The organism is Rhodococcus sp. Z13_19A (assembly GCF_058133575.1).
The window spans coordinates 224,688-279,754 of the sequence record NZ_JBYUNN010000001.1 but is presented as its reverse complement, the minus strand read 5'-3'; the positions used below and the strand labels follow the sequence as shown (position 1 = coordinate 279,754).

General features: G+C 72.0%; 62 protein-coding genes and 1 pseudogene (2 of these 63 cut by a window edge). 53 read left to right on the top strand and 10 right to left on the bottom strand.

Features of this window, described 5'->3' with window-relative positions; translation table 11 throughout:
• Both AC3YNX_RS01370 and AC3YNX_RS01365 read left to right on the top strand, forming a co-directional pair.
• A protein-coding gene (locus AC3YNX_RS01370; protein WP_489994383.1) for a non-ribosomal peptide synthase/polyketide synthase crosses the window boundary here: on the top strand, positions 1–4,360 show its final stretch. It extends 29,759 nt beyond the left edge of the window; 4,360 of the gene's 34,119 nt are visible here — the last part of the coding sequence; its start codon lies off the left edge, out of view; it ends in the stop codon at positions 4,358–4,360.
• Positions 4,361–4,429: 69 nt separating this feature from the next.
• Positions 4,430–4,660 carry an MbtH family protein gene (locus tag AC3YNX_RS01365; protein ID WP_489994382.1) on the top strand — a complete coding sequence of 77 codons (231 nt, stop codon included), beginning with the start codon at positions 4,430–4,432 and terminating at the stop codon, positions 4,658–4,660.
• A gap of 68 nt (positions 4,661–4,728) precedes the next feature.
• Here AC3YNX_RS01365 and AC3YNX_RS01360 read toward each other — a convergent pair whose 3' ends face one another.
• The 4 genes and pseudogenes from AC3YNX_RS01360 to AC3YNX_RS01345 all read right to left on the bottom strand — a co-directional run bounded on the left by AC3YNX_RS01360 (position 4,729) and on the right by AC3YNX_RS01345 (position 8,467).
• The gene (locus tag AC3YNX_RS01360) at positions 4,729–5,634 is read right to left on the bottom strand and encodes an ABC transporter permease (RefSeq protein WP_489994381.1); all 906 of its coding nucleotides are present in this window, start codon (positions 5,632–5,634) and stop codon (positions 4,729–4,731) included.
• A 3-nt stretch (positions 5,635–5,637) separates the two neighbouring features.
• Complete coding sequence (locus AC3YNX_RS01355) at positions 5,638–6,465, bottom strand: ABC transporter permease (protein WP_489994380.1); 828 nt, start codon at positions 6,463–6,465, stop codon at positions 5,638–5,640.
• A 248-nt stretch (positions 6,466–6,713) separates the two neighbouring features.
• A pseudogene (locus tag AC3YNX_RS01350) lies at positions 6,714–7,646 on the bottom strand (ATP-binding cassette domain-containing protein); the annotation flags it as partial.
• A gap of 17 nt (positions 7,647–7,663) precedes the next feature.
• On the bottom strand, positions 7,664–8,467 hold the full coding sequence (locus AC3YNX_RS01345) for an alpha/beta fold hydrolase (RefSeq protein ID WP_489981888.1): 804 nt from the start codon (positions 8,465–8,467) through the stop codon (positions 7,664–7,666).
• A gap of 594 nt (positions 8,468–9,061) precedes the next feature.
• Between AC3YNX_RS01345 and rpsJ the strand changes: the two genes are divergently transcribed.
• The 32 genes from rpsJ to truA all read left to right on the top strand — a co-directional run bounded on the left by rpsJ (position 9,062) and on the right by truA (position 26,888).
• Complete coding sequence (gene rpsJ, locus AC3YNX_RS01340) at positions 9,062–9,367, top strand: 30S ribosomal protein S10 (protein ID WP_003938093.1); 306 nt, start codon at positions 9,062–9,064, stop codon at positions 9,365–9,367.
• A gap of 17 nt (positions 9,368–9,384) precedes the next feature.
• Entirely contained in the window at positions 9,385–10,038 is a 654-nt protein-coding gene (rplC, locus tag AC3YNX_RS01335) for a 50S ribosomal protein L3 (protein ID WP_489981887.1), read from the top strand.
• Positions 10,038–10,769 (top strand): 50S ribosomal protein L4, encoded by a 732-nt coding sequence (gene rplD / locus AC3YNX_RS01330; protein ID WP_127783986.1) that lies wholly within the window; start codon positions 10,038–10,040, stop codon positions 10,767–10,769. Before rplC ends, rplD begins: the two co-directional genes overlap by 1 nt.
• On the top strand, positions 10,766–11,065 hold the full coding sequence (gene rplW / locus AC3YNX_RS01325) for a 50S ribosomal protein L23 (RefSeq protein ID WP_127783985.1): 300 nt from the start codon (positions 10,766–10,768) through the stop codon (positions 11,063–11,065). The genes rplD and rplW overlap by 4 nt, the downstream gene beginning before the upstream one ends.
• Positions 11,066–11,118: 53 nt before the next feature.
• A complete protein-coding gene (rplB, locus tag AC3YNX_RS01320; RefSeq protein WP_127783984.1) occupies positions 11,119–11,955 on the top strand; it encodes a 50S ribosomal protein L2 in 837 nt (278 codons plus the stop codon).
• A gap of 17 nt (positions 11,956–11,972) precedes the next feature.
• A complete protein-coding gene (gene rpsS, locus AC3YNX_RS01315) occupies positions 11,973–12,254 on the top strand; it encodes a 30S ribosomal protein S19 (protein WP_127783983.1) in 282 nt (93 codons plus the stop codon).
• A complete protein-coding gene (gene rplV, locus AC3YNX_RS01310) occupies positions 12,251–12,685 on the top strand; it encodes a 50S ribosomal protein L22 (protein WP_127783982.1) in 435 nt (144 codons plus the stop codon). The genes rpsS and rplV overlap by 4 nt, the downstream gene beginning before the upstream one ends.
• Positions 12,685–13,512 carry a 30S ribosomal protein S3 gene (gene rpsC / locus AC3YNX_RS01305; RefSeq protein WP_127783981.1) on the top strand — a complete coding sequence of 276 codons (828 nt, stop codon included), beginning with the start codon at positions 12,685–12,687 and terminating at the stop codon, positions 13,510–13,512. The genes rplV and rpsC overlap by 1 nt, the downstream gene beginning before the upstream one ends.
• Positions 13,513–13,516: 4 nt before the next feature.
• Complete coding sequence (gene rplP / locus AC3YNX_RS01300; protein ID WP_127783980.1) at positions 13,517–13,933, top strand: 50S ribosomal protein L16; 417 nt, start codon at positions 13,517–13,519, stop codon at positions 13,931–13,933.
• Entirely contained in the window at positions 13,933–14,172 is a 240-nt protein-coding gene (rpmC, locus tag AC3YNX_RS01295) for a 50S ribosomal protein L29 (RefSeq protein WP_127783979.1), read from the top strand. The genes rplP and rpmC overlap by 1 nt, the downstream gene beginning before the upstream one ends.
• A gap of 20 nt (positions 14,173–14,192) precedes the next feature.
• Positions 14,193–14,474, top strand: coding sequence for a 30S ribosomal protein S17 (rpsQ, locus tag AC3YNX_RS01290; RefSeq protein WP_127783978.1), 282 nt, complete (start codon positions 14,193–14,195; stop codon positions 14,472–14,474).
• Between the two features lie 146 nt (positions 14,475–14,620).
• Positions 14,621–14,989 carry a 50S ribosomal protein L14 gene (rplN, locus tag AC3YNX_RS01285; protein WP_127783977.1) on the top strand — a complete coding sequence of 123 codons (369 nt, stop codon included), beginning with the start codon at positions 14,621–14,623 and terminating at the stop codon, positions 14,987–14,989.
• Complete coding sequence (gene rplX, locus AC3YNX_RS01280; RefSeq protein WP_489994379.1) at positions 14,989–15,312, top strand: 50S ribosomal protein L24; 324 nt, start codon at positions 14,989–14,991, stop codon at positions 15,310–15,312. Before rplN ends, rplX begins: the two co-directional genes overlap by 1 nt.
• A 59-nt stretch (positions 15,313–15,371) precedes the next feature.
• Positions 15,372–15,914: a 50S ribosomal protein L5 gene (gene rplE / locus AC3YNX_RS01275; protein WP_127784924.1), complete on the top strand. Its 543-nt coding sequence runs from the start codon at positions 15,372–15,374 to the stop codon at positions 15,912–15,914.
• A 2-nt stretch (positions 15,915–15,916) separates the two neighbouring features.
• Entirely contained in the window at positions 15,917–16,102 is a 186-nt protein-coding gene (locus AC3YNX_RS01270; RefSeq protein ID WP_127783975.1) for a type Z 30S ribosomal protein S14, read from the top strand.
• A gap of 129 nt (positions 16,103–16,231) precedes the next feature.
• Complete coding sequence (gene rpsH, locus AC3YNX_RS01265) at positions 16,232–16,630, top strand: 30S ribosomal protein S8 (RefSeq protein ID WP_127783974.1); 399 nt, start codon at positions 16,232–16,234, stop codon at positions 16,628–16,630.
• Positions 16,631–16,642: 12 nt separating this feature from the next.
• A complete protein-coding gene (gene rplF, locus AC3YNX_RS01260) occupies positions 16,643–17,182 on the top strand; it encodes a 50S ribosomal protein L6 (protein ID WP_127783973.1) in 540 nt (179 codons plus the stop codon).
• A 1-nt stretch (position 17,183) separates the two neighbouring features.
• Positions 17,184–17,609: a 50S ribosomal protein L18 gene (rplR, locus tag AC3YNX_RS01255; protein ID WP_127783972.1), complete on the top strand. Its 426-nt coding sequence runs from the start codon at positions 17,184–17,186 to the stop codon at positions 17,607–17,609.
• Positions 17,610–17,670: 61 nt separating this feature from the next.
• Positions 17,671–18,288, top strand: coding sequence for a 30S ribosomal protein S5 (rpsE, locus tag AC3YNX_RS01250; RefSeq protein ID WP_127783971.1), 618 nt, complete (start codon positions 17,671–17,673; stop codon positions 18,286–18,288).
• 5 nt (positions 18,289–18,293) lie between these two features.
• Positions 18,294–18,506 carry a 50S ribosomal protein L30 gene (gene rpmD / locus AC3YNX_RS01245; RefSeq protein ID WP_127783970.1) on the top strand — a complete coding sequence of 71 codons (213 nt, stop codon included), beginning with the start codon at positions 18,294–18,296 and terminating at the stop codon, positions 18,504–18,506.
• Positions 18,503–18,949, top strand: coding sequence for a 50S ribosomal protein L15 (gene rplO / locus AC3YNX_RS01240; RefSeq protein ID WP_127783969.1), 447 nt, complete (start codon positions 18,503–18,505; stop codon positions 18,947–18,949). The genes rpmD and rplO overlap by 4 nt, the downstream gene beginning before the upstream one ends.
• A 233-nt stretch (positions 18,950–19,182) precedes the next feature.
• On the top strand, positions 19,183–20,508 hold the full coding sequence (gene secY / locus AC3YNX_RS01235) for a preprotein translocase subunit SecY (RefSeq protein ID WP_127783968.1): 1,326 nt from the start codon (positions 19,183–19,185) through the stop codon (positions 20,506–20,508).
• Positions 20,508–21,062, top strand: coding sequence for an adenylate kinase (locus AC3YNX_RS01230; RefSeq protein ID WP_489981886.1), 555 nt, complete (start codon positions 20,508–20,510; stop codon positions 21,060–21,062). The genes secY and AC3YNX_RS01230 overlap by 1 nt, the downstream gene beginning before the upstream one ends.
• Positions 21,062–21,859: a type I methionyl aminopeptidase gene (gene map / locus AC3YNX_RS01225; protein WP_489994378.1), complete on the top strand. Its 798-nt coding sequence runs from the start codon at positions 21,062–21,064 to the stop codon at positions 21,857–21,859. Before AC3YNX_RS01230 ends, map begins: the two co-directional genes overlap by 1 nt.
• Before the next feature lie 252 nt (positions 21,860–22,111).
• On the top strand, positions 22,112–22,333 hold the full coding sequence (infA, locus tag AC3YNX_RS01220; RefSeq protein WP_029136093.1) for a translation initiation factor IF-1: 222 nt from the start codon (positions 22,112–22,114) through the stop codon (positions 22,331–22,333).
• 64 nt (positions 22,334–22,397) lie between these two features.
• Positions 22,398–22,511 carry a 50S ribosomal protein L36 gene (gene rpmJ / locus AC3YNX_RS01215; RefSeq protein ID WP_084521119.1) on the top strand — a complete coding sequence of 38 codons (114 nt, stop codon included), beginning with the start codon at positions 22,398–22,400 and terminating at the stop codon, positions 22,509–22,511.
• Positions 22,512–22,714: 203 nt separating this feature from the next.
• Entirely contained in the window at positions 22,715–23,089 is a 375-nt protein-coding gene (gene rpsM / locus AC3YNX_RS01210) for a 30S ribosomal protein S13 (protein WP_127783965.1), read from the top strand.
• 3 nt (positions 23,090–23,092) lie between these two features.
• Positions 23,093–23,509: a 30S ribosomal protein S11 gene (gene rpsK / locus AC3YNX_RS01205; RefSeq protein ID WP_127783964.1), complete on the top strand. Its 417-nt coding sequence runs from the start codon at positions 23,093–23,095 to the stop codon at positions 23,507–23,509.
• A 21-nt stretch (positions 23,510–23,530) separates the two neighbouring features.
• Complete coding sequence (rpsD, locus tag AC3YNX_RS01200) at positions 23,531–24,136, top strand: 30S ribosomal protein S4 (RefSeq protein ID WP_127783963.1); 606 nt, start codon at positions 23,531–23,533, stop codon at positions 24,134–24,136.
• A 182-nt stretch (positions 24,137–24,318) separates the two neighbouring features.
• Positions 24,319–25,386 carry a DNA-directed RNA polymerase subunit alpha gene (locus tag AC3YNX_RS01195; RefSeq protein WP_127783962.1) on the top strand — a complete coding sequence of 356 codons (1,068 nt, stop codon included), beginning with the start codon at positions 24,319–24,321 and terminating at the stop codon, positions 25,384–25,386.
• A gap of 70 nt (positions 25,387–25,456) precedes the next feature.
• Entirely contained in the window at positions 25,457–26,026 is a 570-nt protein-coding gene (gene rplQ / locus AC3YNX_RS01190; RefSeq protein WP_489994377.1) for a 50S ribosomal protein L17, read from the top strand.
• 61 nt (positions 26,027–26,087) lie between these two features.
• Complete coding sequence (gene truA / locus AC3YNX_RS01185; RefSeq protein ID WP_489994962.1) at positions 26,088–26,888, top strand: tRNA pseudouridine(38-40) synthase TruA; 801 nt, start codon at positions 26,088–26,090, stop codon at positions 26,886–26,888.
• Positions 26,889–26,912: 24 nt separating this feature from the next.
• On the opposite strand, the gene AC3YNX_RS01180 is transcribed toward truA, so the two are convergent.
• Both AC3YNX_RS01180 and eccE read right to left on the bottom strand, forming a co-directional pair.
• Complete coding sequence (locus AC3YNX_RS01180; protein ID WP_489994376.1) at positions 26,913–27,692, bottom strand: hypothetical protein; 780 nt, start codon at positions 27,690–27,692, stop codon at positions 26,913–26,915.
• Positions 27,689–28,981, bottom strand: coding sequence for a type VII secretion protein EccE (eccE, locus tag AC3YNX_RS01175; RefSeq protein ID WP_489994375.1), 1,293 nt, complete (start codon positions 28,979–28,981; stop codon positions 27,689–27,691). The genes AC3YNX_RS01180 and eccE overlap by 4 nt, the downstream gene beginning before the upstream one ends.
• A 157-nt stretch (positions 28,982–29,138) precedes the next feature.
• Between eccE and eccB the strand changes: the two genes are divergently transcribed.
• The gene (gene eccB / locus AC3YNX_RS01170) at positions 29,139–30,662 is read left to right on the top strand and encodes a type VII secretion protein EccB (RefSeq protein WP_489994374.1); all 1,524 of its coding nucleotides are present in this window, start codon (positions 29,139–29,141) and stop codon (positions 30,660–30,662) included.
• Here eccB and mycP read toward each other — a convergent pair.
• Both mycP and eccD read right to left on the bottom strand, forming a co-directional pair.
• Positions 30,659–32,122: a type VII secretion-associated serine protease mycosin gene (gene mycP / locus AC3YNX_RS01165; protein WP_489994373.1), complete on the bottom strand. Its 1,464-nt coding sequence runs from the start codon at positions 32,120–32,122 to the stop codon at positions 30,659–30,661. The genes eccB and mycP overlap by 4 nt on opposite strands.
• The gene (eccD, locus tag AC3YNX_RS01160; RefSeq protein ID WP_489994372.1) at positions 32,119–33,546 is read right to left on the bottom strand and encodes a type VII secretion integral membrane protein EccD; all 1,428 of its coding nucleotides are present in this window, start codon (positions 33,544–33,546) and stop codon (positions 32,119–32,121) included. Before eccD ends, mycP begins: the two co-directional genes overlap by 4 nt.
• Before the next feature lie 237 nt (positions 33,547–33,783).
• On the opposite strand from eccD, the gene eccCa reads away from it, so the two are divergent.
• Complete coding sequence (gene eccCa, locus AC3YNX_RS01155) at positions 33,784–37,794, top strand: type VII secretion protein EccCa (RefSeq protein WP_489994371.1); 4,011 nt, start codon at positions 33,784–33,786, stop codon at positions 37,792–37,794.
• Positions 37,791–39,494, top strand: a complete 1,704-nt coding sequence (locus AC3YNX_RS01150) for a type VII secretion-associated protein (protein WP_489994370.1) — start codon at positions 37,791–37,793, stop codon at positions 39,492–39,494. The genes eccCa and AC3YNX_RS01150 overlap by 4 nt, the downstream gene beginning before the upstream one ends.
• A gap of 7 nt (positions 39,495–39,501) precedes the next feature.
• Here AC3YNX_RS01150 and AC3YNX_RS01145 read toward each other — a convergent pair whose 3' ends face one another.
• Positions 39,502–40,359 (bottom strand): DUF5995 family protein, encoded by an 858-nt coding sequence (locus AC3YNX_RS01145; RefSeq protein ID WP_489994369.1) that lies wholly within the window; start codon positions 40,357–40,359, stop codon positions 39,502–39,504.
• A gap of 291 nt (positions 40,360–40,650) precedes the next feature.
• On the opposite strand from AC3YNX_RS01145, the gene AC3YNX_RS01140 reads away from it, so the two are divergent.
• The 8 genes from AC3YNX_RS01140 to AC3YNX_RS01105 all read left to right on the top strand — a co-directional run bounded on the left by AC3YNX_RS01140 (position 40,651) and on the right by AC3YNX_RS01105 (position 46,642).
• A complete protein-coding gene (locus AC3YNX_RS01140; RefSeq protein ID WP_127783952.1) occupies positions 40,651–40,962 on the top strand; it encodes a WXG100 family type VII secretion target in 312 nt (103 codons plus the stop codon).
• A 103-nt stretch (positions 40,963–41,065) separates the two neighbouring features.
• Positions 41,066–41,359 carry a WXG100 family type VII secretion target gene (locus AC3YNX_RS01135; RefSeq protein ID WP_127783951.1) on the top strand — a complete coding sequence of 98 codons (294 nt, stop codon included), beginning with the start codon at positions 41,066–41,068 and terminating at the stop codon, positions 41,357–41,359.
• 319 nt (positions 41,360–41,678) lie between these two features.
• On the top strand, positions 41,679–42,122 hold the full coding sequence (gene rplM, locus AC3YNX_RS01130; protein ID WP_127783950.1) for a 50S ribosomal protein L13: 444 nt from the start codon (positions 41,679–41,681) through the stop codon (positions 42,120–42,122).
• Positions 42,119–42,637 carry a 30S ribosomal protein S9 gene (gene rpsI / locus AC3YNX_RS01125; RefSeq protein WP_241249020.1) on the top strand — a complete coding sequence of 173 codons (519 nt, stop codon included), beginning with the start codon at positions 42,119–42,121 and terminating at the stop codon, positions 42,635–42,637. The genes rplM and rpsI overlap by 4 nt, the downstream gene beginning before the upstream one ends.
• A gap of 146 nt (positions 42,638–42,783) precedes the next feature.
• On the top strand, positions 42,784–44,148 hold the full coding sequence (gene glmM, locus AC3YNX_RS01120) for a phosphoglucosamine mutase (protein ID WP_489994368.1): 1,365 nt from the start codon (positions 42,784–42,786) through the stop codon (positions 44,146–44,148).
• A gap of 90 nt (positions 44,149–44,238) precedes the next feature.
• On the top strand, positions 44,239–44,547 hold the full coding sequence (locus AC3YNX_RS01115) for a type VII secretion target (RefSeq protein WP_127783947.1): 309 nt from the start codon (positions 44,239–44,241) through the stop codon (positions 44,545–44,547).
• A complete protein-coding gene (locus tag AC3YNX_RS01110) occupies positions 44,544–46,394 on the top strand; it encodes a hypothetical protein (protein WP_489994367.1) in 1,851 nt (616 codons plus the stop codon). Before AC3YNX_RS01115 ends, AC3YNX_RS01110 begins: the two co-directional genes overlap by 4 nt.
• Complete coding sequence (locus AC3YNX_RS01105) at positions 46,391–46,642, top strand: hypothetical protein (protein WP_489994366.1); 252 nt, start codon at positions 46,391–46,393, stop codon at positions 46,640–46,642. Before AC3YNX_RS01110 ends, AC3YNX_RS01105 begins: the two co-directional genes overlap by 4 nt.
• Here AC3YNX_RS01105 and AC3YNX_RS01100 read toward each other — a convergent pair.
• Positions 46,623–47,504: a poly(ethylene terephthalate) hydrolase family protein gene (locus AC3YNX_RS01100; protein ID WP_489994365.1), complete on the bottom strand. Its 882-nt coding sequence runs from the start codon at positions 47,502–47,504 to the stop codon at positions 46,623–46,625. The two genes, AC3YNX_RS01105 and AC3YNX_RS01100, sit on opposite strands and share 20 nt — an antisense overlap.
• 85 nt (positions 47,505–47,589) lie before the next feature.
• On the opposite strand from AC3YNX_RS01100, the gene glmS reads away from it, so the two are divergent.
• The 8 genes in view from glmS to tsaD are tightly spaced (at most 38 nt apart) and all read left to right on the top strand, a layout consistent with a single transcriptional unit that may run on beyond the window.
• Positions 47,590–49,452, top strand: a complete 1,863-nt coding sequence (gene glmS / locus AC3YNX_RS01095; protein WP_489994364.1) for a glutamine--fructose-6-phosphate transaminase (isomerizing) — start codon at positions 47,590–47,592, stop codon at positions 49,450–49,452.
• A 38-nt stretch (positions 49,453–49,490) separates the two neighbouring features.
• Complete coding sequence (locus AC3YNX_RS01090; RefSeq protein WP_489994363.1) at positions 49,491–50,990, top strand: NAD(P)H-hydrate dehydratase; 1,500 nt, start codon at positions 49,491–49,493, stop codon at positions 50,988–50,990.
• Positions 50,987–52,165 (top strand): alanine racemase, encoded by a 1,179-nt coding sequence (alr, locus tag AC3YNX_RS01085; RefSeq protein ID WP_489981873.1) that lies wholly within the window; start codon positions 50,987–50,989, stop codon positions 52,163–52,165. The genes AC3YNX_RS01090 and alr overlap by 4 nt, the downstream gene beginning before the upstream one ends.
• Positions 52,162–53,208 carry an alpha/beta fold hydrolase gene (locus AC3YNX_RS01080; protein ID WP_489994362.1) on the top strand — a complete coding sequence of 349 codons (1,047 nt, stop codon included), beginning with the start codon at positions 52,162–52,164 and terminating at the stop codon, positions 53,206–53,208. Before alr ends, AC3YNX_RS01080 begins: the two co-directional genes overlap by 4 nt.
• Positions 53,209–53,218: 10 nt before the next feature.
• Positions 53,219–53,719: a tRNA (adenosine(37)-N6)-threonylcarbamoyltransferase complex ATPase subunit type 1 TsaE gene (tsaE, locus tag AC3YNX_RS01075; protein ID WP_489994361.1), complete on the top strand. Its 501-nt coding sequence runs from the start codon at positions 53,219–53,221 to the stop codon at positions 53,717–53,719.
• Positions 53,720–53,747: 28 nt separating this feature from the next.
• Positions 53,748–54,425 (top strand): tRNA (adenosine(37)-N6)-threonylcarbamoyltransferase complex dimerization subunit type 1 TsaB, encoded by a 678-nt coding sequence (tsaB, locus tag AC3YNX_RS01070; RefSeq protein ID WP_489994360.1) that lies wholly within the window; start codon positions 53,748–53,750, stop codon positions 54,423–54,425.
• Positions 54,422–54,943, top strand: coding sequence for a ribosomal protein S18-alanine N-acetyltransferase (rimI, locus tag AC3YNX_RS01065; RefSeq protein WP_489994359.1), 522 nt, complete (start codon positions 54,422–54,424; stop codon positions 54,941–54,943). Before tsaB ends, rimI begins: the two co-directional genes overlap by 4 nt.
• Positions 54,940–55,067, top strand: the start of a protein-coding gene (gene tsaD / locus AC3YNX_RS01060) for a tRNA (adenosine(37)-N6)-threonylcarbamoyltransferase complex transferase subunit TsaD (protein WP_127783938.1). It continues 907 nt past the right edge of the window; 128 of the gene's 1,035 nt are visible here — the first part of the coding sequence; its start codon is at positions 54,940–54,942; its stop codon lies off the right edge, out of view. The genes rimI and tsaD overlap by 4 nt, the downstream gene beginning before the upstream one ends.

Sequence of the window (55,067 nt, the reverse complement as noted above, 5' to 3'; positions counted from 1 at the left end):
CGACGCGACGCAGCGCGAGGCACGTCGCCAGGAGCTGCTGGGCGCCAACCGCACCGACCGCTTCGACGTGCACGCCGCGCCCCTGGTCCGCCTGCTGCTGCTGCACCTGGAGCAGGACAGCTGGGAGCTGGCGGTGGCCAACCACCACGTCCTGCTGGACGGCTGGTCCATGCCCATCATGATCAGCGAGCTGCTCACCCTCTACGCCACCGACGGCCACGCGGCGGGGCTGGCGCCGGCGCGGCAGTTCCGGGACTACCTGGCGTGGCTGCACCGCCAGGACCCGAGCCAGGCGCGCCAGGCGTGGGCGCGGGCGCTGGCCGGGCTGGACTCCCCGAGCACCCTGTTCGGGGCGCTGCACCGGGCCAACACCGGCGAGCCCGGAAAGACCGAGATCCGGCTCAGCCCCGAGGACACCGCCGCCCTGCGCACCACCGCCGCCCGGCTGGGCGTCACCACCAACACGGTGGTGCAGGCCGCCTGGGGCGTCGTGCTCGGGCGCCTGCTGGGGCGGGACGACGTGGTGTTCGGGGCCACGGTCTCCGGCCGCCCGCCCGAGCTGGACGGCGTGCAGCAGATGGTCGGGCTGTTCATCAACACGCTGCCGGTCCGGGTGCGCCAGGAGGCGGGCGACACCATCGCCGACCTGCTGCGCCGGCTGCAGCAGGAGCAGGCCCAGCTGCTCGAGCACCACCACGTCGGGCTCAGCGAGATCCAGCACCTGGCCGGCGACGGCGCGGTGTTCGACACGCTGACCGTGTTCGAGTCGTACCCGATCGACGCGGCCGGGGCGCAGGCGGCGGGGTCCGTGGACGGGATGACGGTGGAGGGCGTGCGTGGCGCGGACGCCACGCACTACCCGCTCACCCTCGCCTGCTTCGACGAGGACTCCCTGCGGGTGGTCCTGGAGCACCTCCCCGACGTGGTGGGCCCCGAGGCCGTGACCGCGATCGGCCGTCAGCTGCAGACGGTCCTGCACGCCGCCGCGCAGGCGCCGGAGACCGCGGTCAGCAGCCTCGACCTGCTGGCTGAGGGGGAGCGGGCCCGGGTGCTGCACGCCTTCAACGACACCGACCACGCGGTGGTCGAGCAGACGCTGCCGGAGCTGTTCGGCCACGTCGACCCGGACCGCACCGCGGTGGTGCTGCCGGACCGCTCGCTGACCTACGGGGAGCTGGACGCGGTGGTCAACCGGCTGGCCCGGCACCTGGTGTCGCTGGGCGTGGGCCCGGAGAGCACCGTGGGCGTGGCCATGCAGACGTCGGTGGAGCTGCTGGTGGCGCTGCACGCCGTGGTGCGTGCCGGTGGCGCCTACCTGCCGCTCGACCCCACCCACCCGGTCGACCGGCTGGCCGACATGGTCCGGGTCGCGCAGCCCGTCTGCGTGCTCACCACCTCCGGCACCCCGGGGCAGCGGCCGCCGGACGTGCCCACGGTCCTCGTCGACCAGCTCGACCTGTCCGGGCTGTCCGCCGCGCCCCTGCGAGACAGCGACCGCACCGCGCCGCTGCGGCCGGGCAACGCCGCCTACGTGCTGTTCACCTCCGGGTCCACCGGGCGGCCCAAGGGGGTGACCGTGCAGCACCGCTCGATCGTCAACCAGGTGCGGTGGCTGTGCGCCGAGCACGGCCTCGACGCCGAGGACGTGGTGCTGCAGAAGACCCTGCACACCTTCGACGCCTCGGTGTGGGAGCTGTTCGCGCCACTGGCGGTGGGGGCCACCCTGGTGGTGCCGGCACCGGAGGGCCACGTCGACGCCGAGTACATGCTCGACGTCATCGCCACCCAGGGCGTGACGGTGGTGCAGTACGTGCCCAGCGTGCTCAGCCTGGTGGTGGACGCCGCCGAGCGGGCCGGCACCGAGCTGCACCTGCGCAGGGTGTTCTCCGGTGGGGAGACGCTCACCCAGGCGCTGGCGAGCAGGACGGCCCGGGTGTTCGGCGCCGAGGTGGTCAACCTGTACGGGCCCACCGAGGTGACCGTGGACGCCACCTCGCAGGTGGCCGCTGGCGGCGCCGCAGGCGCGGTGCCCATCGGCACACCGGTGTGGAACACCCGCGCCTACGTGCTCAGCCCCACGCTGCAGCCGGTTCCGGTGGGGGCGGAGGGGGAGCTGTACCTGGCCGGCGAGCAGGTGTCCCGCGGCTACGCCGCCCGGCCGGGGCTCACCGCCGAGCGCTTCGTGGCCGACCCCTTCACCGGGGCCGGCGCGCGGATGTACCGCACCGGTGACGTGGTGCGCTGGCGTCCGGACGGGGCGCTGGAGTACGTCGGCCGCAGCGACCTGCAGCTGAAGATCCGCGGGCTGCGGGTGGAGCCCGGCGAGGTGGAGGCGGTGCTGCTGGAGCAGCCCGGGGTGGCGCGCGCGGTGGTGGTGGCTCGTCAGGCGGGCACGGCCACCGCACTGGCCGCCTACGTGAGCGCCGACCACCGAGGCGCCGACGGCCACGGCGCGCCGCTGGACCCGCAGCAGCTGCGGGAAGCGGTGGCGGCGCGGCTGCCCGCCTCCCTGGTGCCCACCGTGGTGACCGTGCTGGCGCGGATGCCGCTGGGACCGTCGGGCAAGGTCGACCGGGCCGCACTGCCGGTGCCGGGCACCGACGAGGTGCAGTACCGGGCACCGGAGAGCGCGGTGGAGCAGGTGCTGGCCGAGCTGATCGCCGACCTGCTCGGCCACGACAAGGTGGGGCTGGACGACTCCTTCTTCGGCCTCGGCGGGGACAGCATCGGCTCGATGCAGCTGGTGTCCTGCGCCCGTGCCGCCGGCCTGCAGCTGACGGCCAGGGACGTGGTGGACAGCCCCACCGTGGCTGACCTCGCCGCGGCGGCGCTCGCCCGGGCGCAGGCCCAGCCGGCGACCGGGGGGCCGCAGGCGCAGCAGGGCGGCGCTGGCGACGGATCGGGCTGGGTGCCGCTCACCCCGGTGGCGGCCAAGATGGTGGAGCGCGGCGGCGACTACCGCTGGTTCCACATGCCGATGCTGCTGACCCTGCCGCCGGGGCTGCCCGCGACCCAGCTCGAGCAGGTGGTGCAGGCGGTGCTCGATGCGCACCCGGCCCTGCGTGCCCGCCTGGTGGACCCGGCCCAGGTGGATCTGACCCAGGTGGAGGCCGCACGGGGCGGCCCTGCGCCTGCCGGCAAGGCGCTGTGGGTGCCACCGGTGGGTGAGCTGCGCGCCGCCGAGGTGATCGAGCGGGTGGAGCTCCCCGCCGGGGCGGAGCCGGGCACCGCCGGGTTCACCGCCGCCGCCCGGGACGCCTACGACCACGCCGTCGCCACCACCGACGTGAGCGGGGGACCCCTGGTGCGCTTCCTGTGGCTGGCCCCGGCCGAGCCGGGCACCGCAGGGCGACTGCTGGTGGCCGCGCACCACCTGGTGGTCGACGCCGTCTCCTGGCGCTTCCTGGTCCCCGACTTCGCCACGGCCGGTGAGCAGGTGCAGGCCGGCCAGCCGGTGCAGCTGATGCACACCGGCTCCTCGTTGCAGGAGTGGACCCGGGGCCTCACCGCTGCGGCGCGCACGCCCGAGCGGGTCGCCGAGCTGGCGCGGTGGCGCTCGGTGCTGGACACGGCGGAACCGGCGCTCGGCACCCGGCCGCTGGACCTCAGCGTGGACGTGGCGCGGACCTTGCGGCGCACCGAGCTGCGGCTGCCGGTGGCGGCCACCCGACCGCTGCTGGCTGCCTCGACGGCCGAGCTGGGCGGCACCTTCCCCGACGTGCTGGTGGCCACCCTGGCCACCGCGGTGTCGCTGTGGCAGCGCCGGCGCGGGGTGCGGCAGCGGTCGGTGCTGCTCACCCTGGAGGGTCACGGCCGGGAGGAGCACCTGGTGGAGGGTGCGGATCTCTCCCGGACGGCAGGGTGGTTCACCACCATGTACCCCGCGCGGGTGGACCTGCGGGGGGTGGAGCTGGACGAGGTCGCCTCCGGCAACCCGTTCGCTGCCGCGGACGCGGTCCGGCGGGTGCACCAGCAGCTGGCGGCGGTCCCCGACCACGGCATCGGCTACGGCATGCTGCGCTACCTCAACCCCGAGACGGCGGCTGAGCTGCGTCCCCTGGGCGAGCCGCAGGTCGTCTTCAACTACGTCGGCCGGATCCGGCTGCCCGAGGGGGCAGGCCTGGGCGCGCAGGGCGCCTGGCAGCCGGACCTGCAGGCCGAGGGCATCTTCACCACCGACCGCAGCGAGCTGCCCGCCCAGGCGGTGCTCGACCTGCAGACGCTGGTGGAGGACGGGCCGGACGGGCCCACCTACGTGGCGCAGCTGTCGCACCCGGAGGGCGTGCTGCCCGCCGTGGAGGCCGACGCCCTGATGGAGCTCTGGGAGCAGGTGCTCACCGCGGTGGCGCGGCACGTGTAGCCCAGCAGATCGGCCGTGCGGCCCGCGGGGCCAGGCACGGAACAGGTGACAACGAGAAGGAGCTGGCAAGTGAGCAACCCATTCGACGACGCGGACGGCCGTTTCCGGGTGCTGGTCAACGAGGAGAACCAGCACTCGCTGTGGCCGGAGTTCGCCGACGTGCCCGCGGGCTGGACCGTGGTGTTCGGCACCGCCTCCCGCGCGGAGTGCGTCAGCTACGTGGAGGAGAGCTGGACGGACATGCGGCCGAAGAGCCTCGTCGAGGCGATGGAGGCCGACGCCCGCGGCACGGCGAGCTGACGACTGCGCAGCGAGGGCGCCCGGCGATCACGCCGGGCGCCCTCGCTGTGCGGGCTCAGCAGGACGGCTCAGCGGCGCGCACTTCCCGCAGCCCGGCCGTAGCCGATGATGGCCGGCCACCCGAACACCACCACCAGCCCTCCTGTCCAGGCGAGCAGCAGCAGCAGCGGGGTGAGCGTGGGTCCGCCCACCGCCAGCGCCTTCATGGTGTCCACCGCGCAGGACATCGGCTGGTACTGCACCGGTCCCTGCAGCCAGCTGGGGTAGGCGTCCAGCGGCACGAACCCGGTGTTGAAGAACATCAGGATGGTGGTGGCCAGTGACAGCATCTCCACGAAGGTGGTCCGGCGGCTGTAGAGCGCGGCCGCGGTGGCCAGGGTGGAGTAGCCCAGCCCGAACAGCAGCGGCATCCCCACCATGGCCAGCCCGGCCAGCAGTCCCCGGTCGAAGCGGAAGCCGATCAGCAGCCCGACGGCGACGATGATCACCGTGGTGAGCAGGATGCGCACCATCTCGGCGAGCAGACGGCCGACGATCGGCCCCGCCCGGTTGACCGGCATCACCCAGAACCGGCCCACCAGCCCTGAGTCGCGCTCACCCATCAGCGACACCGCTCCGGCCACCGCCCCGGCCATGGTGCCCACCAGCGCGGTCATGGGCACCAGCCCGTCCAGAGCGTCCTGCCCGGTGGCGTCGGCGATCGAGTCACCGAGCACCACCCAGAGCATCACCAGCGTGACGGCGGGGTAGACCAGCGCCTGGATGGTGGTGAAGGGGTCGCGCAGCCACCGCGTGAGCAGCCGCCGGGCCTGCAGCAGGCTCTGCGGTCCGAGCGCTCGCAGCGACCGCTCGGGTGCGGCCCGGGTGGGCACGAGGAAGGCCAGCGCGCCGGTGGGCTCGGGCGGGGTGACGGCCGGGCGCGGCGTGGGGCTGGGCGGCCACGGGGTGCGACTGGGTGGGGTGACAGTGCTCATCGGCTAGCCCCTCCGCAGGTTGGCGTGCACCGAGGCCAGCGTGAAGGCCGCGGCCAGCCCGCCCAGCCACAGCAGCGCGGGCAGCACGTGCGTGGTGTCCCCGGTGCCCTCTGCCAGCGACCGCATCACCGCGCAGAAGTGCGACACCGGCTGGTTGCGCACGAACGGCTGGATCCACTCGGGGAAGCCCTCCTCGGGCACGTAGCCGGTGGAGAGCATGCCCAGCACCAGCTGGGGCAGCGTGAGGATCTGGCTGGTCGCCTCAGGGTTGTGCGACAGGGTCCCCAGCGCGTCGGCCCCGATGGACAGCACCAGGGCGATGACGAAGGCGAAGCCGCAGAACAGCACCGCGTTGTCCACGCCGTTCTCGAAGCGGAATCCCAGCAGGTAGCCCGACAGCAGCGCGGACAGCAGCGACACCACCACCCGCACGGCCGAGGCGGTCATTCGCCCGGCCAGCGGAGCCGCGGGGTTCACCGGCATGGTCCGCATCCGGGTGGTCATGCCGTTCACCGACTCGTAGGCGGCCCGCACGGCGGAGGAGACCGCGATGAAGCTCATCGCCTGCAGCACGATGATCGGGGTGATGAACTGCCCGTAGTCGACGCCCTGGGAATCCATGATGGAGCGCAGCGGCAGGTCGAAGCCGAGCGCGAAGATCGGCGGCGCGACCAGGGAGACCGCCAGCTCGCCGTTGGTGCCCATGGCCCGGGTGTGCCGACCGGCCAGGGTCAGCCACTGCGACAGCCCGCCAGGCGCCGGCCGAGCGTGGTGGTGCAGCGGGCGGGGGGAGGGGGCGGGCTTGTCGCGGGAAGCCACCGGGGCGCTCACGCCGGGCCGCCACCGTCGCGGCGCCCCGACGGCGGGGACGCACCCGCGCCGACCTCCGCCGACACCTCACCGCCGCCAGCCGCGCGATCACTGACCTGTGCGTCACCGGGGTCGCCGTCGCCCAGGTTTCCGGTGCTGGACTCCGCTGGGCTGGACCCCGCTGGGCTGGACCCCGCTGGGCGGGGCCGTGGCGCGGCGGGGGTGTCCGTGGCGACGCTGTCATGGTCCGCCTCGGCGTCGGTCGGCGCGGTCAGGGCGAAGAACACGTCGTCCAGGGAGGGCCGCCGCAGCGCGATGTCGGCGATCTCCACCTGCGCAGCGTCCAGCCGGCGCAGCGCCTCGGCGAGGGTGGTGGCGCCCTGGGGAGCGGGGATGGACACCCGGTCACCCGCGGGCACCGCCGCGGTGCCCGCGGGAACCAGCGGGCCCAGCGCGGCCAGCAGCTGCGGCAGGTCCGTGGTGTGCAGGGGGACGATCTCGCAGTAGCTGGTGCCGGTGCGCTCCTTGAGCTGGTCAGCGGTGCCCTCGGCCACCACCGTGCCCTTGTCGATCACCACGATGTTGTCCGAGAGCACGTCCACCTCGTCCAGGTACTGGGTGGTCAGGACGGTGGTGATGCCGTCGTCCTTGAGCCGGCTCACCAGGTCCCACACGAACTGGCGGCTCCGCGGGTCCAGGCCGGTGGTCGGCTCGTCCAGGAACACCACGTCCGGTCGCACCACCAGCCCGCACGCGATGTCGATGCGTCGGCGCATGCCTCCGGAGTAGCCGCCCACCTTGCGTCCCGCCGCCTCCACCAGGTCGAAGTCCGCCAGCAGCTCCGCGGTCCTGACCCGCGCGGACCGCTTGTCCAGCCCCATCAGGCGGCCGAAGAGCACGAGGTTCTCCCGGCCGGACAACGACTCGTCCAGCGCGGCGTACTGGCCGGTGACCATGATGGCGCGCCGCACCTGCGCGGCCTGGCGGACCACGTCGAAACCGGCCACCGTGGCGGTGCCGGCGTCGGGGCGCAGCAGCGTGGTCAGCACGTTGACCACGGTGGTCTTGCCCGCGCCGTTCGGACCGAGAATCCCCAGCACGGAGCCGCGCGGGGCGGAGAAGGTGATGCCGCGCAGGGCGCGCACGTCACCGAAGCGCTTCTCGACCCCCTGCACGGTCACACCGTCGGTCGGATCGGGCATGTCGCTTCCTCCTGTGGTCAGCGGCCGGAAAGGAATTCCAGCAGCAGGGCGTTTGCCGGCTCGGGGCGTTCCAGCAGGCCGAAGTGCCCTGCGTCGGCAACTACCTCGTAACGGCAGCCGGGGATGGCGTCGGCCACCTCGCGGCACAGCTGGGGGTCGATCACCCGGTCGTCGGCGAAGGCCACGACCATCGTGGGCACCCGGATGCCGCGGTAGGCGCTCCGGCGGTCGAAGCCGTTGTCCAGCCGCAGCTGTGCGGCCGTCCCGGGCCCGCCGGTGGCGGCGGAGAACTCCAGGACGTCCAGCCACTCCTGGCAGGTGGACGGGTCGGCGAGCGTGCGGGGGGAGAGGTTTAGCGCCGCAGTGACCGCTGCGGAGTACCGCGGGGACACCCGCTGCCCGGTCTCGGCCAGCTCCGCCTCCGCCGCCGACAGGGCGGCCTGGGCGGGACGCAGCCGGGCGTGCGCAGTGAACAGCACCGCCCGGGAGACCAGCTCGGGGCGGGTCAGCGCCAGCTCCTGGGTGATCCGGGCCCCCAGCGAGGTGCCCACCACCGCCGCTGGGGCGCCGAGGTGCTCGATCAGCGCGGCGGTGTCGGCGGCCATGTCGGCGATGGTGAAGCCCTCGGGGCACTCGTCGCTGGGCGCGATGCCTCGGTTGTCCACCCGGGCCACCCGGTAGCCGGCCGCCTCCAGCGCGGGCGTCTGGTGCAGGTCCCACACTCGCCCCGGGCTTCCGCTGCCCATCACCAGGACCACCAGCGGCCCCTCGCCGGACACCGCGTAGCTCAGCCGGATGCCGTTCAGCGTCGCGACGGGCACGGGGTCCTCCGGACGCAGCAGGGGGTAGGGAAGCGGACATCCTGTCTCATCGCGTGTGGGCCCACAGATGTTATCCACGAGACCGGGCGCCGCACCGGCTGAGCAGGCACGACCGTGTGCTGACCCCGATCCGGCGCGGTGCCGCCGGCGTGAGTGCCGCGGCCGGAGGCGGTTTGATGTGCGAGGGCGCGTCGTGCATACTGGTGCGGTTGCCTTGACACGACGTGATGGGTCGTGGGTTCCTCGCGGATCCCATGGCTGTCCGTGGTGGGCAGGGTATGTGTGAGCTTCGGCTATAGACGCCGAGCTGGCGCCGGGTGATCCCCGTAGGATGGCACTTCAGTCCTCGGGCGTGAACGCGACACACCCGACCGCGTGTACCGGCGGGCCCGACAGTTGAACATCGCGAGTGGATCGGTGCTGCGCCTGCGCGTGGTTCCCGTGCTGGTGGATGGTCGATGTCGTCGGGCATGGGCTCGTCGTACCGACAGTTCGAGAACAACAGCGCAGCCTGCTGGTCGGCGCTGACACACCGCATGGCGTTCATACGACAGTGAGTTGCCGCGAAAGCGGCAAGCAAGGAAGAGGGCAAGCGTGGCGGGACAAAAGATCCGCATCCGGCTCAAGGCCTATGACCATGAGGCGATCGACGCGTCCGCGCGCAAGATCGTCGAGACCGTCACCCGTACGGGTGCACGCGTGGTCGGTCCTGTGCCGCTGCCGACCGAGAAGAACGTGTACTGCGTCATCCGCTCGCCGCACAAGTACAAGGACTCGCGCGAGCACTTCGAGATGCGCACCCACAAGCGCCTCATTGACATCCTCGACCCGACGCCCAAGACGGTGGACGCGCTCATGCGCATCGACCTTCCGGCGAGCGTCGACGTCAACATCCAGTGACGGCGGAGACAGGACCGATGGCTGAGAACAAGATGAAGGGCATCCTGGGCAACAAGCTCGGCATGACCCAGGTGTTCGACGAGAACAACCGGATCGTCCCGGTGACCGTCGTGCAGGCTGGGCCCTGTGTCGTCACCCAGGTGCGAACCGTAGAGAACGACGGCTACAACGCTGTGCAGCTGGCCTTCGGCGCGATTGACCCGCGCCGCGTGATCAAGCCCGTTGCGGGCCAGTTCACCAAGGCCGGCACCACGCCTCGTCGCCACCTCGTCGAGCTCCGCATGGAGGACGTCTCCGGCTACGAGGTCGGCCAGGAGATCACCGCCGACCTCTTCGCCGATGGCGCAGTGGTCGACGTGACCGGCACCAGCAAGGGCAAGGGAACCGCCGGTGTCATGAAGCGCCACGGCTTCCACGGCCTGGGTGCGGGACACGGCGTGAAGCGCGTGCACCGCTCGCCCGGCTCCATCGGTGGCGCCTCCACCCCCGGTCGCGTGTTCAAGGGCATGCGCATGGCGGGTCGGATGGGCAACGAGCGGGTCACCACGCAGAACCTGACCGTGTACCGCGTCGACGCCGAGGCCGGCCTGCTGCTCATCAAGGGCGCCGTTCCCGGCAACAAGGGCGGACTCGTGTTCGTCAAGTCCGCAGTGAAGGGTGGTGCCCTCTGATGGCTATCGACACCAAGAAGGCTGACGCCGCCGAGGCGTCCCTGACCGTGCCCGTGCGCACCGTCGACGGTGGCACCAACGGCACCGTCGAGCTGCCCGCGTCGCTGTTCAACGTGCAGGCGAACATCCCGCTGATGCACCAGGTGGTCGTGGCGCAGATGGCCGCCGCCCGCCAGGGCACGCACAAGACCAAGACCCGCGCGGAGGTGTCCGGCGGTGGCGCCAAGCCCTACCGCCAGAAGGGCACCGGCCGCGCCCGTCAGGGCTCGACCCGCGCGCCGCAGTTCGTCGGCGGTGGCGTCGTGCACGGCCCCACGCCGCGCAGCTACGCGCAGCGCACGCCCAAGAAGATGATCGCCGCCGCTCTCCGCGGGGCGCTCTCCGACCGGGCCCGCTCCGGCCGCATCCACGTCGTCAGCGAGCTCGTGGCCAACGACGTGCCCTCCACCAAGGGCGTGAAGACGCTGCTGGGTGCGATCAGCGACCGTCGTCGCTTCCTGGTGGTCCTGGACCGTCAGGACGCTGCCGGCTGGCGCAGCCTGAAGAACCTGCCCGGCGTGCACCCCATTGCGCCGGACCAGCTCAACACCTACGACGTCCTCGTCTCCGACGACGTCGTGTTCACCAGCGCGTCGCTCGCCTCCCTCGTCGCCGGTCCGCCCCGCGGACGCAGCGCCACGGCGTCGGCTCGTTCGAGTGAGCTCGTGGAGAACGAGGAGGACAGCAAGTGATTGCCGACCCGCGTGACGTGCTCCTGGCACCGGTGATCTCCGAGAAGTCCTACGGGCTGCTCGAGTCGAACACCTACACCTTCCTGGTGTCGCCGGACGCGAACAAGACGCAGATCAAGATCGCCGTGGAGAAGGTCTTCGGCGTGACTGTCAAGAACGTCAACACCGCCAACCGCCAGGGAAAGCGCAAGCGGACGAAGTTCGGGTACGGCAAGCGCAAGGACACCAAGCGCGCGATCGTCACCCTGTCCGCCGACAGCAAGCCCATCGAGATCTTCGGGGGCCCGGTCGCCTGACGGCGCCGGGACTCGTTGAAATCAGGCAGACAAGCTGAGGACTGAGAAGACTCATGGCAATCCGCAAGTACAAGCCGACCACTCCCGGGCGTCGTGGCTCCAGCGTCTCCGACTTCGCTGAGATCACCCGTTCCACCCCGGAGAAGTCGCTGGTCCGTCCGTTGCACGGCCGAGGTGGCCGCAACGCCCACGGCCGCATCACCACCCGCCACAAGGGCGGTGGCCACAAGCGTGCGTACCGGCTCATCGACTTCCGCCGGGCCGACAAGGATGGTGTGCCGGCCAAGGTCGCGCACATCGAGTACGACCCGAACCGCACCGCCAACATCGCGCTGCTGCACTACGCCGACGGGGAGAAGCGCTACATCCTCGCCCCGGCGAAGCTGAAGCAGGGCGACACCGTGGAGGCAGGCGCCAAGGCTGACATCAAGCCCGGCAACAACCTGCCCCTGCGCAACATCCCGACCGGTACCACCATCCACTCGGTGGAGCTGCGTCCCGGCGGCGGGGCCAAGATGGCCCGCTCGGCCGGCGCCAGCATCCAGCTGCTGGGCAAGGAGGGCACCTACGCCACCCTGCGCATGCCCTCCGGTGAGATCCGGCGCGTGGACGTTCGCTGCCGCGCCTCGGTGGGCGAGGTCGGCAACGCCGAGCAGTCCAACATCAACTGGGGCAAGGCCGGCCGCATGCGCTGGAAGGGCAAGCGCCCGACCGTCCGTGGTGTCGTGATGAACCCGGTCGACCACCCGCACGGTGGTGGTGAGGGCAAGACTTCCGGTGGTCGCCACCCGGTGAGCCCGTGGGGCACGCCCGAGGGCCGCACCCGCAAGAGCAAGCCGAGCGACAAGCTCATCGTGCGGCGCCGCCGCACGGGCAAGAACAAGCGCTGACCAGGGAGGAGTGAAGGATGCCACGCAGCCTTAAGAAGGGCCCGTTCGTCGATGACCACCTCCTTGCGAAGGTGGACGTCCAGAACGAGAAGGGGACCAAGCAGGTCATCAAGACCTGGTCCCGACGATCGACCATCACGCCGGACTTCATCGGACACACGTTCGCGGTGCACGACGGCCGCAAGCACGTCCCGGTGTTCGTCTCGGACGCCATGGTGGGACACAAGCTCGGTGAGTTCGCGCCCACGCGGACGTTCCGTGGACACATCAAGGACGACCGAAAGGCGCGCCGCCGATGAGCAGCACAGACGAAGTTTTCCCGCACGCGATGGCCAAGGCCCGCTACGTCCGGGTCACGCCCATGAAGGCGCGCCGCGTCGTCGAGCTGATCAAGGGCCGTCCCGCGGCTGAGGCGCTCGCCGTCCTGCGGTTCGCGCCGCAGGCCGCCAGCGAGCCGGTGGCCAAGGTGCTCGCGAGCGCCGTCGCCAACGCCGAGAACAACCTCGGGCTGGACCCCGCCACGCTGGTCGTCTCCACGGCGTTCGTGGACGAGGGACCGACGCTGAAGCGTTTCCAGCCCCGGGCACAGGGCCGTGCCTTCCGCATCCGGAAGCGCACGAGCCACATCACGATCGAGGTTGAGAGCCGGCCGCGTCGCAGCTCCGACGCCTCGCCTCGAAACCGTAGGAGCTCGGCCGCCAAGGCCGCCTCGAAGGGAAGTGCTCAGTAGTGGGTCAGAAAATCAACCCGCACGGCTTCCGGCTGGGTATCACCACTGACTGGAAGTCCCGCTGGTACGCCGACAAGCAGTACGCGGAGTACGTCAAGGAAGACGTGGCGATCCGCAAGCTGCTCGCCACCGGCATGGAGCGCGCCGGCATCGCCAAGGTCGAGATCGAGCGCACGCGTGACCGCGTCCGGGTCGACATCCACACCGCGCGTCCGGGCATCGTCATCGGTCGCCGCGGCGCCGAGGCCGACCGCATCCGCTCCGAGCTGGAGAAGCTGACCGGCAAGCAGGTGCAGCTGAACATCCTCGAGGTGAAGAACGCCGAGGCCGAGGCGCAGCTGGTGGCCCAGGGGGTCGCCGAGCAGCTGTCCAACCGCGTGGCGTTCCGCCGGGCGATGCGCAAGGCCATCCAGTCGGCCATGCGTCAGCCGCAGGTCAAGGGCATCCGCGTGCAGTGCTCCGGTCGCCTCGGCGGTGCGGAGATGTCCCGCTCGGAGTTCTACCGCGAGGGTCGGGTCCCGCTGCACACGCTGCGCGCGGACATCGACTACGGCCTGTACGAGGCCAAGACCACCTTCGGGCGGATCGGCGTCAAGGTCTGGATCTACAAGGGCGACATCGTCGGCGGCCGTCGTGAGAACGTCGTCACCGACGAGCGTCCGGCACGGCGCGAGCGTCCGACCGGTGCGCGTCGTCGCTCCGGTGCCTCGGGCACCACCGCCACCAGCACCGACGCCGGCCGCGCGGCGGCCGAGTCGGCAGGAACTACGACGGCCCCGGCAAGCGAGGCAGCACCTGTGGCGCCTGCTGGAAGCACGGAGGGCTGAGGACATGCTGATTCCCCGCAGGGTCAAGCACCGCAAGCAGCACCACCCCAGTCGCTCTGGCAACGCCAAGGGCGGCACGCAGGTCACGTTCGGCGAGTGGGGCATCCAGGCCCTGGAGCCGGCCTACGTGACCAACCGCCAGATCGAGTCGGCCCGTATCGCGGTCACCCGGCACATCAAGCGCGGCGGCAAGGTCTGGATCACGATCTTCCCGGACCGCCCGCTGACCAAGAAGCCCGCCGAGACCCGCATGGGTTCCGGCAAGGGATCGCCCGAGTGGTGGGTCGCCAACGTCAAGCCCGGGCGCATCATGTTCGAGCTGAGCTACCCCAACGAGGAGACCGCTCGTGAGGCCCTGCGCCGCGCGATGCACAAGCTCCCGATGAAGTGCCGGATCGTTACCAGGGAGGGGCAGTTCTGATGGCAGACGCAACACAGGCCGCAGAGCTCCGCGAGCTCACCGGCGAGGAGCTTGTCAGCAAGCTCCGCGAGTCCAAGGAAGAGCTGTTCAACCTGCGCTTCCAGACGGCGACCGGCCAGCTCGACAACAACCGCCGACTGCGGACCGTCCGGCGCGACATCGCCCGGATCTACACGGTCATGCGTGAGCGCGAGCTCGGTCTCGCACCGGCGCCGGTTTCGGATGAGGGTGCAGCGTGACGGTAGAGAGGGATGCAGAAGTGAGCACGGAGCAGACCGCTGCCACGAGCGAGCGCAACAACCGCAAGGTGCGCGTGGGCTACGTGGTCTCGGACAAGATGGAGAAGACGATCGTGGTCGAGCTGGAGGACCGGGTCAAGCACCCGCTCTACAGCAAGGTCATCCGTCGTACGACCAAGGTCAAGGCCCACGACGAGAACGGTGACGCCGGTGTCGGCGACCGCGTGCGGCTGATGGAGACCCGGCCGCTGTCGGCCACCAAGCGCTGGCGCCTGGTGTCCGTGCTCGAGAAGGCCCGGTAGCTCGCAAGGCCCGGTGGCTCTCGAAGGTCGGGCCGGCTCCTCGCGGAGCCAGCCCGGCTCGTTGCCCCAAGAAGTTGACAGGTAAGTTTGGACCGCGCGCGTCGGGTCGGAAATCCGCCGCGCATCACGCAGGTCAGGAGTTGTAAGTGATCCAGCAGGAGTCGCGACTGCGAGTCGCCGACAACACGGGTGCCAAGGAGATCTTGTGCATCCGCGTCCTCGGTGGCTCGTCCCGGCGTTACGCCGGTATCGGCGACATCATCGTGGCGACAGTGAAGGAAGCCATCCCGGGCGCGGGGGTGAAGCGGGGTGACGTCGTCAAGGCGGTCATCGTGCGCACCTCCAAGGAGCGTCGCCGCCCGGACGGTTCCTACATCCGCTTCGACGAGAACGCCGCAGTCCTCATCAAGCCAGACAACGAGCCGCGAGGCACGCGCATCTTCGGCCCCGTGGGCCGTGAGCTGCGCGACAAGAAGTTCATGAAGATCATCTCGCTCGCGCCGGAGGTGCTGTGATGAAGGTGCACAAGGGTGACACCGTGATCGTGGTTGCCGGCAAGGACAAGGGCGCGAAGGGCAAGGTCATCCAGGCCTTCCCGGAGAACGAGCGCGTCCTGGTCGAGGGCGTCAACCGGATCAAGAAGCACACCGCCGTCTCCACCAACGAGCGTGGTGCGGCATCGGGCGGCATCGTGACGCAGGAGGCCTCGATCCACGTCTCCAACGTCATGGTCGTCGACTCCGACGGCAAGCCCACCCGCGTCGGCTACCGCGTCGACGACAGCGGTGACCGTGCCAAGCGAGTGCGCGTGTCGCGCAAGAACGGGAAGGACATCTGATGGCGAGCAAGAAGAGCTCTGTCGCAGTGACCGACAACCCCGTCGCCGCCGCCCCCACGATGCCCCGGCTGAAGCAGCGGTACCGCGAGGAGATCCGCTCCGCCATGCAGGAGCAGTACTCCTACGACAACGTCATGCAGATCCCCGGCGTCGTCAAGGTCGTGGTGAACATGGGTGTCGGTGAGGCTGCGCGTGACGCGAAGCTGATCGACGGTGCGGTCCGCGACCTGGCGCTGATCACCGGCCAGAAGGCCGAGATCCGCCGCTCCAAGACCTCGATCGCGCAGTTCAAGCTCCGCGAGGGCATGCCGATCGGCGCGAAGGTCACCCTCCGCGGTGACCGGATGTGGGAGTTCCTGGACCGCCTGGTGAGCATCGCGCTCCCTCGCATCCGCGACTTCCGCGGTCTGTCGGGCACGCAGTTCGACGGCAACGGGAACTACACCTTCGGGCTCAACGAGCAGTCCATGTTCCACGAGATCGACATCGACTCGATCGACCGTCCTCGAGGCATGGACATCACCGTGGTGACCACCGCGACGAACAACGAGGAGGGCCGGGCTCTGCTGAAGCACCTGGGCTTCCCCTTCAAGGAGAACTGAGCATGGCCAAGAAGGCACTGGTCAACAAGGCGAACAAGAAGCCGAAGTTTGCTGTCCGGGCGTACACCCGGTGCCAGCGTTGCGGGCGTCCCCACGCCGTGTTCCGCAAGTTCGGCCTCTGCCGCATCTGCTTGCGCGAGATGGCTCACCGGGGCGAGCTCCCCGGCGTGCGCAAGTCCTCTTGGTGAGCTGAGCACCCGCTCAGCTCACCCCACGCGGACATCCCGTCCGCACTCGAACCGCTTCGCCGTAGGCCCGTTGACTCCACTTGGATCCGACGAGGGAACCGCGGCGGGAAAGGTGCACAGGTCACCTGAATGACCATGACAGACCCGATCGCAGACATGCTGACCCGTCTGCGCAACGCAAACTCGGCCTACCACGACGCAGTCGTGATGCCCCACTCGAAGATCAAGGCGAACATCGCCGAGATCCTCAAGCGGGAGGGCTACATCTCCGACTACCGGTCCGAGGAGGCGGCTGTCGGACAGTCGCTCGTCATCGACCTGAAGTACGGCCCCACCCGTGAGCGGAGCATCGCTGGTCTCCGGCGCGTGTCCAAGCCCGGTCTGCGGGTCTACGCAAAATCCACCAACCTGCCCAAGGTCCTGGGAGGTCTCGGTGTGGCGATCATCTCCACGTCCACCGGCCTGCTCACCGACCGCCAGGCGGCCAAGCAGGGTGTGGGCGGGGAAGTCCTCGCCTACGTCTGGTGAGGGAGGCAACTAATGTCACGCATCGGTAAGCTCCCCGTTCCTGTCCCGTCCGGCGTGGACGTGACCATCGAGGGCCAGAACGTCACGGTCAAGGGGCCCAAGGGCACCCTGCAGACCACCATCTCGGAGCCCATCATCGTCACGAAGGACGAGGACGGCGCTGTCGCCGTCAGCCGTCCCGACGACGAGCGGCGCAGCCGGTCGCTGCACGGCCTGTCCCGCACCCTGGTGCAGAACATGGTCATCGGCGTCACCAACGGCTACGAGACCAAGATGGAGATCCACGGCGTGGGTTACCGCGTGCAGCTCAAGGGTTCCGACCTGGAGTTCGCACTCGGCTACAGCCACCCCGTCCCCATCGAGGCGCCCGAGGGCATCAGCTTCGCGGTGGAGACCCCCACCAGGTTCTCCATCTCCGGGATCGACAAGCAGAAGGTCGGCCAGATCGCGGCGAACATTCGCCGGCTGCGCCGCCCCGACCCGTACAAGGGCAAGGGCGTCCGCTACGCCGGCGAGCAGATCCGCCGCAAGGTCGGAAAGACGGGTAAGTGACATGAGCCAGACTGCAAGCACGGCCGTCGCAGGCTCCGGGTCGAAGCGGCGCAAGCCGCTCGGCAAGGACGCCTCCACGGTTCGTCGACTGTCCCGCGCACGGCGGCACTTCCGCATCCGCAAGAAGGTCAGCGGAACGCCGGCCCGTCCCCGACTGGTGGTGAACCGCTCCTCGCGGCACATCCACGTCCAGCTGGTGGACGACCTCTCCGGTCACACCCTCGCCGCGGCCTCCACCCTCGAGGCGGACCTCCGCGCGATGGAGGGCGACAAGAAGGCCAAGTCGGCCAAGGTCGGCGCCCTGCTGGCCGAGCGGGCCAAGGCCATCGGCGTCGAGGCCGTCGTCTTCGACCGTGGCGGCAACGACTACCACGGCCGGATCGCGGCCCTGGCGGACGCAGCTCGCGAAGGTGGGTTGCAGTTCTGATGCACCCACTGACAACGGAGCACACTCTCACCATGAACGAGACGAACGGAAGGACAGCCTGATGCCGGGACGTGCGCGTGAAGGCGGTGCCGGCGCAGCTGGCGGCGCCGGTGGCGAGCGTCGGGGCGGCGGTCGCCGCGACGGCGGCCGCGGCGCGGCGCCGGAGAAGACCCAGCTCGAGCGGGTCGTGGCCATCAACCGTGTCTCGAAGGTGGTCAAGGGTGGTCGACGCTTCAGCTTCACCGCCCTGGTGATCGTCGGCGACGGCAACGGCATGGTCGGCGTCGGCTACGGCAAGGCCAAGGAAGTTCCCGCGGCCATCCAGAAGGGCTCCGACGAGGCTCGCAAGAACTTCTTCCGCGTCCCGATGATCGGTGCCACCATCACTCACCCCGTCCAGGGTGAGGCGGCGGCGGGCGTGGTGCTGCTGCGCCCGGCCAGCCCCGGTACCGGTGTCATCGCCGGTGGTCCGGTGCGCGCCGTGCTGGAGTGCGCCGGCATCCACGACGTCCTCTCCAAGTCGCTGGGCAGCGACAACGCCATCAACGTCGTTCACGCGACCGTTGCGGCGCTGAAGATGCTCCAGCGTCCGGAGGAGGTGGCGGCCCGCCGTGGCCTGCCCATCGAGGACGTCGCGCCGGCCGGAATGCTGCGCGCTCGCGCCGGACAGGGGGCCTGATCACCATGGCAGACCTCCTGGTCACTCAGGTGCGCAGCACCATCGGCACGAAGCAGAACCAGCGCAACACCCTGCGCACGCTCGGGCTGCACAAGATCCGGCAGTCCGTGGTCCGGCCGGACTCCCCGGAGGTCCGGGGCATGATCTCCACCGTCGCCCACCTGGTGACGGTCGAGACGGTCAGCGCTGCAGGATCCGGTAAGGAGAGCTCGCAATGACCATCAAGCTTCACCACCTGCGGCCCGCACCGGGCGCCAAGCAGGACAAGATCCGCGTCGGTCGCGGTGAGGGCGGCAAGCGCGGCAAGACCGCCGGCCGCGGCACCAAGGGCACCAAGGCCCGCAAGAACGTGCCCGCCGCGTTCGAGGGTGGCCAGATGCCGCTGCACATGCGGCTGCCGAAGCTCAAGGGCTTCACCAACCGCAACCGCGTCGAGTACCAGGTCGTCAACGTGGCCGACCTCGCGCGGCTGTTCCCCCAGGGGGGCACCATCGGCGTCGACGAGCTCGTCGCCGCTGGCGCGGTCCGCCGCAACCAGCTGGTCAAGATCCTCGGTGACGGGGACCTCGGCTCGGTGACGCTGCAGGTGACTGCCAACAAGTGCTCCGGTTCCGCCAAGGAGAAGATCGAGGCTGCCGGTGGCAGCGTCACCCTGCTCTGAGCAGGTGAACCGGTAACACCGCACGTGCTGCTGACCGTGGTCGGCCTGCGAACTCGCAGGGCGGCCACGGTCAGCGCGTTTCTGGCCCAGCTGCCTCCGTCGCACCGCCCGTGTGGTGAGATGAGGGGCTGTTAGAGTCAACTAGTCGGCGCCCGCACAGGGTCGCCTTGCCCGTCGTATCCCAATGCTAAGCAGGGGCAGAGCTAGTCCGCCCGAAGCTGCCAGGAGGATCAGTGCTCTCCGCCTTCGTCTCTGCCTTCAAGACCCGTGACCTGAGGCGGAAGATCCTCTTCACCCTGGGGATCCTCGCGATCTACCGCCTGGGTACCACGCTGCCGTCGCCCGGCGTCTCCTACGTCAACATCCAGACCTGCCTCAAGGAGGTCAGCGGTGGCGACAGCCAGAGCATCTACTCGCTGATCAACCTCTTCAGCGGCGGTGCCCTGCTCCAGCTCTCCGTGTTCGCGCTGGGCATCATGCCCTACATCACCGCGAGCATCATCGTGCAGCTGCTCACCGTGGTCATCCCACGGTTCGAGGCGCTGCAGAAGGAGGGCCAGTCGGGCCAGGCCAAGATGACGCAGTACACCCGTTACCTGACGATCGCCCTCGCGGTCCTGCAGTCCACCGGCATCGTGGCCCTGGCCACCCGTGGACAGCTGTTCCAGGGCTGCGACAACGACCTGTACCCGGCCATCCCCGGCGGCGACATCTTCACCATGCTGGTGGTGGTGATCGTGATGACCGCCGGCACCGCGGTGATCATGTGGCTGGGTGAGCTGATCACCGACCGCGGCATCGGCAACGGCATGTCGCTGCTGATCTTCACCTCGATCGGCGCCCAGATCCCCACCGAGGGCAAGAACGTGCTGGACAGCCGCGGGGGACTGGTCTTCGCGCTGGTCTGCCTGGCCGCCCTGGCCATCTTCGCCAGCGTCGTCTTCGTCGAGCAGGGCCAGCGCCGCATCCCGGTGCAGTACGCCAAGCGGATGGTCGGCCGCCGCATGTACGGGGGCACGTCCACGTACCTGCCGCTGAAGGTGAACCAGGCCGGCGTGATCCCGGTGATCTTCGCATCGTCGCTGTTGTACCTGCCGAACCTGGTCGCGCAGCTGACGGCGTCCACCGACGGGTCCGTCTCCTGGTGGCAGCGGTTCATCAACGACTACCTGATCCGCCCGTCCAGCGGGCCGTACATCCTGCTGTACTTCGCGCTGATCGTGTTCTTCACGTACTTCTACGTGGCGATCACCTTCAACCCGGAGGACCGCGCGGACGAGATGAAGAAGTTCGGCGGGTTCATCCCCGGCATCCGCCCGGGCCGGCCCACCGCCGAGTACCTCAGCTTCGTGCTGGGACGCATCACGCTGTTCGGGTCGCTGTACCTGGGTATCGTGGCCGTCCTGCCCAACCTGTTCCTGGACCTCGGCAGCGGCGGTGGGCAGAACTTCCCGTTCGGTGGCACGGCCGTGCTGATCATGGTCGGTGTCGGTCTGGACACCGTGAAGCAGATTGAGAGCCAGCTCATGCAGCGCAACTACGAAGGGTTCCTGAAGTAGTGAGACTCGTCCTTGTCGGCCCGCCCGGAGCGGGAAAGGGAACCCAGGCTGCTCTGCTGTCGGCCGAGCTCGGCGTTCCGCACATCTCCACCGGTGACCTCTTTCGCGCGCACATGGGGGAGGGGACGCCGCTGGGCCAGGAGGCCAAGAAGTACGTGGAGGCCGGTGACCTGGTCCCGGACGAGGTGACCATCGAGATGGTCCGCGAGCGGCTGGCCGAGCCGGATGCTGCGCAGGGATTCCTGCTCGACGGCTTCCCGCGCACCGTGGGCCAGGCCGAGGTGCTGGCCAACATCCTCGAAGAGCTGGGCCGTCCGCTGGACGCGGTGCTCGAGCTGCGCGTCACCGAGGACGTGGTGGTGCAGCGCATGCTCGCCCGCGGTCGCGCCGACGACACCGAGGCCGTCATCCGGCGCCGCATGCGCGTGTACCGGGACGAGACGGCCCCGCTGCTGGAGCACTACGCCGACCAGCTGGTTGTCGTGGACGCGGTCGGCGAGGTCGGTGAGGTCTCCCAGCGGGCACTGCGGGCGCTGCGCACCCGCACCAGCTGATGGTGCGGCTGCGCAGGCGCAAGGTGGTGCCCGCGCGGACCCCCGGCGAGCTGGACGCGATGGCGCTGGCGGGCTCGGTCGTCGCGGCTGCACTGGCCGCGGTGCACGAGGCCGCCCGTCCCGGTGTCAGCACCGCTGAGCTCGACGAGGTCTCGGCCCAGGTGATGGCCGACGCTGGTGCCGAGCCCTCCTTCCTGGGCTACCACGGCTTCCCGGCCACCATCTGTTCCTCGGTCAACGACCGCGTGGTGCACGGCATCCCCTCCAGCGAGGAGGTGCTCGCCGACGGCGACCTCGTGTCCATCGACTGCGGTGCCATCGTCGACGGCTGGCACGGCGACTCCGCCGTCACCTTCGTGGTCGGCCCCGGCGCCCGCGAGGAGGACCTGCAGCTGTCCGAGGCGTGCCGCACCTCGATGGAGGCCGGCATCGCCGCCATGGTGGTGGGCAACCGGCTCGGCGACGTCTCGCACGCCATCGAGCTGGGCACCCGGGCCGCGGAGCAGCGCGACGGTCGCCACTACGGCATCGTCGACGGCTACGGTGGCCACGGCATCGGCCGCGTCATGCACGCCGACCCGTTCCTGGCCAACGAGGGTCCGCCGGACACCGGTCCCCGGCTGGTGGAGGGCTCGGTGCTGGCCATCGAGCCGATGCTGACCCTGGGCACCGAGGACACCCTGGTGCTCGCCGACGACTGGACCGTGGTGACCACCGACGGCAGCCGGGCCGCGCACTGGGAGCACACCGTGGCGGTCACCGTCGACGGTCCCCGCATCCTCACGCTGCCCCGCTGACTCGCGCCCGCGGGGGCTGCGCAGGTGCCGCGGCACCTACCACCCAGGCCCGCATTTGGCCTGCACCGGCACGCCGCGTAGACTTCAACGACGGCGCGCACTGTGCGCCGGTTGTGCGCGTGCCCGCGAGGTCTTGCGTCTCCGCCGGCACCTGTCGCACCACTTGAGACTGCTTCCCCGCGCACCGGTCACCGGCGCTCGGGGCGGGGGTGTTGAGTTACCAGCAAGTCACTGCCACGGATCGCGGAGGACATGGGCAAGAAAGACGGGGCCATCGAGGTCGAGGGTCGGGTTGTCGAGCCACTGCCGAACGCGATGTTCCGCGTGGAGCTGGAAAACGGCCACCGGGTTCTCGCGCACATCAGCGGTAAGATGCGGCAGCACTACATCCGCATCCTGCCTGAGGACAGGGTGGTCGTGGAGCTTTCTCCCTACGACCTCTCCCGCGGGCGCATCGTCTACCGCTACAAGTAGCAGTCGTTGCGCGCGCCCGTGGCGCGTCCCCAGCAAGCAGCAACCGACCAGGAGAGCAACAGACGTGAAGGTCAACCCCAGCGTCAAGAAGATCTGTGAGAAGTGCAAGGTGATCCGCCGCAACGGTCGGGTCATGGTGATCTGCGAGAACCTGCGCCACAAGCAGCGCCAGGGCTGAGCAGCTTCACCGCACCACCCTCGCAGTCGATCTGACGCGACAGCACCACATCACTCCCCGCACCAGCTGGGCGTCCCGGGAACGGGCCGACTCAGTACACCCTCGGCCCGGAGGCCGGGGCCCGGTGGCGCCGACACGGTCGGCGTCGGTCGAACCGGGACGGACGAGGAGCAGACCTCCGGACAACTGGAAGGACACGCCGTATGGCACGGCTCGCAGGCGTCGACCTCCCCCGCGACAAGCGGATGGAGATCGCGCTCACCTACATCTACGGCATCGGCCGTACGAAGTCGCAGGAGATCCTGAATGCCACTGGCATCAGCTTCGACCTGCGCACCAAGGACCTCAGCGACACTGACCTCACCAAGCTGAGGGAGTACATCGAGGAGTCCCTCAAGGTCGAGGGTGACCTGCGCCGCGAGGTGCAGGCCGACATTCGTCGCAAGATCGAGATTGGCTGCTACCAGGGCATCCGGCACCGCCGTGGCCTGCCGGTTCGTGGCCAGCGCACCAAGACCAACGCGCGCACGCGCAAGGGCCCGAAGCGCACCATCGCCGGCAAGAAGAAGGCTAGGTAAGAGATGCCCCCCAAGTCCCGCGCCGCGAGCGGTCCCAAGAAGACCCAGAAGACTCGGCGCAAGGAAAAGAAGAACGTCAGCCACGGTGCTGCGCACATCAAGAGCACGTTCAACAACACGATCGTCTCCATCACCGATCCTGCTGGCAACGTGATCTCGTGGGCCTCGTCGGGCCACGTCGGTTTCAAGGGGTCGCGCAAGTCCACCCCCTTCGCCGCACAGATGGCCGCCGAGAGCGCTGCCCGCAAGGCGCAGGAGCACGGCATGAAGAAGGTCGACGTGTTCGTCAAGGGTCCCGGCTCCGGCCGCGAGACCGCGATTCGCTCACTGCAGGCCGCCGGCCTGGAGGTCGGCACCATCTCCGACGTCACCCCTCAGCCGCACAACGGCTGCCGGCAGCCCAAGCGGCGCCGGGTCTAGCGGGAAGGGAAAGGAAGAACAATGGCTCGTTACACCGGCCCCATCACCCGCAAGTCCCGTCGACTGCGCGTTGACCTCGTCGGGGGGGACGCCGCCTTCGAGCGTCGCCCCTACCCGCCGGGCCAGCACGGCCGCGCGCGGATCAAGGAGAGCGAGTACCTGCTCCAGCTGCAGGAGAAGCAGAAGGCGCGCTTCACCTACGGCGTCATGGAGAAGCAGTTCCGCCGCTACTACGCCGAGGCGAACCGCAAGTCCGGCAAGACCGGTTCGGTGCTGCTCCAGATCCTGGAGAGCCGCCTCGACAGCGTCGTCTACCGTGCCGGGCTCGCCCGCACGCGTCGGCAGGCCCGCCAGCTGGTGACCCACGGCCACTTCCTCGTCAACGGCGAGAAGGTCGACATCCCCAGCTACCGCGTGTCGCAGTACGACATCATCGACGTCAAGCCGAAGTCGCTGGCCACCCTGCCCTTCCAGGTGGCCAAGGAGACCCTCGGTGACCGGCCGGTTCCCGGCTGGCTCCAGGTCGTCGGACCGCAGATGCGCATCCTGGTCCACCAGCTTCCGGACCGTGCGCAGATCGATATCCCGCTCAACGAGCAGCTGATCGTCGAGCTCTACTCGAAGTGATGCCCGGTCCGGCCGTGCCGCACCACGCAGCAGCGTGGGGGGCACGGCCGGGCCTGTGCACCACCCCTGGTCGCCCGGTGCACCTCGTGTGCGCCAGGCGGTCCCACGGCCCCCGCACCCGCGGCGGCTGCGCCACCCTTTCGGCGTCATATGGCGGACGTCGGTGAAGGAGAACACCACCCATGCTCATCTCTCAGCGTCCTGAGCTCTCCGAGGAGGTCCTCAGCGACACCCGGTCGCGGTTCGTCATCGAGCCGCTCGAGCCTGGTTTCGGCTACACCCTCGGCAACTCGCTTCGCCGCACGCTGCTCTCGTCCATCCCGGGCGCGGCAGTCACCAGCATCCGCATCGACGGTGTCCTGCACGAGTTCACCACCGTCCCGGGGGTGAAGGAGGACGTCACCGACATCATCCTGAACCTCAAGGGCCTCGTGGTCAGCTCCGAGGAGGACGAGCCGGTCACCATGTACCTGCGCAAGCAGGGCCCGGGTGCGGTCACCGCTGCGGACATCGTCGCGCCCTCCGGCGTCGCGGTGCACAACCCCGAGCTGCACATCGCCACCCTGAACGACAAGGGCAAGCTGGAGATCGAGCTCGTCGTCGAGCGCGGTCGTGGCTACGTCCCTGCCGTGCAGAACAAGGCCTCCGGCGCCGAGATCGGCCGCATCCCGGTCGACTCGATCTACTCGCCGGTGCTCAAGGTGACGTACAAGGTCGAGGCCACCCGCGTCGAGCAGCGCACCGACTTCGACCGCCTCGTGCTGGACGTGGAGAGCAAGCCCTCCATCACCCCGCGCGACGCGATCGCCTCCGCCGGGCGCACGCTGACCGAGCTCTTCGGCCTGGCCCGTGAGCTCAACGTCGAGGCCGAGGGCATCGAGATCGGCCCGTCCCCGGCGGAGACCAACCACATCGCCGCGTTCAGCATGCCCATCGAGGACCTGGACCTGACGGTGCGTTCGTACAACTGCCTCAAGCGCGAGGGCGTGCACACCGTGGGTGAGCTCGTCGGCCGCAGCGAGGCGGACCTGCTGGACATCCGGAACTTCGGCGCCAAGTCCATCGACGAGGTGAAGGTGAAGCTGGTCGGGCTCGGCCTGAGCCTGAAGGACAGCCCTCCCGGATTCGACCCGTCCACCGTTGCCGGGTACGACGCCGAGACCGGCACCTGGACCGACACCGAGGATGGCGAGGAAGGTGACGCCGCCGCAGGCGACGACACCGACTACGCCGAGACCGAACAGCTGTAAGCCGCTGCACCTACCCCGTCGCCGCACGCCCGCGGCGACGGGGTCGGGCGAGACCTAGAGGAGCTCCACAATGCCCAAGCCCACCAAGGGTGCCCGTCTCGGCGGGTCGCCGGCCCACCAGCGGCTGATGCTCGCCAACCTGGCGACCTCGCTGTTCACGCACGGGCGCATCACCACCACCGAGGCCAAGGCCAAGCGCCTGCGCCCCTACGCCGAGAAGCTGATCAGCAAGGCGAAGGTCGGTGACCTGCACAACCGTCGCGAGGTCATGAAGGTGATCCGCGACAAGGACGTCGTGCACAGCCTGTTCGCCGACATCGGCCCGTTCTTCGCCGAGCGTGACGGTGGCTACACCCGCATCATCAAGACGATCCCGCGCAAGGGCGACAACGCCCCCATGGCGATCATCGAGCTGCTGCAGGACAAGACGGTCACCTCCGAGGCCGACCGGGCCCGTCGGGTCGCGGCCACCAAGCCCGCCGAGACGGTCTCCGACGTGGACACCGACTCCGCTGCCGAGCCGGAGGCTGCTGAGCCCGAGACCGGCGGCGACGTGCCCACCGATGGCGCCGGGACCGACGTCGACGACGTCGCGCCCGCCGCGCTGGACACCGAGGACAGGGACGCTGACAAGTCCTGACGTCCCTGACGTCGTAGCACCTGAGCCCGCCACCCCGCACCGGGGTGGCGGGCTCGTGCGCGTGCGCCTGGACATCGCCTACGACGGCACCGACTTCGCCGGCTGGGCCCGCCAGCCTGGCCAGCGCACGGTGTGCGGGGTGCTCGAGGAGGCGCTGGCCACCGTGCTGCGCGCCCCGGTCACCCTCACCGTGGCCGGGCGCACCGACGCTGGCGTGCACGCCGCCGGGCAGGTGGCCCACGTGGACCTCGACCCCGCGACGGTGCCGGACGGGCTGGGTCGCCTGGTGCGCCGGCTCGCCCGGCTGCTGCCCACCGACGTCCGGGTCCGCGAGCTGCGGGAGGTGCCCGCGGAGTTCGACGCCCGCTTCTCGGCCATGCGCCGGCACTACGCCTACCGCCTCACCACCGCGCCGTGGGGTGCGGAGCCGCTGCGCGCCCGGGACACCCTGGTCTGGCCGCACGAGCTGGACGTGGACCGCATCCGGGAGGCCTCCGCCCTGCTGCTGGGGGTGCACGACTTCGTCGCCTTCTGCCGCCACCGCGAGGGTGCGAGCACCGTGCGCGGGCTGGAGCGGCTGGACTGGTCCGAGCTGGCCGACGGGGTCCTGGTGGCCCGGGTGAGCGCGGACGCCTTCTGCCACTCCATGGTGCGCAGCCTGGTCGGTGCCCTGCTCGCGGTGGGGCAGGGCCGCCGCGACCGCGACTGGGTGCTGGAGCTGCTCACCGCCTCGCAGCGCTCCGGCAGCATCGCCGTCGCCCCCGCGCACGGGTTGAGCCTGGTGGGCGTGGACTACCCGCCGGAGCACGAGCTGGCCGCGCGGGCCCAGACGACGCGGGCCGTGCGCGGGCCGCTGCGCTAGGCGGCTGGCGGTGCCCCGGCAGGACTAGTCGCCGCGCCGGACCGGTCCGATGAGGCTCGCCTCCTTGGGCGTGGTGACCAGGCGCATGGGGAGGAACAGGTTGGCGCCCAGCGCGATCAGACCGTCGTCGGTGAGCCCGGCGAGGTCGTCCACCACCCCGGGCGGCAGGCGCCACAGCCGGCCCGCCAGCTGGGCCTGCCCCACCGGCAGCCGCTGCAGCAGGACGAGGTCGGCGGCGGTGGCGTTCACGCCCACCTGTGGGTGCAGGTACGGGAGGACGTAGGCCGTGGACTGCCACGGGCTGCGGGTCGGGTAGAGCTCCTGGGGCACGGCCCCGCTGTCCTGCACCACCAGCACGGGAGCGTCCTCGCTGGCCCGGGGCAGCGGTCCGGGGTGCAGCCCGCGCAGCTGCAGCGACGGCGGAGCACCCGTCGCGTGGGCACCGGCGCCGGCACCGGCTGCAGGCGTGGCGGGGGCGACGTCGGCGAAGGCCTGCTGCAGCGGTTGCCACGCCGCGGGCCGCCCGGTGGCCACCACCACGAGCACCCCGGTGGCCGCGGCCCGCAAGACCAGCTGCATCGCCAGGTAGAGCCCGCCCACCAGGGCCAGCCGGGACGGCACGGGCCGCACCAGGTGCAGCTGCACCGCGCCCCCGCGCAGGTCCGAGCCCAGCACCACGCCACCGCGGTCGCCGATGAGGCTGAGCCGGCTCAGGGCCTCGGGGGAGAGCACGAACTCGGTGCCGATGCCCGCGGCTGCGGGTTGGCCACGCCGGCCCGTCCGCTCTGCGCCGTGGGTGCTCATGCGCCCGCTCCCACCGGCAGGGTGGCCGCCACTGCGGCGGCCTGCTGCCCGTCCAGCGGGCTCAGCGCCACCCCGGTGGTAGCGCTGAGCGTCCGCAGGCGCTCGAGGGAGCCAGCCAGCTCACCGCTGCTGCGGGCCGACACCCGCACCACCCCGCGCACCCCGACGCTGTCCTCGTCCGGACCGGGGCGCAGGGCCAGCGCGACGGTGGTGGACAGCGCCCGCACGCTGGTGAGCGCCTCCAGGCTGGCGCCGTCGGCGGGCCACCCGTCGATGGTGAAGCTGGCGTGCTCGACGTCGCCGGTGCGCACGCCGCGCCAGTGCTCGTGCAGCTGGAGCTCCTGGCTGGACCCCGCGGCGGGAGCGAGCTCGGCGGCGGACACCGCCGCCCGCAGCAGCTCGTCGCGGGTGAGCACCCGGCTGGTGAGCCCCGCCTGCTCCAGCGCCCCGCGCACCCGGGCCACGGCGCCCACCAGCGCCCGGTGCGCCCCGGCCACGCCGCCCCCGCGGATCTGCACCGCCGAGGGGCAGCGCCGCGGGTCCAGCCGCACCGTCACCCAGGTGGCGCGCTGAGCCACCGCGGGCAGCGGGCCGAGCACCTCGTTGTAGGCAGCCACGGCGGCGGAGCTGGCGGGCAGGCGCGAGCTCGCGGGGTAGCAGTGCCAGATGACGCCGATGGAGTCCAGCACCACCCCGCGGTCGTCGAGGGTGGCGGCCAGCCCGCGCAGGGGGATGTCAGTGTGCGCGCCCACCGCGGAGACCATGGCGGGCACCGGGTCGATGGCCACCGTCGCCGTCCAGGTGCCGTCGTGCCAGGCGAGTCCGATCGGCTGCTGCTCGTGGTCGGTGCCGGTGGCCACCACCAGGTCGTCCACGAGCAGCCGCAGCAGGGCCACCCGCGGGTCGGCGGCACCGGCCAGGGCACCGGCGTCGGTGCGCGAGGCGGTCACGCTCGGGTCCGTCGCCGCCGGCTCGACAGCGCGGCTGCGGCCGCGCAGCACGAAGCGCACCAGGATGACCACCCACTGGGTGAGCCACCGGCCGTGTCGGCGGGTGGCGGCCAGCGCGAGCGCGACCACGCCGAGCAGCGCCGCCAGCGGCCACAGCCGGGTGGACAGCGCCAGCGCCAGCAGCGCCGCCGCGGCGCCCACCTCTGCCACCACCAGGTTGGTCAGCGGGAGGCCGGCCACCGTGGTGCCCACCGGCGCGCGCCGGAGCCCGGCGTCGGCGCGCCGGCTCCGGTGGCGTGCCGGAGCGCCCTCGGCAGCGTCACCGCGGGTAGCGCTCATGTGCTCGGCCCTTCCCGCCTCGTGGTCGCCGCCGACGGCCAGGTGCCCACTACTCTGGCGGAACCGCTTGGGCCAGTAGTGCGCAACGGGCACAACAGCGTTCTGCCGCCGGGTTATCGTCGGCAACCGTACAACGCCGAGGGGCTGGGGAGGGTCGATGGCGGCAACACCGACGACGAAGTCGCAGGTGCAGGCCTATCGCTTCATCCTGCGGCGGATGGAGCACGCGCTGGTCCGCAAGGACGCGGTGATGCTGCACGACCCGATGCGCACCCAGGTGCGGGCCACGGTGGTCGGGCTGGTGCTGGCCATCATCGGCCTGGCCGGCTTCGCCCTCTTCGCGCTGTTCCGTCCCGCCGGTGGGCTGGGTGACCAGGCGATCGTCACGGTCAAGGACTCTGCTGCCACCTACGTCCGGCTCGAGGGTGTGCTGCACCCGGTGCTGAACCTGGCCTCGGCGCGGCTGGTGGTCGGCCAGGCCGTCGCTCCCAGCGAGGTGTCCGCCGCCGCGCTGGCAGACCTGCCGCGCGGGCCGCTGCTGGGCATCCCCGGGGCGCCCGCCCTGCTGCCGGGGGAGGACGCCCGCCCGGAGGCCACCTGGACGGTCTGCGACACCCTGAGCACCGACGCCACCGCGCGGTCCGCCAGCCAGCAGGCCAGCGCCACCACGACCACCACGGTCATCGCCGGCAGCGTCACCGCGCCACCGGTGCCCGCCGACGGCGCGCTGCTGGTGCAGGGCCCGCCCGAGCCCGGCTTCGCCGAGGGCGCCACCTACCTGGTGCAGGACGGGCGGCGGGCCCGCATCGACCTGGCCGACAAGCGGGTGACCCGGGCGCTGGAGCTCGACGGCGCCACCGCCCGGCCGATGAGCGCCGCCGTGCTCAACGCGATTCCCGCAGTGGGGCAGCTCAGCCCGCCCACGGTGCCCGGCGCCGGGGTGCGGCCCAGCTTCGCCGGGGTGGACGCGCTGCCGGCGAGCGCGGTGGTGGGCACCGTGCTGCAGGTCAGCAGCGGAGCCGACCAGCAGTCGTACGTGGTCCTCGCCGACGGGGTGCAGTCGGTGTCGCCCGTGGTGGCGCGGTTGCTGCAGTACGCCAGCTCCGGGGACCCGGTCACCGTCTCCTCGTCGGCGATGGGGGTGCCGCCCACCGCGCAGACCACGTTGGCCGTGGACGACCTGCCGAGCCGGATGCCCGCCCTGGTGCAGGCCGACACCGCCCCGGTGGCCTGCATGTCCTGGGACGGCACGGGCACCGAGCCGCAGCCGGCCGCCGCGGGAGCAGCGCCGCACACGCTCAAGCCCACGGTGCGCGTCGGCGACAGCCTGCCCGTGCCCACCGGGGCCCAGGTGGTGCCGCTGGCCCAGGCCGACGGACCGGGCCCGCAGCTGGACTCGGTGTACCTGCGCCCGGGCCAGGGTGCGCTGGTGCGGGCGGTGAGCCCCGGCACCGACGTCGGCGAGCTGTTCCTGGTCAGCGACACCGGGGTGCGCTACGGCATCCCCAACGTCGAGACCGCACAGGTGCTGGGGCTGGGCAGCCGGGTCGACCTCGCGCCCAAGCAGGTGCTGGCGCTGCTGCCCATCGGCCCCGAGCTGAGCCAGCAGGCCGCGCTGCTCGCCCACGACGGGCTGGCGGGCGACCCCAACCCGTCCGCGGTGCCGCTGCCCGGCGACTAGTCGGGCTGCTGGTTGCGGCGGTGCCGGCGCACGGCGTCGAGCACCGCGAAGGTGATGAGCACCAGGGCCAGTGCGGTGGCCGAGCCCACGAAGGCCACCGTCCGGGCCGTGTGGTCGGGCGCCGGCGCCGGCGGCGGCGCGCTGAGCTGGGTGGTGCTGGTGCTGGCGGACTGGGCCGAGACCTCCTCGGGCAGCACGTCGGCGACTGCGGCCACCGGGTCCACCACGCCGTGGCCGACCTGGGGCGTCCAGCCGCCGGAGGGGGTGCGTGCGGTGGCCTTGATCCGGGCCACGACCTGCTTGGCGGAGAGGTTGGGAAACCGGGCCCGCACCAGTGCTGCCGTGCCGGCGACGTAGGGCACTGCGAAGCTGGTCCCCTGGATGGGGGCCAGCTTCAGGCCCGGGGGCTCGGCGAGCCGGTTGGTCAGCCCGGTGGCGCCGGGGGCGGGGTCCAGCGAGGTGATGTCCTCTCCCGGGCCAGCCACCCCGACCCACGGCCCGGCCAGGCTGAAGTCGGACGGGCTGCCGTCCTCGGCGACGGCCCCCACGGTGAGCACGGAGTCGCTGTACCAGGCGGGGCTGACGATGGTGGCGACCGCGGACCGGCCGGCCACCCCGGGCTGGCTGGGCGACGTGGAGTTCTGCGTCTGGCAGGCCCCCGCCGAGCCGGCACCGGTGTTGCCGGCCGCGGCGACCACCACCACGTCGCGGTCGGCGGCCTGGCGCAGGGCCGCCCCGAGGGCACTGTCCTGCAGGCGCACGTTCGCCGGGGCGCAGGCCGCCTCGGAGATGTTGATGACCCGTGCGCCCAGCTCCACCGCTCGCGTCACCGAGCGGGCCAGGGTGTTGAGGTTGCCGTAGCCGACGGTGCCCGAGCCCTGCTGGCCCACCGTCTCGTAGTACTTGCTCGACTGGCGGATGCTGATGATCGTGGCGCCCGGTGCCACCCCGGCGAAACCGGTCTGCTCGGTGGTGTCCACCGATGCCGCGATGATCCCCGCGACGATCGTGCCGTGGCCGTCGCAGTCGGTGAGACCTTGGCTGTCGGAGACGTAGTCGCCGCCCGGGGCCAGCCGGCCGGCCAGCCGGGGGTGGGCGTTCACCCCGGTGTCGATCACGGCCACCGGCACGCCCGCACCGGTGCTCAGGGCCCACGCGTCCTCGAAGCGCAGCTGGCTCTGGCCCCACGGCACCGCAGCGATGGTCGACCCGGCCGTGCCCGGGGCGGCCTGCACGCACGCCACGTTCGTCCGGACGGTGGGGGCGTCCGGGGCGATCGGCAGCGCAGTCGGCGTGATCAACGGGTCGGGCGGGGCCGGCGCGGTGTAGCTGGGCGACGGGGTGGGGGTGGGTGCCGGCTGGGCAAGGACCGGTGGGGCTAGCGCGGCGGGGGAGCCCAGCGTCAGCACGACCGCCGAGGCAGCCACGGCAGCCGAGCAGCGGCGCGCACGTCGCGTCACAGGTGCCGCATCGTGGAGTAGAGGTCCATCACCGCCAGGGCCAGCGGCAGCACCACCGCGATGAGCACGGCCTCGACCAGCTCGACCGTGCGCCGCAGCACCGGGGAGAACCGCTGGCGGGGGAACACCACGCCGAGCACCAGCGCGGCGGCGGCCAGCAGCAGGCAGGTGGCGAAGACCCATGTACCGAGGGTCCGCTGCTCGCCGGTGCACAGCCACCCGACGACCAGCCCGGCACTGGTGGCGGTGCCGGCCAGCAGCAGGGACACCGCCTGCGTGCCGTTGGCGTAGGTGCGGGCCCGCAGCATCAGCACGGCGGCCACGACGATGGCGAAGGCCACCCCGAACCGGCCCTGCTCGGCGGCCAGCAGCGCCCCGGCGCCGGCGGTGACGCCGAGCCCGATCACCAGGCCGGACAGGTACTGGTGGCCCAGCGCGGCCTGGCGCTCGATGCTGGCGCCGTCGGGGAACTCGGTGTCGTCGTCCTGGTTGAGCTCCTGGGCCGAGATCGGCACCGAGGGCAGTGGCAGGCGAGCCAGGTGGATGGTCAGCCGTGGCGCCACGGACAGACCGACCAGCGCAGCGGCGGCCATCCCGGCGCCGATGCCCCACTGCGGGTGGGCCACCAGCACGGCGACCACGCTGGCCCCGGCCCCCAGCAGGCCCGCGACGATGACGGCCACGAAGGGGGTGACCCCGGTGGCGGTCAGCGCCAGCGCGGCGGTGGCCAGCACGGCCGCCACCACGCAGGCCAGCAGCAGGTGTGGGCGGCCCAGCTCGCCGGGCACCGCGAACAGCCCGGCCAGGGCGCCCAGCGGCAGCGCCCCCACCCCGATCACCACCGCGCTCCGGCGGTCCCGGTAGACCCGGGCCACCACGGCGGCCACCGCCACGAGGACCACAGCGGCACCAGCGGCCGCGATCGCCTCGCCGGTGCCCGGACCGGCGAGGTACAGCGCCACGGTGGCGGCCAGCAGGGCCAGCAGCGTGGTTCCCGCGCCCAGCGCGCGAGCGGTCTGGGCGGTCCACGGCCGGTAGCCGTCCGGCGCGCTCAGCGCCACCGCGTCGATCACGTCGTCGTAGAGGGGTGGCGGCGGTGACTCCGAGCGCTTGCGCAGCTGCAGCAGCTCACCGTCGAGCACGCCCTGGGCGGCCAGCGTACGGGTGGGGTCCAGCGGGCCCTGCGCCACGCGGGCCAGGCACCAGCCGCCGTGCGGGGCGCCGCCGTCGGCGGTGGTGGCACGGCCCATGTCCAGCAGCATGGGCAACAGGTCGGCCACCGCGACGTCGGAGGGCAGCGCCACGTCGATCCGGGTGCGCGGGGCCAGCACGGTGGTGCGGGTGTACGCCGCCCCCGTGGCTGCGGGCGCGCCCGGCGGGGTGGGGGAGACGGTGCTCCCGGGTGCTGGTGCCACTGCCGTCACTGGTGGGTCTCCTCGTCCTGGTCCGCGCCCGCGGCGGCCCCGTCCGGTGCGTCGTCGAGATCGGCTCTCGCTCGAGTCAGTTGTCCCCGAGTGCAAACGGAGCGTGCACAGTGGACGACTCGTTGTGACGATACGGCTCGCGGGGACCCTGCGCGGCCCTATTATGGCTGCGACTGGCGGTGCTCGGCGGGGTTCGTCACGAATTGGCCCGAACGCCATCTGGGGGGAGTTGCGACGGTGAGCACCATCCAGTTTCGCCGCGCGGCGCGGATGAGCGCTCCCCGGACCCCGGGCGGCGAGGTGCACCTGGAGCCGCCGCCGGAGGTGCCTCGCCTCGTCCCCGGTGGGCTGCTGATGAAGCTCATGCCGGTGGTCATGGTGGTGGCCGTGGTGGGCATGGTCGCCCTGCTGATCACCTCCGGTGGAGGTCTCAACCCGGCGTCGCTGCTGTTCCCGATGATGATGCTGATGTCCATGGTGGGAATGTTCGCCGGCGGCGGCGGGCGCAGCGGGGGCCAGCGCAAGGCCGAGATGAACGAGGACCGCAAGGACTACCTGCGCTACCTGGGCCAGATGCGGGGCCGAGCGCGCCAGGCCGGCAACGACCAGCGTGCCGGCCTGGAGTGGGTGCACCCCGATCCCGAGGCGCTGTCCTCGATGGTGCGCACCCGGCGGATGTGGGAGCGCCGCACCAGTGACGCCGACTTCTGCCACGTGCGAGTGGGCCGCGGCCACCAGCGGCTGGCCACCCAGCTGGTGCCGCCGCAGACCGGGCCGGTGGAGGAGCTCGAGCCGATCGCCACGGTGGCGCTGCGCCGCTTCGTGCGGGCGCACTCGGTGGTCAGCGAGCTGCCCATCGCCATCTCGGTGGGCGGCTTCGCGGCCGTGGAGGTGGGCGGCGACGAGGACGCCGCGCGGGCGCTGACCCGGGCGATGCTGGCCCAGCTGGTCACCTTCCACTCGCCGGAGGACGTGCTGGTGGCCGTGGTCGCCGGCCGGGTCCAGCGCGCCGAGTGGGAGTGGGTGAAGTGGCTCCCGCACGCCCAGAACCCGCACCGCACCGACGCGCTGGGGTCGGAGCGGATGCTGTTTTCTTCGCTGGCCGAGCTGGAGGAGTCGCTGCAGGAGGTGCTGGCCGACCGCGGCCGCTTCAGCCGCAACGCCGCGCCCGTGCCCGACCAGCCGCAGCTGGTGGTGGTGGTGGACGGTGGCGACGTCACCGGCACCGAGCACGTCCTGCTGGAGGAGGGTCTGGCCGCGGTCACCCTGCTCGACCTCTCTGCCTGCCTGGGCACGCTCGCCTCGCGCCGAGGCCTGCGCCTGGTGGTCACCGCGGAGGGTGTCGGCGCCCGCAGCGCTGCCGGGGTGGAGCGCTTTGCCGATCCCGACGCGATGAGCGTCGCCCAGGTCGAGGCGCTGGCCCGACGGCTGGCCCCCTACCGGCTCGGCGCCGGCGGTGCGGACAGCGGGGAGGACCCGCTGCTGTCCAACGTGGGCTTCCTGGACCTGCTGGGCCTGCCCGACGCCATGACCTTCGACGTGGCCCAGGCCTGGCGCCCCCGTCCGCTGCGCGACCGCCTGCGGGTCCCGGTGGGGATCGGCGAGAACGGGGAGCCGGTGGAGCTGGACATCAAGGAGTCCGCCCAGGAGGGCATGGGACCGCACGGCCTGTGCATCGGCGCCACCGGCTCGGGCAAGTCGGAGTTCCTGCGCACCCTGGTGCTGGGCATGATCACCACCCACTCCTCGTCCGCCCTCAACCTCATCCTGGTGGACTTCAAGGGTGGCGCGACGTTCCTGGGGCTGGAGAGCGCGCCGCACGTGGCGGCGGTGATCACCAACCTGGCTGACGACCTGACCATGGTCGACCGCATGAAGGACGCTCTGGCCGGGGAGATGAACCGTCGCCAGGAGCTGCTCAAGAGTGCCGGCAACTTCGCCAACGTCAAGGAGTACGAGCGGGCCCGGGAGAACGGGGCCAACCTCGACCCGCTGCCCGCGCTGTTCATCGTGGTGGACGAGTTCTCTGAGCTGCTCAGCCAGAAGCCCGACTTCGCGGACCTGTTCGTGGCCATCGGCCGGCTGGGCCGCTCGCTGCAGATGCACCTGCTGCTGGCCAGCCAGCGGCTGGAGGAGGGCAAGCTGCGCGGGCTGGACAGCCACCTGTCCTACCGCATCGGGCTCAAGACGTTCTCCGCGTCGGAGTCGCGCACGGTGCTCGGCGTCCCGGACGCCTACGAGCTGCCCAGCATCCCCGGGTCGGGCTACCTGAAGCTGGACACCTCCACCCTGGTGCGCTTCAAGGCCGCCTACGTCTCCGGGCCCTACCGTGCTGCCGACAATGGCCAGCCGGCGGTCACCGCGCCGGTGACCGCCACCCGCCGCCCCCGCTGGTTCGGTCCGGAGCGCACCGAGCCCGACGCCGTGGAGCCGGTGCTCGCCGAGCCGGCGCTGCCGGGCGCCCCGGCACCGGTGCCCGAGTCCGGTGTGGAGGACACCCTGCTGGACGTGGTGGTGCGTCGCCTGGAGGGGCAGGGCCCGGCCGCGCACGAGGTGTGGCTGCCCCCGCTGGAGGTCTCGCCCACCCTGGACCAGCTGTTACCCCCGCTGGCGGCCACCCCCGACCGGGGGCTGAGCCCGGTGGGCTTCTTCGGCAACGGCCGGCTCACCGTGCCCATCGGCATCGTGGACAAGCCCTTCGAGCAGCGGCGCGACCAGCTGTGGGTGGACCTCTCCGGCGGTCAGGGCCACATGGCGGTGCTGGGCGGACCACAGACCGGCAAGTCCACCGCGCTGCGCACGTTCATGCTGGCGCTGGCGCTCACCCACACCCCGGCGGAGGTGCAGCTGTACTGCCTGGACTTCGGCGGCGGCACCCTCGGGCCGATGGCGGCCCTGCCGCACGTGGGCTCGGTGGCCGGCCGGCTCGACGCCGACCGGGTGCGGCGCACCGTGGCCGAGCTGACCGGCCTGGTGCGCCGCCGCGAGCAGCGCTTCCGCGACCTCGGCATCGACTCGATGGCCGAGTTCCGGGCCCGCCGGCGTCGGGGCGAGCTCCCGGTGACCGCCGAGGACCCCTTCGGCGACGTGTTCCTGGTGATCGACGGCTGGCTGGCGTTCAAGACCGAGTTCGAGAGCCTCGAGCAGTCGGTGATGACGCTGGCGGCACAGGGGCTGTCCTACGGCGTGCACCTGGTGGTGGCCAGCGCCCGCTGGGCCGAGATCCGCCCCGCGCTGAAGGACCTGCTCGGCACTCGGGTGGAGCTGCGCCTGGGCGACCCGTCGGAGTCCGACGTGGACCGGCGGGTGGCTGCCAACGTGCCGCAGGGCCGGCCTGGTCGCGGCCTGTCCCGGGACAAGCTGCAGATGCTCGTCGCGCTGCCGCGGGTGGACTCCCGTGCGCAGGCTGACGACCTCACCGCCGGCATCGCCGACGCCGCGGCCCGCCTCACCGAGGCCTGGCCCGGGCGCCCGGCCCCGCCGGTGCGGATGCTGCCGGAGCGCTATCCCTTCGAGGCGCTGCTCGCCGCGACCGAGCAGGACCCGCGCGACCCGATGCGCATCCCCATCGGCATCGACGAGGACGAGCTGGCGCCGGCCTACCTGGACTTCGCGGCGGAGCCGCACCTGCTGGTTTTTGCCGACAGCGAGTCGGGCAAGACCGCCCTGCTGCGCAGCCTGTGCACCCAGGTGATGGCCCGGACGACGCCCAAGCAGGCCAAGTTCATCGTCGCCGACTACCGGCGGACGCTGCTGGGCGTGGTGTCTGGTGACCACCTGGCCGGCTACGCCGCCTCCGCAGCGGTGCTCACCGACATGATCAACGAGATCGTGGTGTACCTCAACGCGCGCATGCCGGACAGCTCGGTCACCCAGGAGCAGCTGCGTGACCGCTCGTGGTGGAGCGGGCCGGAGATCTACGTCGTGGTGGACGACTACGACCTGGTGGCCACCGGCAGCGGCAACCCGCTGAGCCCACTGGTCGACCTGCTCGCCCAGGCCAAGGACGTCGGCCTGCACCTCGTGGTCACCCGACGCAGCGGCGGAGCCGCGCGAGCGCTGTACGACCCCGTCATCGCCCGGCTGCGCGACCTCGCCTCACCGGGTCTGGTGATGAGCGGCAGCCGGGACGAGGGCGCCCTGGTCGGCACGGTCAAGCCCTCCGCGCAGCCGCCCGGGCGTGGGGTGCTGGTGAGCCGCAAGCTGGGTCAGCGGCTGGTCCAGCTGGCGTGGTTGCCACCGCAATGAGCCTCGCGGTGGCCGTGGACCTGGGCAGTGCCTCCACCTGCGTGGCCATCTCGGTGGACGGTGAGCCCGCCCGGATCGTGCCGATCGACGGGGCACCCACGATGTCCAGCGCGGTGTACGCCGACGGGCACGCGCTGTTCGTGGGGGCGGAGGCGGATGGTCAGGCGGCGCTGAACCCGGCTCGCTACGAGCCGACACCCGTGCGACGCATCGACGAGGACTCGCTGCTGCTGGGCGAGCAGGTGGTGCCGGTGCGGCGGGCGCTGGCCGCGGTGCTGGCCAGGGCGGTGCGAGAGGCCGTGGCCGCGGCCGACGGCGAGCCGGTGGACGTGCTGGTGCTGACCCACCCCGCCGAGTGGGGCCCGGTGCGGCTGGAGGTCCTCACCTCGGCAGCGCAGGGCCTGGCGCCGCGGGTGGTGGCCGTGCCCGAACCCGTGGCGGCGGCCCTGGCCCACGAGCCGCCACGCACCGGTGCGCTCGTGGCGGTGGTGGACGTCGGGGCCGGCAGCACGGACGTCGCGGTCCTGGAGGGTGGTGCCACCGGCTACCGGGTGCTCACCACCCGCACGGACGGAGCTCTGGCAGGCGCGGAGATCGACCTGCTGCTGCTGGCCGAGCTGGGCCGGCGAGTCACCCCGCAGCAGCGGCCCCGCTGGGACGCGGTGCTGCGGGGCAGCGGGCTGGGGCCGCGGCAGCGCTACCTGGCGCTGCGCGCCGACGTGCGGACCGCCAAGGAGAGCCTCTCCCGCCACTCCTACGCCGACGTCCCGCTGCCCGGTGGGCTGCTGGACGGCCACCTCACCCGCGCCGACCTGGAGCGGCTGATCGGCCACCGGGTGGATGCCGTGGTGGACCTGCTCGAGGACGCCCTGCGCCAGGCGGGCGCAGTGGACCGCCGTGGCGGCTGCCGCGCCGAGGTGCTGCTGGTGGGCGGTGCCTCGCGCACGCCGCTGGTCGCCTCCCGGATCCACCAGCGGCTCGGTGTGCTGCCGCGCACCACCGAGCACCCGGAGACGTCGGTGGCCCGCGGGGCGCTGCGGGCAGCTCCCCCGGAGCCCGAGAACACCGCAGAGAGGGTGCCCGAGCGGGCCCGGTCGGCCACGGACCGGCCGGTGTTCGGTGCGGTGGACGACAGCCGTGCCGGGCGGCGGCGGGCCCGGCGCCGGAGGCGGCGCGTGGTGGCAGCCGCGGTGCTCGTCCTGGCCGCGGGTGCGGTGGGGGCGGTGCTGGTGGCCCAGCGCCCGACGGCACCGACCACCCAGGTGGTGGCCTCCGGTCGCGCCACCATGACCGTGCCCGTCGACTGGCAGGAGTCCTACCGGGGTGAGAGCACGACTCGTACTCGCCTGGAGCTCACTCCCACCGGCACCCCGCCGGAGCCACAGCGCATCCTGCTGGTGCAGATCACCGTCGGCACCTCGCTGAGCCAGGCCGAGCTGGCCACCGCGCTGCAGCAACAGCTGGCGGTGGAGCAGCGGGCTGGCAAGCAGTACGCCGACTTCGCGGCCGACACCCGCTACGCCGACCGGGCGGTGACGTCCTACCGGGAGCTGCGCCCCGACGGTGCCGTCGTGGACTGGTACGTGCTGGTGCAGCAGGGCACCCAGGTGAGCGTGGGTTGTCTGCACGCTCCTGGTGACTCCACCCTGGACGCGGCGTGCACGCAGGCGGTGCGCACCGTGCGGGTGGGCCAGGGCTGAGCGGGGCTCAGATCTTGTGCGCGGCCTCCAGGCCGTCCAGCACCACTCCCGCGGCGCGCCAGGTCCCGTCGATCTTGGCCGTGGTGAGAGCTCGGGTGAGCGGGCTCTTCAGGCCGATGCTGTTGGCCCAGGCCACGGCGCGAACGGACTGGAACAGCGCCGTCGTGGTCTGCGTCTGGCCGAAGACGTCGCCCACCAGCCACAGCTGGAAGAACGGCTCCAGGTCCACTCCGTAGACCGAGCGCATGCGCTCGACGATCGACGGAGCGGCGGCGACCAGGGACTCGCCGTACACCACGTAGTCGCGCAGGTGCGCGTGCTTGGTGTCCACCGCCACCAGCGACTGGGGGAAGTCCACCACCAGGTGGGTGGCGATGCCCTCGGAGACGATGCGTCCGGGGCTGCGGTCGCACTGTGCCGTCAGGTCGTAGTACGCATGCCAGTACGGCGTGGGCTGGCCGCCAGTGAGGTGGCGGTGGAAGTTGTCCAGGTAGGTGGCCACGAAGTGCACCGACAGCGCGCGTGCCCAGGCCGGGTCGGCGAAGGTGCCGTCGTCCAGCGCGGGAATCGTCTTGTCCAGGATCTCCTGGTAGACGACCGCGAAGGTGCCGCGGTAGTCACCGGCGTCGGTGAGGCGCTGGACCAGCTCGCCCACCCGCGCCCTGGCGTCCTCGATGCCGGTGAGGGTGGAGGTGTCGGTGAGCGTGACCAGGCGCTGCTGCTGCTCGGCGGCGAAGTCGACCCGGCACACCGACGAGCTGGCCGGCCCGGCGGGTGCGGCCGAAGGTCCGGCGACGGCGGCTGCTGGCGGCGCGAGCACCGCCAGGGCCAGGGTGATGCCGGCGATCTTCGAGGCCTTGCGCACGAGAAGTTCCTCCTTGACGACGAGCGTGGTGGGTCCCCAACCAGAGGTGCGGCGTGGTCGGGCGTCACAGAGAGTAACGCCCCGGATCGGGCGCCCAGGAGGCTGTTCCGGACAACGTTGCGGCGGACCAGCTTCCGAGTGATTTGCAGAAGCAACCGACTTGACACGTTCTCGGAGACGGCGGGAACCGTTCCGCGAAGCCCCTGCGTCGTAGTGGTTGCCAACAGCAAGGCCAGCGCCGCCGGGTGCCGGTCACCGCAACCCGAGGCGAACTACTCCAGGAGGATCCGCATGTCCGCAACTGTCGCAACACCGGAAGAGCTGGCCACCGCGTCGAGCAAGGCTCAGGACACCGCCCAGCAGGTGCAGGGCGAGCTCAGCAAGCTGCGCGGCACCGTCTCCGGCATCAGCGCGTCGTGGGCCGGCGACGCCCAGCGCGCCTTCGGGGCCCTCATGGAGCGCTGGGACGTTGACGCCAAGAAGCTCAACGAGGCGCTGCTGGCCATCAGCGACAACCTGGCCGCCGCGGGCAAGGGCTTCGACGCCACCCAGCAGGACCACGTCAGCTCGATCAACAGCGTGGGCAGCTCCCTCAACCTCTGATCCGGCCGTTCCGCCCGGCTCACCAGCAGCACCTGGCCGCCCCGCCACTGGGGTCCGGCCGGCACCACCCCACTGACCCGCAGCACTTACCCAGGAGGACCAGATGAGCGGTTTGATCAAGTACAACCACGGGGCCATCGACACCGCCAGTGCGGAGATCGCCACGTCGAGCCGGGCCATGAACGGCCAGCTGGACGACCTCAAGGCCGCCCTGCGCGACATCGAGAGCCGCTGGGAGGGTTCCGGCTCCGCTGCCTACCTCGCCCAGAAGGCGAAGTGGGACCAGGCGGCCGCGGACCTGAACATGGTGCTCGCCCAGATCAGCCAGGCCGTCTCCCGCGGCAACGAGGACATGCAGGTCAAGGACGGTCAGGTCAGCAAGTCCTTCGGCGGCTGAGCAGGCCCACGGACAGCTCCTCGACGCTCCGACGACCCGGACACCCCACGGCGCTACAGTCGTGGGGTGTCCGCGTGTCAGCCAACCGCGAGGGGGCTCTCACCAGCACGGGCAGGGCCCTTTTGACCCATGGGGACCCGGGACGGTATCGTCTGAGGTCGGCGTGCGGAGCGCTGTACCTGAGGCTGCTTCACTGGCCCAGGTGCACGAGCCCCGGTCGTTCCCGACCGGTTGGCCGACACCCGGCCGGCTTCGGCCACCGGGTACCAGCCCAGCCGCACCGTCAGACCTGCACCACCCGAGAAGACGAGGAAGTCCTGTGCGTACGTACAGCCCCAAGGCCGGTGACGTCACCCGTACCTGGCACGTCATCGACGCCACTGACGTGGTGCTCGGTCGCCTGGCGACTCAAGCGGCAACCCTGTTGCGCGGAAAGCACAAGCCGATCTTTGCGCCGCACGTCGACACCGGTGACTTCGTCGTCATCGTCAACGCGGAGAAGATCGCCGTGAGCGGCAACAAGCGCGACGCGAAGTTCATCTACCGCCACTCCGGTCACCCGGGCGGCCTGCGTCGCCGGTCGGTCGGCGAGATGATCGAGAAGCAGCCGGACCGCTTGGTCGAGAAGGCCATCGAGGGCATGCTGCCGAAGAACCGTCTCGGCCGGGCCATGATCAGCAAGCTCAAGGTCTACGCGGGTCCCGACCACCCGCACACGGCCCAGAAGCCCACCCCGTTCGAGATCACCCAGGTTGCCCAGTGACGGCACCGGAGGAGCAGCAGATGAGCACGCCCGAGTTCGCTGACGACGTGGTCGTCGAGCAGGTGGACGAGACCGCGGAGACCTTTGAGTCGGCGCCCGTGGCTGCCCGCCCCGCCCCGATCGTGATGGACCGTCCGGTCCAGACCGTCGGTCGCCGCAAGGAGGCCGTTGTTCGGATCCGCCTCGTGCCCGGCACCGGCAACTACACCCTGAACGGCAAGTCGCTCTCCGAGTACTTCCCGAACAAGGTGCACCAGCAGCTCATCAACGACCCCTTCGTGGTCGCCGAGCGCACCGAGATCTTCGACGTGCACGCCCGCCTCACCGGCGGCGGCACCTCGGGTCAGGCCGGCGCCCTGCGCCTGGCCATCGCCCGTGCGCTCATCGAGGTCCAGCCCGAGGACCGTCCGGCGCTCAAGCGCGCTGGCTTCCTCACGCGTGACCCGCGCATGACCGAGCGCAAGAAGTACGGCCTGAAGAAGGCGCGCAAGGCGCCTCAGTACTCCAAGCGTTGATCCACAGCCGGCCGCGAGGCCGGTGAGGCTCGACAACGTCACCACACGTGCAGGCGCTCCGCTTTGTCGGGCGCCTGCACTTGTGCGTTCAGCGGCTGCCTCGCGGGGGCGGTCGCAACCAGGCCGTCGCACCAGGAGGTTGTGCAGTGTCCGAAGCTCCCCCCGTCACCGAGAACCCGGCGGCACGCCTGTTCGGCACCGACGGCATCCGCGCCGAGGCCAACTCCACTCTCACGGCGGAGCTGGCCCTGCGGGTGGCCGAGGCGGCGGCCCGGGTGCTGCGCGAGTCCGGGCTGGACCACCGTCCGGTCGCGGTGGTCGGACGTGACCCCCGGGCGAGCGGGGAGATGCTGGAGGCTGCGGTCACCGCGGGCCTCACGGCGGCAGGAGCCGACGTCCTGCGGGCTGGCGTGCTGCCGACTCCCGCCCTGGCCCACCTGGTGGCCGACGCCGGCGCGGATCTCGGCGTGATGATCTCGGCCTCCCACAACGCCATGCCCGACAACGGCATCAAGCTGTTCTCCGCCGGCGGCCACAAGCTGGACGACCGGGTGGAGGACCAGGTCGAGCAGCACGTCGGGCTCTCCTACGAGCGACCCGTCGGCGCACGCATCGGCCGGGTCCGTGACCTGGCCGACGCCGACGAGCGCTACCTGGCGCACCTGCTGCAGGCCACCGACGGCAGCCTCGCCGGCCTGCGGGTGGTGGTGGACTGCGCCAACGGCGCGGCCTTCGCGGTGGCTCCGGAGGCGTACCGACGCGCCGGCGCCGAGGTGATCGCCATCCACGCCGAGCCGGACGGGCTGAACATCAACGACGGGTGTGGCTCGACCCACCTGGAGGACCTGCAGCGTGCGGTGGTCACGCACGGGGCCGACCTGGGGGTGGCCCACGACGGTGACGCAGATCGCTGCCTGGCCGTGGACGCCACCGGTGCAGTGGTGGACGGCGACGCGATCCTGGCCATCCTGGCGATCGCCATGCGCGACGCCGGCACGCTGACCGAGGCCACCCTGGTGGCCACGGTGATGAGCAACCTCGGACTGCACCTGGCCATGCGCGAGGCCGGGATCGCCGTGCGCACGACGGGCGTGGGCGACCGCTACGTGCTGGAGGAGCTGCGCAGCGGTGGCTTCGCGCTGGGCGGTGAGCAGTCCGGGCACGTGGTGCTGCCCGCCCACGCCACCACCGGTGACGGCACTCTCACGGCGCTGCACCTGATGGCGCAGATGGTGCGCACGGGCTCGTCGCTGGCCGAGCTGGCCGGTGTGCTGCAGGTGCTGCCGCAGGTGCTGGTCAACGTGAAGGTCGCGGACAAGGCCGCCGTCAGCCGCGACCCCCAGGTCGAGGCGGCGGTCGCGGCGGCCGAGGCTGAGCTCGGCGACACCGGCCGGGTGCTGCTGCGTCCCTCCGGCACCGAACAGCTGGTCCGGGTCATGGTGGAGGCCCCCACCGCAGAGACCGCCCAGCGGGTGGCCGAGGCCCTCGCAGCGCAGGTGCGCGCCGTCTAGCGCTCCAGCACCGGAACCGCGTGCCAGCACTCCGCGTCTCACCGGCCAGGCGGCCTCGGTGGACGCCCTGAGCTGGGGGGAGCTGTTCGAGTGAGTGCACCGGTGAACATCGAGCGGGGCGCGATCGGTCTGCTGGCGTCCAACTTCGACCTGACCGCCGACGCCCTCGCGGCGACCGGCACGGCGATTGGCCACTGCGGTTTTCGGTCGGCCTCCGCCGGTCGCGCCTACGCCGAGGCCGGCGCTGCGCTGCAGACCGGCTATGCCACCGCGGCCTCCGCGGTGCAGGACTGGACTCTGCAGGCGCGCTGCCTGGCCGAGGCGTTTCGTGCCGCGGCCGCTGGCTACTCCGGCACCGACGCCAACACGGCCGACGGACTGAGCGGCCCCCCGCGGTGAGCGCGCCCAGCGTGGACGAGGTCAAGGCGCTGGTCGCCAGCCCGGGTCTCTCCGACCAGGCCAAGCGAGACCTGCTGCAGTCCTACCTGGCTGCGGCCCCGGGCTCCGACGATGACGAGCTGTACGCCGCCGCTGATCGTCTGGGGGCTGCGCTCCTGCCCGGTCACCTCTCGGTCGTCGAGGCCAAGCAGCTGTCGGAGCGGGTGGCGCAGGCACACCGGGAGGTGCAGAGTCAGCAGGGCCGTCAGGCGCTGGAGGGGGCACGGCTCGGCGCGGCCGGCTCCAACGAGATCCTCGACCAGGGGGCGCCGGGGCTGCGGTACTTCGAGCACTTCGCCCCGCTGTACCAGCGCTGCATCTCCGGTTCCGACATCAGCCGGGACAAGGCGGTGCAGCTCTACGACGAGCAGCGCGACATCGACCTCGCCACCCTGCGCGCCGATGCCGCGACGATGACGTCGGGAGCGGACCGGTTGGGCGTTGAGCTCGCCCGGCAGCGAGCCGCCTGGGCCGCGGTGTCGGGCATCTGGACCGGCCGGGGCGGTGTGGCAGCAGACGCCTTCGTGCGCACGTACCTGACTGAGGCGGACAGCGCCCGAGGGCGGACGGCCGACCTGGCTGCCGCCCTGGGCCCGGCGGCCGACGGGATCGAGGAGTGCGTGCGGGTCCGGGCGAGCGCCGTCGCCGAGCTCTACGCCGCCACCGTGGGCGGCAAGACCCCCAGCCAGATCGACGAGATCATCAGCTTCGCCAAGGACCGCCACTCGGTCACCTCGGCACCCCAGGCCGGGCGCATCCTGCAGATGTTCGGCGGGGACGTCGGCCCCACCGGTGACGAGGTCGGCGCCGTGGCGAACACAGGGTTGCGCCTGTCGTCTGGCGCGGGCCTCCTCTCCGTGGCTCAGGCGCTGGCCGGACAGACCGAGGCCTACCTCCAGCGGCTCGTGGACCAGGCGGTGCAGTGCAGCCGTGACTTCGTGACCACCGTGTTCATCCCCGACGTGGAGTCGAGGTGGCGCCTGCTCACCGAGGTGTGCGCCAGCACCGACACCGCCGTGCGAGACCTCTACCGCAGCGTCACCGCGGTGGCCGGTGCCGCCGAGGGGCACCCGTTCAGCGGCACTCCCGGTGCCTTGCCCGCGCTCCCCGGACCCGGGGTGACTGGTCCGGCGGCCCCGGGCTCGCACAGTCCAGTGGCGCCGAGCGGGACCGGTGGGCCGGACGGCTTCGTCGGAGGTGGGCGCACCTCGTCCGACGCCGATGGCTGGGGGCAGACTATGGGGTCGACGCAGTGGGCCTTCGGCACCCGCGCGGCGATGCCGGCCGACGGGCTGCTCAGGCTGGGCGAGTCCGGTGCGGGGGACGCCCTCAGGCCCGCTGGCACGGGCACCAGTGCGGAGGGGACGCAGGTCGGGGGCGTCTCCAGCACAGGTGGGGCGCTTGACGCCACGGCGAACCCGGCGGCACCTTCCGAGGACGAGGTCGGACAGGTGCGCGCTGCCGGAGCTGGGTCCGGCGGCGGCGCGGTGGAGGGTGCTTCTGCCGGTGGACCCGCGGACGTGCCGGCGCGGACGGACGCCGGCGCGGGCGCCGTCGCGGCCAGCGGTGGCTCCGGCACCGGGGTCGACTCGGCCGCCGAGTGGGTGGGTGCCAGCGCCCCGATGGCGGCGCTGCACCGTCAGGACGAGCTCACCCCAGCGACCAGCGGCGACCAGTGGATCGTGGAGAACCAGCGGGACGAGGGTGCGTGGACCAGCGTGGGCTCGGCCCTCACCCCGGGCACCGCCGCGTCGGCAGGCTCCGATCCCACCCGGGACCGGGGCGAGGCCGGGCAGGAACACTCATGAGCGACGAGGTAGCTCGTCGGTACGCAGAGATCGCCGCCCGTCGCGACGAGGCCGTGACGGCAGCTCTGGCCCGGTGGGCAGCCAGCAGAGCGGCCACGACCCGGTCGACAGAGGCGATCGACGCCCGGGCGCAGGCCGCGCTGAGCGCACCGGCAGACACCTGGGTTGGCCCCAGCGGGACGCCCCGGGTCGGTCCGGAGCTGGACGAGCTGGACGCCAACGAGCAGGTCAGCTCCTGGCTGCGCTGATCAGGTTGCCGATGCTGGGTGCGTGGTGCTGCTCGTCCTTCTCCTCGGTGAGGTCCACGACGCGTGCGCCGGGCAGCACGGCCTCGGGCGAGGCCAGCTCGGCGTAACGGTCGTCGCCGGTGAGGGTGGCGAGCAGGAAACCAGTGAACAGCGCCCGCACCAGTGTCTGGGTCTTGCGCTCCGGGCGGCCGTCGATCACCGGGTTTGTCCAGTGCCAGCCCTCGGTGAGGCCTAGGTCGTTGGCCTTCGCCACCTCTCGCAGCGACACGGGGCCGGCCCAGGCGCGCGCGATGCGCTCGGCGTCGCTGTCGCCGGGGGTCTTCTCGTCGCGGGGGGTGCTGAGCAGCAGCGCCGGCGCTCGGCAGTCCTGGGCCGCCTGCACTGCGGACGGACTGGTGTCAGCGGGGGCGAAGCCGGCGACGGCCTTCAGCGCCGGGTTGCGCCGCGCGGCCAGCACGGCAGCGCCCGCACCCATGCCGTGGCCGGCCACGGCCAGGCGGTCGGGCTGCACGCTGATCTCACCGGGGCCGAGCCGGACGCTGCTGCAGATCTCCAGCGCGGTGGCGAGGTCGGCGGCCATCTTCAGGTGGGACGGCACGGGGCCGCGTTGGGTGGCGGGTGCGGCGGCCACGATGCCCCAGGAGGCGAGGTGCTGCAGCGTGCCGAGGTAGCGCGACACCGGCTGCAGCCACTCGTGCCCAAAGGCCACCGCGGGCAGTCCGAGGCCCTCCTCGGGGGTGAGCACCACGCCCGGCAGGCCGGCCAGTGCCAGGTCTCCGCGCAGCACCCGGTGCGGACCACGCCGGCTCAGGGCCTTGATCAGGTTCTTCGCGTCTTCTGGGGTGTGCTTGGTTCGGGCCACGGGCAGTGACGGTATCCGATTTGTCACTGGCCCACCCTGGGTGTGGCGCCCTGCGGCAGTCGGGCGCGCCAGTAGTCTCAGAGGTATGTGCGGAATCGTGGGGTACGTGGGCCATCGCCAGGCGGCCGAGGTGGTCATGGAAGGGCTCCGGCGAATGGAGTACCGCGGCTACGACTCCGCCGGCATCGCCGTGGTGGACGGCGCGGGTCACACCATCGTCGACCGCAAGGCTGGTGCGCTGGCCAACCTGGAGGCCCAGCTGGCCACCCACGCCGACGGCGCGTTCGCCGGCACCACCGGGATGGGGCACACCCGCTGGGCCACCCACGGCAAGCCCACCGACCGCAACGCCCACCCCCACGTCGATGCCACCGCCAAGGTCGGGGTGGTGCACAACGGCATCATCGAGAACTTTGTGGACCTGCGGGAGGAGCTGGAGAGCGCCGGCGTCGAGCTGCTGAGCGACACCGACTCCGAGACCGCCGCGCACCTGGTGGCCCGGGCCTACGCCGCCGGGGAGAGTGCCGGCGACTTCCCGGCCTCCGTGCGCGCCGTCTGCCGCCGGCTGGAGGGCGCCTACACCCTGGTCTTCACCCACGCCGACCACCCGGACACCATCGTCGCCGCCCGCCGCGCCACCCCGCTGGTGGTGGGAGTGGGCAAGGGCGAGACCTTTGTGGCCTCCGACGTCGCCGCCTTCTTCACCTACACGCGTGACGCGGTCGAGCTGGGCCAGGACCAGGTGGTGGTGGTCACCGCCGAGGGCTACCACGTCACCGACTTCGCCGGCAACGACGTGGAGTCCCGTCCGTTCCACGTGGACTGGGACCTGGAGGCCGTCGAGAAGGGCGGACACGACTACTTCATGCTCAAGGAGATCGAGGAGCAGCCGGCAGCGGTGGCCAACACCCTGCTGGGGCACTTTGTCGACAACCGCATCGTGCTGGACGAGCAGCGCATCAGCGACGGTGACCTGCGCGACGTGGACAAGGTCTTCGTGGTGGCCTGCGGGACGGCCTACCACGCTGGGCTGCTCGCCAAGTACGCCATCGAGCACTGGACTCGCCTGCCCGTCGAGGTAGAGCTGGCGAGCGAGTTCCGCTACCGCGACCCGGTGCTGGACCGCTCCACGCTGGTGGTGGCGATCTCCCAGTCCGGCGAGACCGCCGACACCCTCGAGGCGGTGCGGCACGCCAAGGGTCAGAAGGCTCGCGTGCTGGCGGTGTGCAACACCAACGGCGCCCAGATCCCGCGCGAGGCCGACGCCGTGCTCTACACCCGGGCCGGCCCGGAGATCGGGGTGGCCTCCACCAAGTGCTTCCTGGCCCAGATCACCGCGAGCTACCTGGTGGGTCTGGCGCTGGCGCAGGCGCGGGGGACCAAGTACCCCGACGAGGTGGCGCGGGAGTTCGCCGAGCTGGAGGCCATGCCCGACGCGATCGCTCGGGTGCTCAGGACGGTGGCGCCGGTCCGCGCGCTGGCCCGTGAGCTGGTCAACGCCCCCGCCGTGCTGTTCCTGGGGCGCCACGTGGGGTACCCAGTGGCGCTGGAGGGTGCGCTCAAGCTGAAGGAGCTCGCCTACATGCACGCCGAGGGCTTCGCGGCCGGTGAGCTCAAGCACGGTCCCATCGCGCTGATCGAGGACGACCTGCCGGTCATCGTGGTGATGCCCTCGCCCAAGAGTCGGCCGCTGCTGCACTCCAAGATGATGAGCAACATCCGGGAGATCCAGGCGCGCGGGGCGCGCACCGTGGTGATCGCCGAGGAGGGCGACGAGACGGTGCGTCCCTACGCCGACGACCTGATCGAGATCCCGGCCGTGCCCACGCTGCTGCAGCCGTTGGTGTCCACGGTGCCGCTGCAGGTCTTCGCCGCCGAGGTGGCGCAGGCCCGCGGGTACGACGTGGACAAGCCGCGCAACCTGGCCAAGTCGGTGACCGTGGAATGACCTCGCGCGCGCAACGAGCAGTCCGGGAGTGACATCGCGTGCTTGAGGCGCACGACGTAGCAGCCGTCCGGGCCGCCGAGGGAGCCGTCCTCGCTCGCACCCCGGAGAACGCGCTGATGCGTCGGGCCGCCTTCGGCCTCGCCACCACGGTGCTCGCCGAGCTGCGCACGCGCTGCGGTGGTGCGAGCGGGCGGCAGGTGGTGCTGCTGGTCGGCGCCGGCGGCAACGGTGGCGACGCCCTGTGGGCGGGGCACTTCCTGCGGCGGCGGGGAGTGGGGGTGCGCGCGGTGCTGCTGTCCCCGGACAAGACCCACGCAGCTGCCCTGCGAGCCTTCCTGCTCGCCGGCGGGCAGGTGGTGACTGCGCCGGAGGACCCCGAGGTGTCGGTCCCTGAGCTGGTGGACACGGCCGGAGTGGCGGACGCCGACCTGGTGGTCGACGGCATCGTGGGCCTGGGGGCCAGCGGAGGCCTGCGCCCGACCGCGGCAGCGCTGGTCGCGGCGGTGCGGGCGCCCATCGTCGCGGTGGACCTGCCCAGCGGCGTCCACCCCGACACCGGCGTGGTGCAGGGGTCAGCCGTGCGCGCCGCGGTGACGGTGACCTTCGGCTCCCGCAAGCCGGTGCACCTGCTCGCCGCGAGCCACTGCGGACGGGTGGAGCTGGTGCCGCTGGGGCTGGAGCTGCCGCCGGCCACGCTGGGCAGCCTGGAGCGGGCCGAGGTGGGCCGACTGTGGCCGGTGCCGGGCCGCGAGGACGACAAGTACAGCCAGGGTGTGGTCGGGGTGGCCGCCGGCTCCGCGCAGTACCCCGGCGCCGCGGTGCTCGCCACCTCCGGTGCGGTGGCCGCCACCTCGGGGATGGTGCGCTACGCCGGCACCGGAGCTGACGCGGTGCTGGCCCACCGGCCCGAGGTGGTGGCGGTCAGCAGCGTCGCCGACGCTGGTCGGGTGCAGGCCTGGGTGGTGGGTCCCGGCCTGGGCACGGGGGCGGAGTCCGTCGCCGTGCTGGAGCACGTCCTCGCCGCAGGGGTGCCCGTGCTGGTGGACGCCGACGGCACCACGGTGCTCGCCGAGCACCCCGAGCTGTTGGCCCGGCGCACCGCGCCGGTGCTGCTGACTCCGCACGCGGGGGAGTTCGCCCGCCTGGTGGGCGGTGACGTCGGCCCCGACCGCCTGGGTGCGGTGTGCGCGGCCGCCCGGCGCCTGGACGCCACGGTGCTGCTCAAGGGTTCCACCACCATCATCGCCACCCCCGCCGGCGACGCGCTGGTCAACGTCGCCGTTGGTGGGTGGGCAGCGACCGCCGGCTCGGGCGACGTGCTCTCCGGGGTGCTCGGCGCCCTGCTCGCCAGCGGGCTGGACCCGCTGACCGCCGCTGGCGCCGGAGCCCACGTGCACGCCCTGGCTGCGGAGCTGGCCGCGGCAGGTGCGCCGACGTCGGCCACCCCGCTGGCGGACCACCTGTCCGAGGCCATCCGGCAGTGCCGGGCGGCCCAGCACCACGACACCACGAGCACCGACGCAGGAAGAAGCAGATGAGCGGGATGAGCGGGGCACTGATCAACGACACCGAGGCGACCACGAGCACGCCGCGAGCCGAGGCCCTGGTGGACCTCGATGCCATCGCGCACAACGTGGGCGTGCTGCGCGAGCACGCCGGCAGCGCCGCGGTGATGGCGGTGGTCAAGGCCGACGGCTACGGCCACGGCGCCGTCGAGGTCGCCCGCACCGCGCTCGCCGCCGGAGCCCGCGAGCTCGGCGTGACCACGCTGGAGGAGGCGATGGTGCTGCGCAACGCCGGCATCACCGCCCCGGTGCTGTCCTGGATGCACCTGGTGGACGAGGACTTCGCTCCCGCCATCGCCGCCGACGTCGAGCTGGGCGTGTCCTCGCGCCGCCACCTCGCCGCCATCGTCGCCGGCGCCCGCACGGCCGGGCGCACCGCGGTGGTCACCGTCAAGCTGGACACCGGTCTCAACCGCAACGGCGCCAGCACCACCGAGTGGCCCGAGCTGCTGGCCGAGCTGGTGCGCGCCCAGGCGGAGGGCGCCATCCGGGTGCGCGGGATGTTCTCCCACCTGATCTTCGCCGACGAGCCCGAGCACCCGGTGATCAGCGTCCAGGCCCAGCGCCTGCAGGCCGGCGCCGAGCAGGCCCGCCGGGCCGGGCTGGACCTCGAGGTGGTGCACCTGGCCAACTCCGCCGCCACCCTCACCCGCAGCGACCTGGCCTTCGACATGGTCCGCCCGGGCATCGCCGTCTACGGGCTCTCCCCGGTGCCCGAGGCGGGCGGGTTCGGGCTGCGCCCGGCGATGTCGCTGCGCTCCCGGGTGGCGCTGGTCAAGCGGGTGTCTGCAGGGGAGGGCGTGTCCTACGGCCACCTGTGGTCAGCCCCGCAGGACACCACGGTAGCCCTGCTGCCGATCGGCTACGCCGACGGGATCCCGCGGGTGCTCAGCAACAACCTCGAGGTGCAGCTGGGGGGCCGCCGCCGGCCGGTGGTGGGGCGGGTCTGCATGGACCAGGTGGTGGTGGACTGCGGCCCCGACGGCGGTGGGGTGCAGGAGGGCGACACCGCGGTGTTCTTCGGCTCGGACGAGCGCGACGAGCCCCTCGCCCAGGAGTGGGCCACCAAGCTGGGCACCATCCACTACGAAGTGGTCACGTCCGTGCGGGGACGGGTGCGGCGCAGGTACACCGGCGGCCGGGCGTGAGCGGCTGGCGGCGCGCCGGTCTCGCCAGCGGCGCGGTGGGGATGGCAGCCGCGGCGACCGTGCACCTGGAGGCCGTCCGCCGGCTCGGCGCCTCCCCGTACACGGTGGACGGCTTCGGCCTGCTGCCCGTGGACCGGGTGTCCACGGTGGCCGCGGACGACGGTGTGCCGCTGCGGGTGGAAGAGACGGGCAGCCCGGACGCCCCGCTGACCGTGGTGTTCGTGCACGGGTTCTGCCTGAACATGGGCTCGTGGTACTTCCAGCGCCGCGACCTGCCGCAGCGCACTGACGCTCGGCTGGTCTTCTACGACCAGCGCAGCCACGGACGCTCCGGCACCTCCGACGCGGAGAACTGCACCATCGACCAGCTGGGCCGTGACCTGCAGGCGGTGCTGCGCACCGTCGCCCCGACCGGCCCGGTGGTGCTGGTGGGTCACTCGATGGGCGGCATGACCATCATGGCGCTGGCCCGGCAGCGCCCGGAGCTGTTCGACTCCCAGATCGCCGGAGTGGCCTTCATCGCCACCGCGGCCAACGGCATGGCGCCGTCGCGGATGAGCCTGTCCGCCCGCAACCCGCTGATCGGGGCGCTGCGCTGGGCGGGAAACCTCGGCCCCGACCTGGTGCAGCGGGGCCGGCCCCCGGTGAACGTCCTGCTCGCGCCCATCGTCCGGGCCATGTCCTACGGCGACCGCACCACCAGCCGGACCGTGGTGGAGTTCACCGAGCGGATGATCGCCAGCACCCCGGCGAAGACGGTGTTCGACTTCCTGCCTACCCTGGCCGACCATGACGAGCTGGACGCACTGGGCGCCGTCGCCGGTCGGCCCATCATCGTGCTCTGTGGCGACGCCGACCGGCTCACCCCGTACCGGCACACCGCGGTGATCGGCAAGGCGCTGGCCGACGCCCGGCTCACCCGGGTGCCCGGTGCCGGGCACCTGCTGCAGCTGGAGCGCGCGACCCTGGTCAACGACGCCGTGCTCGACCTGATCACCGAGGTGCGCGGCCCCCGCCGCCGGCGCACCGCCGCTCGTGCCTGAGCTGCCGCCCGTGCCTGAGCTGCTGCCCACCGTCGCCGACACCGAGGCGCTCGGGGTGCGGCTGGGCCGGGAGCTGTCTGCGGGGGACCTGGTGGTGCTGGACGGGCCGCTGGGTGCGGGCAAGACCGCGCTGGTGCGGGGGATCGCGGCAGGGCTGGGCGTGCGCGGACCGGTCACCTCGCCCACGTTCATCATCGCCAGGGAGCACGCGGCCGGGACGCGGGGCATCCCGCTGGTGCACGTGGACGCCTACCGGCTGGGGGTCACCGAGGCGCTCAGCGGCGACCTCAGCGGGGAGCTGGACGCGCTGGACCTGGACAACGACCTGGTGGACGCCGTGGTGGTGGTGGAGTGGGGCCAGGGAGTGGTGGAGCACCTGGCCGAGCGTCACCTGCTGGTGCGGCTGGAGCGCGCCCCCGACAGCGAGGTGCGCACCGCCACCGTGCAGTGGGTGCGGGGCCGGGAGCCCGAGAGCCGCGGGCCCGGCCCGAGCAGCGGGGCACCGGTGTGACCAGCACCGCCGAGTAGCCTGAACCATCATGCTGGTGCTCGCGGTGGACACGTCCACCCCCACGGTGCTCGCGGCGCTGGTGCAGCTGTCCGCCGAGCCGACTTCTCACCCCGAGGTTCTCGCCGCACGGCAGACCCACGATCCCCGTGCCCACTCCGAGGTGCTCACGCCTCAGGTGCTGCAGTGCCTGGCCGAGACCGGGCGGACCCCGGCTGACCTCGACGCGGTGGTCTGCGGCACCGGGCCGGGCCCGTACACCGGCCTGCGGGTGGGCATGGTGACGGCGGTGGCCTTCGGCGACGCCCTGGCGATCCCGGTGCACGGCGTGTGCAGCCTGGACGCCGTCGCCGGTGCCGTGGAGAGCCCAGCCGCGGACGCCGAGCTGCTGGTGGTGACCGACGCACGCCGGCGCGAGCTCTACTGGGCCCGTTACCGCGACGGTGTGCGAGTCGCCGGCCCCGCGGTGGCCCGCCCGGACGCGGTGGACGTCGCGGGCGCCACGGCCGTGGCGGGCTCGCCCACCCACGCCGCCCTGTTCGACCTGCCCGTGGTGGGCCCGACCAGCCCGGACCCCGCCGCGCTGGTGGCGCTGGCGGCCCCCGCGCTGCGCAGCAACGCCGCTCCGGAGCCGCTCGTCCCGCTGTACCTGCGCCGCCCCGATGCGGTGGCCGCTGCCCCGCGGGTGCCCGCGGTACCGCAGCGATGACGGGCCAGGACGTGGTGCTGGTGGCCATGCGCCCCGCCGACGCCGCCCGCTGCGCCGAGCTGGAGGAGGTGCTGTTCCCCGGCGAGGACCCGTGGAGCGAGCAGGCCTTCCACAGCGAGCTGGCCCAGCCGCACAACTACTACGTCACCGCCCACCTGGGCGGGCCGGACGGGCTGCTGGTGGGCTACGCCGGCATCGCCCGGCTGGGCCGGGCCGGTGACCCGGAGAACGAGGTGCACACCATCGGCGTCGATCCCGCCCACCAGCGCCGCGGCATCGGGGCGCTGCTGCTGACCGAGCTGCTGCGGGTGGCCGACGCGCACGGCGGCGAGACCTGGCTGGAGGTGCGCACCGACAACACCGCGGCGCAGGCGCTGTACGCCGACCGTGGCTTCGAGGTGGTGGGCCGACGGCCTCGGTACTACCAGCCCAGCGGGGCGGACGCCTTCACCATGCGCCGGCCCGCCGCCACCCGCACCGGCGACTCCGAACGACCCGCCCAGGAGGCGCAGCCATGACCATCGTGCTCGGCATCGAGACCAGCTGCGACGAGACCGGTGTCGGCGTGGTGCGCCTGGCCGACGACGGCTCGGTGACCCTGCTGGCCGACGCGGTGGCCTCCAGCGTGGACGAGCACGCCCG

What these genes read in the sequence shown, in the direction of transcription:
- rplO (WP_127783969.1), top strand. Translation starts at nt 18,503, where the DNA reads ATGACCATCAAGCTTCACCACCTGCGGCCCGCACCGGGCGCCAAGCAG.
- AC3YNX_RS01195 (WP_127783962.1), top strand. Translation starts at nt 24,319, where the DNA reads ATGCTCATCTCTCAGCGTCCTGAGCTCTCCGAGGAGGTCCTCAGCGAC.
- tsaB (WP_489994360.1), top strand. Translation starts at nt 53,748, where the DNA reads ATGCTGGTGCTCGCGGTGGACACGTCCACCCCCACGGTGCTCGCGGCG.
- rimI (WP_489994359.1), top strand. Translation starts at nt 54,422, where the DNA reads ATGACGGGCCAGGACGTGGTGCTGGTGGCCATGCGCCCCGCCGACGCC.
- rpsK (WP_127783964.1), top strand. Translation starts at nt 23,093, where the DNA reads ATGCCCCCCAAGTCCCGCGCCGCGAGCGGTCCCAAGAAGACCCAGAAG.
- AC3YNX_RS01270 (WP_127783975.1), top strand. Translation starts at nt 15,917, where the DNA reads ATGGCCAAGAAGGCACTGGTCAACAAGGCGAACAAGAAGCCGAAGTTT.
- rplR (WP_127783972.1), top strand. Translation starts at nt 17,184, where the DNA reads ATGAGCCAGACTGCAAGCACGGCCGTCGCAGGCTCCGGGTCGAAGCGG.
- rpsM (WP_127783965.1), top strand. Translation starts at nt 22,715, where the DNA reads ATGGCACGGCTCGCAGGCGTCGACCTCCCCCGCGACAAGCGGATGGAG.
- rplB (WP_127783984.1), top strand. Translation starts at nt 11,119, where the DNA reads ATGGCAATCCGCAAGTACAAGCCGACCACTCCCGGGCGTCGTGGCTCC.
- infA (WP_029136093.1), top strand. Translation starts at nt 22,112, where the DNA reads ATGGGCAAGAAAGACGGGGCCATCGAGGTCGAGGGTCGGGTTGTCGAG.
- rpsS (WP_127783983.1), top strand. Translation starts at nt 11,973, where the DNA reads ATGCCACGCAGCCTTAAGAAGGGCCCGTTCGTCGATGACCACCTCCTT.
- glmS (WP_489994364.1), top strand. Translation starts at nt 47,590, where the DNA reads ATGTGCGGAATCGTGGGGTACGTGGGCCATCGCCAGGCGGCCGAGGTG.
- rplX (WP_489994379.1), top strand. Translation starts at nt 14,989, where the DNA reads ATGAAGGTGCACAAGGGTGACACCGTGATCGTGGTTGCCGGCAAGGAC.
- AC3YNX_RS01360 (WP_489994381.1), bottom strand. Translation starts at nt 5,634, where the DNA reads ATGAGCACTGTCACCCCACCCAGTCGCACCCCGTGGCCGCCCAGCCCC.
- rplC (WP_489981887.1), top strand. Translation starts at nt 9,385, where the DNA reads ATGGCTGAGAACAAGATGAAGGGCATCCTGGGCAACAAGCTCGGCATG.
- eccE (WP_489994375.1), bottom strand. Translation starts at nt 28,981, where the DNA reads ATGAGCGCTACCCGCGGTGACGCTGCCGAGGGCGCTCCGGCACGCCAC.
- map (WP_489994378.1), top strand. Translation starts at nt 21,062, where the DNA reads ATGGTGCGGCTGCGCAGGCGCAAGGTGGTGCCCGCGCGGACCCCCGGC.
- rplD (WP_127783986.1), top strand. Translation starts at nt 10,038, where the DNA reads ATGGCTATCGACACCAAGAAGGCTGACGCCGCCGAGGCGTCCCTGACC.
- AC3YNX_RS01140 (WP_127783952.1), top strand. Translation starts at nt 40,651, where the DNA reads ATGTCCGCAACTGTCGCAACACCGGAAGAGCTGGCCACCGCGTCGAGC.
- rpmD (WP_127783970.1), top strand. Translation starts at nt 18,294, where the DNA reads ATGGCAGACCTCCTGGTCACTCAGGTGCGCAGCACCATCGGCACGAAG.
- eccB (WP_489994374.1), top strand. Translation starts at nt 29,139, where the DNA reads ATGGCGGCAACACCGACGACGAAGTCGCAGGTGCAGGCCTATCGCTTC.
- AC3YNX_RS01135 (WP_127783951.1), top strand. Translation starts at nt 41,066, where the DNA reads ATGAGCGGTTTGATCAAGTACAACCACGGGGCCATCGACACCGCCAGT.
- rpsH (WP_127783974.1), top strand. Translation starts at nt 16,232, where the DNA reads ATGACCATGACAGACCCGATCGCAGACATGCTGACCCGTCTGCGCAAC.
- rplP (WP_127783980.1), top strand. Translation starts at nt 13,517, where the DNA reads ATGCTGATTCCCCGCAGGGTCAAGCACCGCAAGCAGCACCACCCCAGT.
- rpsE (WP_127783971.1), top strand. Translation starts at nt 17,671, where the DNA reads ATGCCGGGACGTGCGCGTGAAGGCGGTGCCGGCGCAGCTGGCGGCGCC.
- rpmC (WP_127783979.1), top strand. Translation starts at nt 13,933, where the DNA reads ATGGCAGACGCAACACAGGCCGCAGAGCTCCGCGAGCTCACCGGCGAG.
- AC3YNX_RS01180 (WP_489994376.1), bottom strand. Translation starts at nt 27,692, where the DNA reads ATGAGCACCCACGGCGCAGAGCGGACGGGCCGGCGTGGCCAACCCGCA.
- alr (WP_489981873.1), top strand. Translation starts at nt 50,987, where the DNA reads ATGAGCGGGATGAGCGGGGCACTGATCAACGACACCGAGGCGACCACG.
- rplQ (WP_489994377.1), top strand. Translation starts at nt 25,457, where the DNA reads ATGCCCAAGCCCACCAAGGGTGCCCGTCTCGGCGGGTCGCCGGCCCAC.
- rplV (WP_127783982.1), top strand. Translation starts at nt 12,251, where the DNA reads ATGAGCAGCACAGACGAAGTTTTCCCGCACGCGATGGCCAAGGCCCGC.
- AC3YNX_RS01105 (WP_489994366.1), top strand. Translation starts at nt 46,391, where the DNA reads ATGAGCGACGAGGTAGCTCGTCGGTACGCAGAGATCGCCGCCCGTCGC.
- rplE (WP_127784924.1), top strand. Translation starts at nt 15,372, where the DNA reads ATGCCCCGGCTGAAGCAGCGGTACCGCGAGGAGATCCGCTCCGCCATG.
- AC3YNX_RS01150 (WP_489994370.1), top strand. Translation starts at nt 37,791, where the DNA reads ATGAGCCTCGCGGTGGCCGTGGACCTGGGCAGTGCCTCCACCTGCGTG.
- rplF (WP_127783973.1), top strand. Translation starts at nt 16,643, where the DNA reads ATGTCACGCATCGGTAAGCTCCCCGTTCCTGTCCCGTCCGGCGTGGAC.
- rpsD (WP_127783963.1), top strand. Translation starts at nt 23,531, where the DNA reads ATGGCTCGTTACACCGGCCCCATCACCCGCAAGTCCCGTCGACTGCGC.